The sequence below is a fragment of the Mesorhizobium sp. CA6 genome (assembly GCF_020165035.1).
Lineage (GTDB): Bacteria > Pseudomonadota > Alphaproteobacteria > Rhizobiales > Rhizobiaceae > Mesorhizobium.
Genome location: NZ_JAIUHI010000001.1, coordinates 1 through 56,307, shown reverse-complemented (window position 1 = coordinate 56,307; position 56,307 = coordinate 1). Strand labels below are relative to the sequence as shown.

Sequence of the window (56,307 nt, the reverse complement as noted above, 5' to 3'; positions counted from 1 at the left end):
TGGTGCATTCCTATCCGATCTCGATCGAGTGGCCGGTCGAGCTGCTGAAAACTCTTCCGAGCGTCGAAGAGTGCCGGGCGCGCGTGCGCAAGCGGTTCAGAATTCCAACTGGCGCCAAGCTTTGCGTCGGCGTCGAACGGCTCGACTACACCAAAGGCATCCTCGATCGCTTCCATGCGCTTGAGGAACTGTTCATCCGTCATCCAGAAACGATCGGTAACGTCGTATTCCTGCAGATCGCTGCACCAAGTCGGGGCACGCTGCCTGCCTACAAGCAGCTTCACGAAGAATGCCTGCGCTATGCCGACGAGCTCAACCAGCGCTACGGCAGCAAATCCTATCAGCCGGTCGTCATGGTGGCCGAGCACCATTCACAAGCCGCGGTCTATGAGCTTTATCGCGCCGCCGACATCTGCCTCGTGACCAGCCTGCATGACGGCATGAATCTCGTTGCCAAGGAGTTCGTGGCGTCGCGCGACGACGAGCAGGGCGTGCTGCTGCTCAGCACCTTCGCGGGCGCCTCGCGCGAATTGCTGGAGGCGCTGATCGTCAATCCGTACGACGCAGCGATGATGAGCGAGGCGATGCTGCAGGCGATGACCATGGGGCCGGACGAGCAGCACGAGCGCATGCGGCGCATGCGCGACATCGTGCGCGACAACAATGTCTATCGTTGGGCCGGCAGCATGCTGCTCGACGCGGCGCGGCTCAGGAAGCGCGGCGACCTCGACCGGGTCACGGCCCTATACGACCGACCGGCAAGTCCCACCGGCGACAATGTCGTCTCCATGTTCGAACGCAAACAGGCAGTCGGATTTCGATGAATAGTCAAGCAGACCTTACCCCGCCGCTTCCCGAAGGCCGGTGGGCGCTTTTCCTCGACATCGACGGCACCTTGCTGGAGCACGCGGCGCATCCCGACAGCGTGTCGGTCAGCGCCGAGTTGCGGCAATTGCTGCAGACGATCGAACGGCGGCTGGACGGGGCGCTCGCCTTCATCACCGGCCGCTCGATAGCAGCCGTCGACCATCTGTTCGACCCGTTGAAATTGCGAATTGCCGGCCTCTACGGGCTGGAGCACAGACTTCGGCCGGACGGAAAGATCGAAGCCGCCGACGAACCGGCGGATATGGCGGCACTTGCCGACGAGATCGAACTGGAGCTGGCAAGCAAGGCCGTCTATGTCGAGCGCAAGGGCCCGGTGCTCGCCATCCACACGAGAGCCGCGCCGCAGCTTCTGGCGAGGGCGACGGAGCTGGTCGAGGCGGCGCTCGCGCGCTTGCCGCAGGGCTACCGCGTGATCGCCGGCAATGCCGGCGTCGAGCTGATGCCGCTTGAGGCAGCCAAGGGCGCTGCGATCCGGCGCTTCATGCAGACTGGTCCGTTCAGCGGCAGGCGTCCTGTGTTCCTTGGCGACGACACGTCCGACGAGAACGGCTTCGAAACGGTCAATGCCGCGGGCGGAATCTCGATCCGCGTGAAGCCGCAGGACGAGACGGCTGCCCGCTTCGTCATCGAGGATGTTGCAAGCGCGATCGCCTGGCTAGAAGCCAATTTCGGCGAGCCGGTCGCACCAACGGTGAGCCGCAACCTCGTCGCCTAAATCGGCAAAGGTGCTCCACAGCTGCTGCTGCAGGCCCGGATCATGGCGATGATCCCGTCCTTGTCGGTCTTCTTCGACTCGCGCACGCTCGCCCGGGCGTTCAACTTTGATCGGGACCGTTAATACGTCACCTCCTTGCCCGGGGTTTTGCTCGAGGCAGGAAATAGGAAGGCGCCGGCAGGATCGAAGAATATCTGCCGCCTGCCCAGCGAGGCATCATGCGTTGCCGCTGCCGAAGATGTCGGCCGGATGTCGATTTCCTGTCCAGCGCTCGTGCGCGCGACAATACGCCGGCGCTCGCCGTAGAAGGCGACATCGACGATCTCGACCGAAAGCTCCGCATTGTTCGGCGAGCGCTCCAGGCGAAATGCTTCGGGCCTGATCATCAGCCTGGTTTTCTGTCCGGGCGCGAAGCTGCCATTGGCATTTATGCCGGAGACAAGCGCGCCGTCGGCGAGGCGAATGGTCGAGGCGCCGCCCACCGTTTCCAGATGCTCGGCGGCGAGGAAATTCGAGTTGCCGATAAAGCCGGCAACAAAATCGGTTGCGGGTCTAAGGTAGAGGTCTTCGCCGGTGCCGATCTGTTCGATGCGGCCATCCCTGAAGAGGGCGATGCGGTCCGACAGATGCAGCGCTTCTTCCTGATCGTGGGTGACGTAAAGGATGGTGACGCCGGTTTCGCGATGGATGCGTCGGATCTCGGCCTGGATCTCCTCGCGCAGCTTCTTGTCCAGTGCCGACAATGGTTCGTCCATCAGCAGGATCGGCGGATCATACGCCAGCGCACGGGCAAGCGCGACGCGCTGCTGCTGACCGCCCGAGAGAGCCGCGGGCAGACGCTCGGCGAAGCTTTCCAGCCGCACCAGGGAGAGCATGTCGGCGACCTTGCGCCTGACCTCGGTCTCAGGCCGGCGGCGGACGCGAAGCGGGAAGGCGACGTTTTCGGCGACGCTCAGATGCGGGAACAGCGTGTAGCGCTGAAAAACCATGCCGATGTTGCGCTTGTGCGAAGGCACTGAAAGCAGCGACTTGCCCTGCAGCAGCACGTCGCCGGAGGTCGGATCCTGGAAGCCGGCGATGGCATAGAGCGTGGTCGACTTGCCGGAACCGGACGGCCCGAGGAAGGTCAGGAATTCGCCCTTCGGAATATCCAGCGTCAAATCATGAACGGCGGTGAAGGCACCGAACGCCTTGCGCAATTTGCGGATCGAGAGAAAGGGTTGGGTCATGTCTGCAGCTTTCGGCGCAAGAGGGCCGTCACGATCATCAGGGCCAGCGTGAGCGCGACCAGCAGACTGGAGGCGGCGGCGATGACGGGGGTGAGGTCGGAGCGGAGACTCCCCCAGATCTTGACCGGCAAGGTCTGCAAAGTGGGGCTCGCCATGAAGATCGCCACCACCACCTCGTCCCATGAAGCCAGGAAGGAAAAGATCGCGGCGGAGAAGATGCCGATGCGGATCGACGGCAGAGTGATCCTGAGCTTGGCCTGCAGCGGGCTGGCGCCGCAGACGATGGCCGCATCCTCGATCGACTTGTCGAAGCCTTCCAGAGCGGTCGCGATCGGAATGATCGCGAAGGGCAGCGCCAATACGGTGTGGGCGACGACGAAGCCGATGGTGGTGCCGCCGAGGCCAAGCCGCAGGAAGAAGGCGTAGATGGCGATGGCGAAAACGACAACCGGCAGCACCATTGGCGTGAGCAGCAGCCCGCGCAGGACTTCGCGGCCGCGGAACGTGCCGCGAACCAGCGCGAAGGAGGCGAGCAGGCCGATGGTGACGGCCAGGATAGCGGTCATCGTGGCGATGCGGGCGCTCGTCAGCGCGGCCTCGATCCACGACGGATCTGCAAACAGTTCCTGATACCATTTCAATGTCCAGCCGGGCGGCGGGAAGGCAAGCCAGCGTGACGAGCCGAAGGACAGCAGCACGATGAACACCACGGGCAGCAGCAGGAAGGCGGCGACCAGCGCGGTGAAGGCGAGCAGTGCTGCCTTCAACCAGCCGAGGCGGTCATAGTCGAGCAGCATCTCAGGTGCCTCCCGCCGCGCGTTTTGACCCGACCAGGCGCAGCTGCAATGCATAAAGCGCCATGGTGACGACGAGCAGGATGAAGGCGGCAGCACTCCCCAGGCCCCAGTTGAGCAGTGACTGGATCATCTGCGCGATCATTTCAGCGAGCATCATGTTCGACGTGCCGCCGAGCAGCGCCGGCGTGACGAAATAGCCGAGCGACATGACGAAGACCATCAGGCCGCCGGCGGCGATGCCGGGCAGAGACAGCGGCAACAGGATGCGCCTGAAGGCGGCGAGCGGGCTGGCACCACAAAGGGCGGCTGCGCGCAAAGTCATCGGATCGATGGCGCGCAAGGTGCCGACCAGCGGCAGGATCATGAAGGGCAGCATGATGTAGACCATGCCGATGGTGACGCCGGTGAGATTGTTGATCAGCGGCAGTGGCTGATCGATTATGCCGGCGCCCATCAGCGCCCGGTTGATGACGCCGGTGCGCTGCAAGAGCACCATCCAGGCATAGGTGCGGGTCAAGAGGTTCGTCCACATCGAAAGGATGATGATGCCGAACAGGATCGAGCCGAGCGCCGGCGGCATGATCGCCAGCATCCAGGCGACCGGAAAACCGACGGCCACGGTGACGACGGTGACGACAAAGGCGACGAGGAAAGTGTTGAAGAACACCCGCGCATAGGTGCCGTCGCCCAGCAGCGCCGCATAGTTCTGAAGGCCTGGAGCGGGGTCGGTGACGCTGCGCAGCAGGAGCGCCAGCACCGGCACTCCGAAAAAGAGCCCGATCAGGATCAACGCCGGAAGCAGGCCGCCGAGGCCTGCCGGTATTCGAGGGCTTGCGACCCCTTGCTGTGCTTCCACCGACATGACGGTAATCCCGGATTGGGATCGGGACGGCGAGCGCCGTCCCGATCCTTGTCACGAAAGGACGGCGTCTACTTTGCCTGCCAGGCGTACCAGCGTGTGGCGATCTCGTCGCGATGCTCGGCCCAGTAGTTCATGTCGAGATTGATCTGTCCGTCGACATGCGCGTCGGGCAAGCCCTTGACCACGTCGGCGGGCATTTCGGCCTTGGCCTTGGTATTGATCGGCGCGTAGCCGCTCGCCTCGGCAAATTTCGCCTGGCCGGTCGGGCTGGTCGCGGCGGCGAGGAACTTCATGGCGCCGTCCTTGTTCTTGGCGCCCTTCGGCACCACTAGGACGTCGGCGGCGGTGAGGTTCTGGTTCCAGGACACGCCGACATCGGCGCCGTCCTTCTCGAGCGCGAAGACGCGGCCGTTCCAGAGCTGGCCGAAGGCGGCCTCGCCGGAGGCGATCAGCTGCTGCGATTCGGCGCCGCCGCCCCACCAGACGATGTCCGACTTGATGGTGTCGAGCTTCTTGAAGGCGCGGTCGAGGTCGAGCGGATAGAGCTTGTCGGCCGGCACGCCGTCGGCGAGCAGCGCGATCTCGATCACGCCCGGCGCCGACCATTTGTAAAAGGTACGCTTGCCCGGAAACTTCTTGGTGTCGAACATGTCCGCCCAGCTTGCCGGCTCACCGGAGACGGCGCCCTTGTTCCAGGCGAGCACGAAGGAATAGTAAAAACTGCCGACGGCGTTCTCATTGCTGAAGCGGGGGTCGAGATCGGCCTTCGGCACGACGGCGAAGTCGATCGGCTCGAGCAACCCGTCCTTGGCCGCCTTGATGGCGAAATCCATCTCGACGTCGACGACGTCCCAGGTGACGTTCTTGGCGTCGACCATCGCCTTCAGCTTGCCGTAGTCGGTCGGTCCGTCCTGCAGCACCTTGATGCCCGAAGAGGCGGTGAAAGGCTCGGCCCAGGATTTGGTCTGGGCTTCCTGCGTCGTCCCGCCCCAGCTGGTGAACACCATTTCATCGGCCTTCGCGGCCGTGGTCGCCATCAGTCCGGCAAGGATGCCGGCGAAAATCAGTTTCATGTCGTTCTCCTCTGATTGGTTGTTCCGTTTCTTGTTCTTGTCTGCACCTCGCCATGCCTTCTCAGCGCATGACGAACGGATCGGGGATCGGGTCGTCGGAGGTGCGTATCCACACCGATTTCGAGCGCGTGTAATCGCGGATGGCGTCGATGCCGCCTTCGCGACCGAGACCCGAAAGGCCGTAGCCGCCGAAGGGGACCAGCGGCGAGACGGCCCGGTAGGTGTTGACCCAGACGACGCCGGCATGGACGCCGCGGGCCATGCGATGCGCCTTAGCCAGATTTGAGGTGAAGACACCGGAAGCGAGCCCGAATGGCGTGTCGTTGGCTAAAGCCAGCGCTTCAGCCTCGCTGTCGAAGGCAAGCACACTCAGCACCGGACCGAACAGCTCTTCGCGCACGCAGGCGAGAGTCTGGTCCTGCGCCTCTATGATGGTCGGCGCGTAGTAGTATCCGTCGGCCTTGCCCTTCGGCCGCGCGCCGCCGGTGACCAGTCGGCCGCCTGCCGCCACGCTCTCCGCCACAATCGCCTCGATCCTTTCGCGCTGGCCCGCCGTCGCCAGCGGACCCATCTCGGTCGCGGGATCCTGCGGGTCGCCGATGACGATGGCTTCCGCTTTGCGGTTCAGACGGGAAAGGAAATCGTCCTTGACCGAACGCTCGACCAGAAGCCGCGAGCCCGCGACGCAGCTCTGGCCCGTGGCGGCGAAAATACCGGCCACTACTGCATTGGCGGCGCTGTCGAGATCGGCGTCGGCGAAGACGACGACCGGGCTTTTGCCACCGAGCTCGAGCGTGGTGTAGGCGAGGTTCTCGGCAGTGTTGGCGACGATCCGGCGCGCGGTTGAAGGACCGCCGGTGAAGGCGACGCGGGCGACGAGGGGATGGCTGGTTAGGCGGTGCCCGCAATCATGGCCGAAGCCGGTGAGGATGTTGACGCTGCCGGCAGGGAAGCCGGCCTCATGGACGAGCTCGGCGAAAGCCAGCAGCGGCGCCGGCCCATCCTCGGAGGCCTTGAGAACGACGGTGCAGCCGGCTGCCAGAGCCGGGCCGAGCTTGACCGCCGACAGGAAGAGCTGCGAGTTCCACGGTACGACGGCGGCAACGACGCCGATCGGCTCGGGCCGCACCGTGACTTCCATGTCGGCCTTGTCGATCGGGATGAAGGCGCCTTCATGCTTGTCGGCCAGCCCGCCATAATAGCGGTAGTAGTCGCCGACATAGGCGATCTGCGCGCGCGTCTCGCGGATGATTTTGCCGGTGTCGCGCGTTTCCAGCTCGGCCAGGCGGCTGGCATTGGCGGCGACGAGATCGCCGAGCCTGACCAGCAGTTTTCCACGCGCCGTCGCTGTCATCGATGCCCACGGACCGGAACGTAGCGCCCGGTGCGCGGCCTCCACGGCGCGGTCGACATCGGCAACGGAAGCGGCGGGCATCGTCGCCCAGGGCAAGGCCGTTGACGGATCGATGCTGTCGAAGGTGGAGGACGCTTCGGCGAACTGGCCGTCTATGTAGTTCCTGAAGGCGGTGCTGCTCATCGCGACTGCGCCTCCTGGAAAGCCGGCATCACCTTGTCGATGAACAGCTGCAGCGATTTCTTCTTGCGCTCATGCGAAAGGCCGCTGTCGATCCAGATCGAATACTGGTCGTAGCCCTGCGCCTCGTAGGTCTTCAGCCTGGCGATCACCTCGTCGGCCTCGCCGATGACCAGGTTTTGCCGGATCTTGTCCGGCGCGTATTGGGGCATGGCCGCGATCTCTTCCTCGGTCAGCGGCTCGAGAACGCCCTGGCGGACGGGTTTCTTGTTCTGGAACCAGGCGCCGAACTGGCAGTAGAACTGCGAGAGGTCCTGGGTCAGTCGGTCGGCGTCGGCGGCATCTTCGGCCACGAAAGTGTGCATCAAGAGCATGATCTGCGGCCGCGGGATGTCCGGGTGCGCCTGGCAGGCAGCATTGAAGCGCTCCATCAGGCTCGCCACCTCGCTATCGCCGGAGGCAAGCGGCGTCACCTGCACCTGGCATCGGTTGGCGACGGCGAAATCGTGCGAATTCGGGTCGCGCGCGGCCACCCAGATCGGCGGGGAGGGTTTTTGCAAGGGCTTGGGGGAGGAGGTGGTCGGCGGGAACTGCCAGAACTCGCCGGAATGCTCGTAGTCGCCGTCCCAGAGGTCGCGGATCGCCGGTATCATCTCGCGCATGCGCTGGCCGGCGCCCCACGCATCCAGTCCCGGGAAGACGCGCTGATACTCATAGCTGTAGGCGCCGCGCGCGATGCCCAGATCCAGCCGACCGCCGGTGATGACATCGGCCATCGCCGCTTCGCCGGCGAGCTTGATCGGATGCCAGAACGGCGCGATGATCGTGCCGGTGCCAAGACGGATGGTTTTCGTCTTGGCGGCGAGATAGGCGATGTTGATGAAGGGATTCGGCGAGATGGTGAATTCCATCCCGTGATGCTCGCCAATCCAGGCCGTCTCGAAGCCGGCCTGCTCCGCCAGCAGCACCAGTTCTTCAAGTTCCGTAAGCAATTCGGAATGCGGCTTGGCGAGATCCGAGCGCTCCATATGGACGAAAAGCGAAAATTTCATCGGTCTCACCGCTGGCCGGAATGGATTGGGCCGGAATGGCTTGGCGTCGACGGCGCCGGCCTTGCGAGCGGCCGGACCTCGCCTTCGACCTCGTTGCCGACATAGACGCCGAACGTGTCTTCGGCGCGCTCGCGCGCGTAGCGGGCGAGCATCGAACGCACTGCTGGATCGGCGATCTTCAATTCGGCGATGCGTTCGATCTCGACAAACCGGATCTGGCCGTCGCCGGAGACGGGGGCGTCCACCGTCCCGCGATAGTAGACGTGCGTGCGGGCAGCGTCCGTCGCGTCGTCCCACACTGCGTAAAGGAAGCCGAGCTCGGCATCAATCGCCTTGGCGGCAAGTTTTCCCCTGAGGCTGCGGGCATCGTTCGCGGCACCGAGACCGCGACCGGCCGGCAATTGGTAGGATCCCTCGGCAGTCTCGAAGAAGAGGACGCGGCCTTCTTTCTCGAGAATCGCGCCGACCTCGGTTCCGGGGGGAGCGCTCGCCGCCAGCGCCTCCTGGCTAAGCCCCGGCGTGACATAGGCGCCCCGGCAGTAGCCGAGAGGCTGGGCACCATTGTGGCTGAAGTCATGGACGCGGCCGATGAGGATCGAATGGTCACCGGCATCGACCAATTGCTCCATGCCGCAATCGAACACCGCAACTGATCCCTCGATCAGCGGATTGCCGGTCTGCCCGGGCTGCCATGCCACGGAGGCGAATTTGTCCGCGGTCTTTGAGGCGAAGACACCGGATGCGGCTTTCTGGGCTTCCGACAGGACGTTGATGGCAAAGCCTCTCGAAGTCGAGAAGGCCTGATGCCCCAGCGCCTTCTTGGCAATGCAGACCAGCACCAGTGGCGGGTCGAGCGAGACGGAGGTGAAGGAGTTGGCGGTGAAGCCGCGCGCATCGCCAGCCTCGTCGATCGTGGTGACGATGGTGACGCCGGTCAGGAAGGAGCCGAGCGCGCGTCGAAATTCCATGGCGTCGAATGCGGGACCGGCCTCCGCGCCTGCGGAAGCACTCGACGCCTCGTCGAGAAAGTTCATTATCCGTTGAGTCACTTTTTGCGGCGAAGCGATTGTCATCATGTGCTTTTCGCCATTCAGCACCAAGCACCGCCCCGCCGGCGCAAGCCGCGCCATCGCCGCTGACATGGCGGGTGTCGAGTTGCGATCCTCCGAGCCGGTCATGAACAGCGCGGGTGCGGCAAGGTCGGCCAGGTGATCGGTGTGCGCGGTGTCGGCGCTGGCAAAGAGGCGGTAGGTGCGGGCATAGCCTTCGGCGTCGACGCTTTCGAGCGCGGCGCGGGCCGTCGCGGCCGCGTCTGAAAGAGCCGGCGGAATCGGGTTGCCGAACCAGCGGGCGATCGTGGCGGCGATGGCCGACGGATCGCCGGGCCGGCCAAGCGCTGCCGCCCGTTCGCGCACCGCCTGCGCGAGCTCGGGCGGGCGACGGAAGACGGCGTTGAGACAGACGATGGCGCTGATGCGCGACGGGGCGCGAAGCGCGATTTCCTGTGCGACAAGCGCGCCCATCGAGTGGCCGATGACAGCGACGCGGGCAAGGCCGAGATGATCAAGCAGGCGGATCGCCTGATCGGCGAAGTCCGACAGGCGGGCGTTCTCCGGCGGCAGGGGCGAAGAACCGTGGCCGAGTATGTCGATGGCGATCACGTCGAAGCGGTCCTGCATCGCGGCGATCTGGGGCTGCCAGATCGCGGCATCCATGCCGACGCCGTGGATGAGCAGGACCGGCGCGCCCGAACCGGCGCGGATGAAGCCGGTGCCGTCGGGCGCCTTGCTGCGGATCGTCGCGGCGTCAGCCATGCAGATCTCCGAGCTCCTTCAGATCCTGGTAGCGGTCGCCGATCCGGTGATGCGGGCGGCCGCCGATGGACGCGCCGAGCGCCACCACCAGCTCGTCCGGCGCGGGCGCGTCGCCGATCTGGAAATGCACGGTCAGGTAATGCGAGCGGCGGCCTTCGTCGTTCTTGTCCATCAGCGGGATCATGATCGGCGTGTTCGGACCGCCACGCAGATTGGTGAAGGCGAGATAGGTCTTGGCGCCGACGGCCCGGCGATAGTGATTGCCGAAATGCAGCGTGTGGATCAGCGCCGACGCATGCTCGACCTCACCCGACGTGCCGCAAATGGCGGCCTTGCCGTAGCCTTCGATGACCTCGCCCGAGCCTGCCGCGCCGATAATCTCATTGGTCAGCGTTTCGCCGAGCACCGGCGCGAAAGCGCGGATCTCGGGGGAGAGGTCCTCGATGAAGCCGCGGCCTGCCCATGGGTTGGTGAGCACCGCGGCGACGCCGATCAGACGCAGCGGCCGCGGGGCCGTCTTGCCGCCCTCGATCAGGGTGTTCTCGGTATAGGTGACGATCTTGCGGATGGCCGGCTGCATGAAATTCCTCAGGATGGGAGCCGTTCGGGGCCCATCGATTTCTGTATCGTCTTATGGTATACCATGCTATGGAGTGCCATGCGTCTTGTCAATCGGTCATGGAATCGGTTTTTGTGACGAGGCTAAGGATTCAGGAAAAATGGCTGACACGCTTCGCATAGACCGCTCCGCCAAAACGTTGAGGACGCTGGCGCTGGAGCGCATGCGCGAGGCGATCATGGATTTCCATTTCCAGCCCGGCGAAAGGCTGGTCGAGCGGCCGCTATGCGACCAGCTCGGGGTCAGCCGTTCGGTCGTGCGCGAGGTGCTGCGGCAGTTGGAGGCCGAAGGCCTGGTGCAGATGATACCTGGACATGGGCCGGCCGTGGCGAAGCCTGATCTTGGCCGAACCGACGAGATCTACGAGTTGCGCGCGCTGCTGGAGGGCATTGCGGCGAAGGCCTGCGCCACATCGGCCACCGACGGTCAGATCGCGCTGCTCGATGCGGCGCTGGCAAAGCTGCTCGAGGCGTGGGCGTCGGGCGTGCCGGCCGAGGTGATGCGGGCGACGGCGAGCTTCTATGAGGTGCTCTTTGAAGCCGCCGACAAGCGCATAGCTTGGGAGATCGTCACCGGTCTCAACGTCCGCATCAACCAGCTGCGTTCGATGACAATCCTGTCGCAGAACCGCCGCGAGCCGGCGATCGCCGAAATGCAGGCGATCATGGATGCGATCCGTTCGCGCAAGCCGGAAGCGGCGGAGGCGGCGGCGCGGCGGCATGTGGAGACGGCCTGGCAAATCGCGCGCGACGCGCTTCGGCTCGGGACGCTTTAGGCAGCCTGTTCGAAACTAGTTCCTGTCGACCGGTTTGGAGCGCATGCGCGAAACGGTCTCGCGTTCGGCGCGCTTGGAGCGCAGCGGCGGCAGACCGCGGTCGATAAGGTCCATATCCTCCAGCACCATGTCGCCCATGCGCTTGAAGGCGATATCGAGCGCGCCGGCGCGATGGGCCGAACGCAGGAAGCCGGGCAGGGTGCGGACGGGATGGTCCTTTGCCAGCGGCTCCTCCGGGAAGACGTCGCTCGCGGCGACGATGTGGCCGCTCTTCACCGCTTGCATCAACGCCTGGAAATCGACGACGCCGGCGCGGCTGAGCAGGATGAAGGCCGCGCCCTTGCGCATCCTGGCAAAGGCATCGGCGCCCAGAAAGCCCTGGTTCTCGCTGGTGACGGAAGCAACGACGAAGACGAAATCGCTTTGGGACAGCACCTCGTCCAGCGAGGCGGGCTCGACGCCATTGTCGACCAGGATCGACGGCGGCAGCCACGGATCATAGACCTTGATGCGGGTGCGAAAACCGGTCAGCAGGCGGTTGAGCGCGCGGCCGAGGTCGCCGAAGCCGATGATGCCCACATCGGCGCCGGAGAGAAGCCGCGCGGTCTGGTTGCCGTCGCCGCCCCACAGTTCCTTGCCCTGCCGGAAGGCGAGGTCGGCGTCGACGATGTCGCGCGCGAGGTTCAGCGCCATGGCGAGGCCAAGCTCCGCCACCGGTTCGGCAAAGACCAGCCCGGTGGTGACGACATGGATGCCGCGCGCGAACAGCGTCTCATAGGGCATGTTGTTGAGGAGGTTGGTCTCGACGTTGAAGACGCAGCGCAGCGCCTTCAGCTTTTCCAGCGTTTCGGATGAAATCGGTGGCTGACCGATGATATAGCGCGCCTCGGCCAAAGTTTCGGCGGGTAGGGCGGAAACGTCTTCCGGCGTGGTCTCGACAATGCGATAGTGGCTGCGCAGGCGCGCCAGTTGCGGCGGCGTGAAGATCAGGTCGAGCGTGCGCGGTTCGGGTGCGCTGATCACCAGCGGCAAGGTGTTCTCGGACATGTTTTCCTCCCGGGACACGATTGGATCGCGTCAATCACTTCTTTCCAGTCTTACTCCCGGTGAAACGATTTACAAGAACGAAAAATCGATTTATCGAATGGAATGGCGAGGTGGCTGATCGGCTGCCTGTCCTAGGGAGGAAGTCAATGGCGCAACCGGAAGCCCGGCAAAGGCGTCCGTCGATCCATGACGTGGCAAGCCATGCCGGCGTGTCCGCGGCCACCGTCTCCAAGGTGCTGGCCGGTGTCACCACGGTGAAGCCTGAAAACGCACAGCGAGTCTTCGATGCCGTCGAACGCCTGGGCTACCGCGTCGATCCATTGGCGTCCGACATGCGCAGGGCCAAGCGCCGCATCATCGGCGCCATAATGCCGGAATTCGAAAGCGAGTTTTTCGGTTCGATGGTCACCGAGCTGGAAGGCCTCGCCGAGCAGCGGGGTTACACGCTGGTCGCGGCATCGAGCCGTGAATCGGAGGCGCGCGAGAAGGAGATCCTCGCCCGCATGCATGACTGGCGCGTTGCCGGCGTGGTGCTGGCGCCGGTGCGCAATGAGCACGGGCCGGCAGCTGCCTTCATGAAAGCCCACGGCATGACCGGCGTGCTGATCGACCGTGTCTTGTCCGACGACGCTTTCGACACGGTCTCGGCCGATAGTTTCGCCGCCAGCGCCGAAGTGGCGCGGATGCTGATCGGCAATGGGCACAGCCATATTCTGGTCATCGGCCTTGCCGAGCAGGCGGCGACGGTGCGGGCGCGCCTGGAAGGTTTTCGCAGCCAGGCGCTGGCGCTCAACCCGTCGGTACGCATCGACGTCATCACCTCTGAAGTCAGCGTCGAGCCGCTGCGATCCTCGCTGCGCGATTACTTTGCCAGGGGAGAGCGGCCGACCGCCGTCTATTCGCTGCTTTTGAAGGGCACGCTCGTGGCGCTGTCCGAATTCCGCCGGCGCGGCTGGCATTGCCCGAACGACATCTCGCTGGTCGGCTTCGACGATGCGGAGTGGATGCAGGTGACATGGCCGGCGATCGCCGCCGTGGTGCAGCCGGTGCACCGGATTGCCAGCGAGGCGATGAACCTTTTGTTTCGCAGGGTCGAGGGTGATGTGGGACCACCCGCGGCGCGGCTCGAGCCCTGCCAGGTGTTGATGCGGGAATCCGTTGGCTCGCCAGGCAGCGGTCCGCATTCCGGGGGAGGAGACCGACAACAGCCCCCATTGTCGTGAGCGGAAGCATGCGCCGGCCCTGGCCGTGGCATCCGGCGCCAAGGATCAACGGAGGATAGAATGATATCGCATTTCCCAAGGATAAATCGATTTACCCTTGCCGTGGGCGTCGCGCTTGCGTTTTCCGCCGTCGGCGTTGCCAAGGCCGAGGACGGCGAATATGGCGTGCTGATGAAGACACTGGCCAACCCGTTCTGGGGCGCGATGGCGCAGGGCGTCGCGGACGGCGCCAAGGAAGCCGGGGTTAAGTACTTCCAGCAGGCGGCCGAGAGCGATCAGGCAGCCGAGCCGCAGTTGAACCTCTGCAACACCATGCTTGAGCGCAAGCCGGTGGCGATGATCACCGCGGCCATCAACTCGACCAATCTTCTGCCTTGCCTGAAGTCGGCGCAGGACGCCGGCATCAAGATCGTCGATCTCGACAACAATCTCGACCAGGCGGTGCTCGACAAGGAAGGCGTCAAGGTCACCTTCCATATCGGCTCCGACAACATCGCCGCCGGCGCGCAGGGCGCGGAGTATCTCGCCAACAAGCTCGGCAAGGACGCCAAGGGTCCGGTGCTGGTGATCGAAGGCCTGTCAGGCAACATCACCGGCGAGAAGCGTGCCAAGGGTTTTGCCGACAAGCTGAAGGAGCTGGCGCCCGGCCTCGAAATCGTCGCTTCGCTGCCGGGCGACTGGGACCGCGGCAAGGCCGCCTCGATCGCCACCGACACGCTGACCGCGCATCCTGATCTCGTCGCCATCTTCTGCGCCAATGACGGCATGGCGCTCGGTGCAGTCGAGTCTGTCTATGCGGCGGGCAAGGGTTCGCAGGTGACGCTCATCGGCGTCGATGGCAATGTCGATGCGGTGAAATCGATCAAGGAAGGCCGCCTCAATGCCTCGGTGGCGCAGCTTCCCTATCTGGTCGGCAAGCAGGCGGTGGAGAACGTCAAGAAGGCGCTCGGCGGCGAGAAGGTTCCGGAAAGCATTGCCGTGCCGACTTTGGTGCTGACCAAGGACGTGCTCGACGCCGGCAAGGAGCCGATGCTGCAATATGTGAAGTGAGGAAGGAAGGGAGTAGGGGAGTAAGGCAGTAGGGGAGTAGGGGAGCGCGGTTTGCGCTTCGCCCATCTTTCCCTACTCCCCTACTAACCTACTCCCCTATTCCCTTACCCGAAGGGTAGAAAACATGGCTTCTGAACAGCCCGGCTTCTGGGCTCGGGTGCAGCGAGCATCCGTCGAAAGGCTCCACATCCGGCTGGAGTCGCTGGTGGTGCTTCTGGCGCTGAGCACGGCAATGGCGCTCCTGTCGCCCTATTTCCTGTCGCTCAGCAATTTCCTCAACATCCTGCTCGCGACCTCGACGATCGGCGTGCTGGCGGTCGCCGCCACCTTCGTCATCGGTTCCGGCGGGCTCGATCTGTCGCTCGGCTCGGTCATGGGGCTTGCGGGCGTCGCAGGCGCTTTCGTGGCGGTCAATCTCGGCTGGCCGTCGGTCTTCGCAGTGATCGCCTGCATCTTGGCCGGCGGGATCGCCGGCTACATCAACGGCCAGCTGGTCACCCGCGCCTTCGTGCCGGCCTTCATCGTAACGCTCGGCATGCTAGGCCTGGCGCGCGGTCTGGCGCTGGTCATCTCGAAGGGCAGGGCGATCTACGGCCTGCCGCCCGAGATCGTCTATGTCGGGCAGGGGCGGCCGTTCGGCGTTCCGATGCCGGTGATCATCCTGGTGCTGACGGCCATCGTCGCGCATGCAGTGCTTGCCTATACGCGTTTCGGCCGCCACACGCTGGCGCTGGGAGATAGCGAAGGTGCTGCGCGAGCCGCGGGCATCCGCGTCGAGCATCACCGCCGCATCATCTACACGCTGTCGGGGGCGCTGGCGGGGCTCGCCGGCTTGCTCTTCACCGCCCGCGTCAACGCCGGCGACCCGACCGCCGGCATCAACTACGAGCTCACCGCCATCACGGCGGCGATCATCGGCGGCACCAATCTGTTCGGCGGCCGCGCCTCGATCCTCGGCACCATGATCGGCGCGCTGATCATGGGCGTCTTGCAGAACGGGCTGACGCTGCTTGCCGTGCAATCCTATTACCAGCAGATGGCGATCGGCGCGGTGCTGATCCTCGCGGTCTTCATCGACCAATACCAGGTGCGGAAGGAGTCGCGCGTATGACCCTGCTTTCGCTGCGCGGCATCCGCAAAAGCTTCGGCGCGGTCGATGTTTTGCATGGCGTCGATCTTTCGGTCGCGGCCGGCGAGGTGGTCGGACTGGTCGGCGACAATGGCGCCGGCAAGTCGACGCTGATGAAGACCATCACCGGCATCTACCGTGCCGACACCGGCTCGATCGAGTTCGACGGCAAGGATATCCTGGCGCTGGACCCCGGTCAGCGGCGGCGCCTCGGCATCGAAATGATCTACCAGGATCTTTCTCTAGCCAAGCAACAGGACGTGGCGTCGAACATCTTCCTCGGTCGCGAACCGACGAAAAGGCTGTTCGGCCTGTTCCCCGGCTTCGTCGACAAAAGCGAGATGGATCGCCAAGCGTCGAAAATGATCGAGCGGCTGGGTGCGCATCTGCCGTCGATAAACCGGTCGGTCGGTTCGTTCTCCGGCGGCCAGCAGCAGACGGTGGCGATCGCGCGCGCGCTCACCTTCGATCCGAAGCTCGTCATCATGGATGAGCCGACTGCGGCGCTGGCCGTGCGCGAGGTGCAGAGCGTGCTCGATCTCATCCGGCGGCTGAAGTCCGAAGGCATCGCCGTCATCCTGATTTCGCACCGGCTGAACGACGTGCTGTCGGTCACCGATCGCATCGTCGTGCTGCGCCACGGCAGGGCGGACGCCGATCTCGTCACCGCCAGGACCAACATGAACGAAGTCGTCAGCCGCATCGTCGGCGGCGGCGATACGGCCGCAGCGGCGGCGCATGAGCAACGAGGCTGACATGAACACGTTCGGACTGCATACTTTCGCCATCGCACCGGTCTGGGACCTCGCCCGCATCGAGCCGCAGATGGACAGGCTCAAGGAATACGGCATCGGGCTGATGGAGATCCCTTTGCTTCGGCCTGAGGAGATCGACACCAAGCGGACGCGCAGCTTTGCCAATCACTATGGTGTTGAACTGGTCCCCTCGCTCGGCCTGCCGCGCGCGCTCGATGTGGTCGAACGGCCGGACGAGGCGCTGGATTTCCTCGAACCGGCTTTCCGGGTCTGCAATGAGGTCGGCGCCGAAGCGCTCGGCGGCGTCACCTACGGCACGATCGGCAAGACCACCGGCCGCGCGCCGACGCAAAGGGAAATCGACGGTATGTGCCGTTTCCTCGAACGCGCGGCGAAGGCGGCGAAGTCGCGCGGCCTGAAGCTCGGCATCGAGCCCTGCAACCGCTATGAGACGCACCTGATCAACCGCGGCATCGACGCGGCAAAGATCATCGAGCGCATCGGCGCGCCCAACATCTTCATTCATCTCGACACCTACCACATGCATATCGAGGAAGAGAGCTTTGCTTCCGGTTTCGAGGCGGCGGCGCCCTATCTCGGCTATGTGCATGTGTCGGAAGCCAATCGCGGCGTGCCAGGGCGCGGCATGCTGAATTGGGCGGCCTGCATGAAGGCGATCGCCGACATCGGCTATCAGGGCGCGATCACGCTCGAAAGCATGAACCATGTCGATGTCGACATCGCCGGCGGGCTCGCCGTCTGGCGGCCGGTGGCCGAGAATCCGCGCGACGTCATCGAGGTCGGACTGCCGTTCTTGCGCGAGGAGGCGAGGAAGGCCGGGCTGACGCTGGGGTGAGGGCATTTCTTCCTTCCCCCTTGTGGGGGAGGGCGGCCTCGCGAAGCGAGGTCGGATGAGGGGTGCTCCAGGGAAAGCCAGCGTCTCACTCCGCTGGAACACCCCTCATCCATCTCGGCGCTGCGCGCCGATCTACCTTCTCCCACAGGGGAGAAGGAAGAAGCGGCCAATCAGAACGGGTAGTGCTGGCCTGGGTCCTCGATCGTCACCCAGCGCAGGTCGGTGAATTCGGCGATCGAGGCCTTGCCGCCGAAGCGGCCATAGCCCGAACCCTTGACGCCGCCGAAAGGCATCTGCGCCTCGTCGCCGACGGTCGGGCCATTGATGTGGCAGATGCCGGCGTGGATGCGCGCGGCTATCGCCATGGCGCGGCGGATGTCGCGGCTGAAGACGGCCGACGACAGGCCGTATTCGGTGTCGTTGGCGACGCGCACCGCTTCGTCCTCGCCTTTCACGCGAATGACCGGCTTCACCGGACCGAACGACTCTTCCGAATAGACGCGCATCGCGGGCGTCACGTGGTCGAGGAGCGTCGCTTCCACCACCGTTCCTGTCCGCTTGCCGCCGGCCGCGAGCGTTGCACCCTTCGCGGTCGCGTCGGCAATCAGCTCCTCCATCTTATCCGCCGACTGGCTGCTGATCAGCGAGCCGAGCACGACATGGCCGCGCGGGTCGCCGGCCGGCAGTTTGGAGGCACGCGCGGCAAGCTTGGCGACGAACTCGTCGGCGATCTTCTCGTCGACGATCAGGCGTTCGGTCGACATGCAGATCTGGCCCTGATGCATGAAGGCGCCGAAGGTCGCGGCATTCACGGCAGCGTCGATGTCGGCGTCGTCCAGCACGACCAGTGGCGCCTTGCCGCCGAGCTCGAGCAGCGCCGGCTTGAGGTGCCGCCCCGAGAGCTCGGCGATGATGCGGCCGACCTTGGTCGAGCCGGTGAAATTGACGCGCTTCACCGCCGGATGCGCGATCAGCGCCTCGACGATTGCCGCCGCGTCCTTCGGGTCGTTGGTGACGACATTGACGACGCCCTTGGGCAGGCCGGCCTCGACCAGCACCTGACCGATCAGGCGATGCGTGCCGGGGCATAGTTCGGAGGCCTTCAGCACCACCGTGTTGCCGCAGGCGAGCGGCATTGCGAGTGCGCGCGTGCCGAGGATGACCGGCGCGTTCCACGGCGCGATGCCGAGGCACACACCAGCCGGCTGGCGGATCGCCATGGCGAGCGTGCCCGGCTTGTCGGATGGAATAACCTCGCCGGAAATCTGCGTGGTCATCGCCGCCGCCTCGCGCAGCATGTTGGACGCCAGCATGACGTTGAAGCCCGCCCAGGGTCCGGTGGCGCCGGTCTCTTCCATCATCAGCTTGGTGAATTCCCCGACCTTCGAGGCCATGACGTCGGCCGCCTTCAGAAGCAGCATCCGGCGCTCGCCAGGTCCGGTCTTCGACCAGGCGTCGAAGGCTGCCGCCGCCGCATCTGCCGCGGCGTTGGCGTCGGCAATGCTTGCGGCGGCGGCGCGCGTCGCGAGCTTGCCGGTGAAGGGGTCCAGGCGCTCGTAAGAGGCTTTGCCGGTCGCCGCCCTTTCGTCGCCGTCAATCAGAAGTCCGATGTCCATGGGTTTCTCCCTCGCTTTCGCTGGAGCGTTGCAAAATTAGAAGCCAAGCACTTCCGCGTTGATCGACGCTTCGAGGCCGCCGTCGACCGGCACGTTGGCGCCGTTGATCCAGCGCGCGCCGTCGGAGCACAGGAACAGCACGACGGGCGCGATGTCGCCCGATGTGCCGGCGCGGCCGACGCGCGCGATATCGCTGTCGACCTTGGCGTCACCGAGGACCGAGCGGAACTGTTTCAGGATCGGCGTCTCGACCGGACCGGGGCTGACCGCGTTGACGCGAATGCCGCGGCTCTTGAACAGGTCCTGATGCGCCGCGCGGAAGGTCCACAGGAGCAAAAGCTCCTTCGAGACCGGATAGCCTTCCTCGTTCTTGACCGCGTGGTCGGCGATCACTCTGGCGACATCGGGAAAGCCCTCGACGCCAACCATCGAGGCGGCTCGGTTGAGATTGGCGCGCCAGCCGAAGCCGGCGATGGAGGCGACATTGACGATGGCGCCGCCTTCGCGAAGCCTTGGCGCCATCGCTTCCGAGAGCGCGCGCAGGCCGTAGAAATTGACGGCGAGCGTCGGCGCCGCGCCCATATTGCCGGAAAGGCCGGCGACGTTGCAGAGCGCGTCGATGCGCTGCGGCAACCGCGCCACGAGGTCGTCGACGCCGGCTTTGGACGAGATGTCGGACTTGACGAAGACGCCCTGATGTCCGGCCGGCTCGCGCAGGTCGACGCCGATGACGTCGGCGCCGAGTTGGCCCGCGAGTTCCGCCGTGCGGGCGCCGATGCCCGAGGCGACGCCGGTGATGAGGATCGTCTTGCCGAACAGCATGCTCATGCCTTCTCGCTGTGTGCCGCAGTGGGTGCTGGTGAAATGGCCTCGCCGGTCGGATCCGCCACGCTGGCGGGAAGCCGGACGCGGTAGCCGACCGACAGCAGGCGCCAACCAAAACGCTCTTCGAGCGTGCCCCAGAGGCCGCGCGGCAAGAGCAGCGAGAAGACCAGTGCCGCGGCGCCGAGCCCAATCAGGTACCAGACGCCGGTGCCGCCGAACCAGGTCTCGATGAGGAAGAAGAGCAGCGCGCCGAGGATGGCCCCCTCGAAGGTGCCGATGCCGCCGACCAGCACCATGAAGATCATGTAAGCGGTCCACTGCACGTTGAAATAGGTCTTCGGCTGGAAGGTGATCGCGGTGGCCAGCCACAGCGCGCCGGCGACGCCGATGCCGAAGGCGGCGAGCATGAAGAGCAGCCGCTTGGTGCCGGTGACGCGCACGCCGACGGAGGCCGCCGCATCCTCATTGTCGCGGATGGCGCGAATGGCGGCGCCGGTGCTGCCGCGCAGCAGGCTGAACAGGATCGCGAGCAGGGCGGTCATCGACGCCAACGCCAGCCAATAGATGGTCAGCCGGCGTGTCGATGCATCGTAGACGTTGAGCGAGATCAGCGACGTGCCGGTCTCGCCCTGGATCAGCCGGTCGAGATTGACGAGCAGGTGGGTGAGCGCTGCGATCACCCACATGCCGATGGCGAACTCGCCGTTCCTCAAGCGCAGCATGAACAACGAGATCGGCCACGACACGGCGCCGACGATGACCGCCGAGACGAAGAGCGAGACGAATGGATTGAGCCCGGCATTGGCGAGGCGGATGGCGAAGTAGGCGCCGAGGCCGAAGAACACCTGCTGGCCGACCGAGACCAACCCGCCGAAACCGGCCAGCGCATTCCACATGGCGGCGAGGATCACATAGATGAACAGCGCCGTCATGCGATCGACCGCGCCGGCCGACAGGAATTGCGGCGCGATGGCGAGCAGCAGAATGATGGTCAAAACGCCGATGCCGGCGCTGCGCGAAGCGGCCGTGCCACGCTCGATGGCCGGGGAGGCGGCGCTCATGAGGCTTTCCGCGTGGAGAGGCGCAGCAAGCTGTGCAGGCCGAGGCCGGAAGTGTAGAGCCGGATGAACAGCACGATCAGGAAAGCGACGTGGCCGCCGATGAGGAAACCTTGCGGATGGATCCTGGTGCCGAGCGTTTGGGCGAGCGCCAGCACGATGCCGCCGATCAGCGTTCCCCAGAGCGAGCCGGCGCCACCGATGACGGCGGCTTCGAAGGCGAACAGAAGTTGCGTTGCGCCGGCATAGGGATCGAAAGTGGCGCGCATGCCCAGGAAGGCGCCGGCGAGACCGACCGTGACCATGGCGATTGCCGCGGCTATTGCCATGGAGCGGCGCGCGTCGACACCGACAATGCCGGCGGTATCAGGGTCTTCCGAGGTCGCGCGGATCGAGCGGCCTAACCCGGTGCGGGTGAGGAACAGTTGCAGTCCACCAAGCAGGACGACGGCGGTGACGAAGATGATCACCGCGAGCTTGCCGACATAGAGGCTGCCCGGCCATTCCCAGGAATCGTAGGACAGGCTGCCGATGAAGGGCGCCAGCGAGCGCGTGTCGGCGCCGAACTGTTCGAACAGCACATTGTCGATGACGATGGCGAGGCCGAAGGTTGTGAGGATCGGCAGCAGCGCGCCGCCGCGCGCGCTGCGCTCAAGCAGGAAGTGCTGCAGGGCCCAGCCAATCGCGGCCATCAGCGGCAGCACGACGAGCAGGCCCAGAAATGGCGAGATGTGGAAGCGCGAGGCGAGCAGCCACAGCGCGAAGGCCGACAGCACGGCGAGGCTGCCATGCGCCAGGTTGATGATGCGCATCACCGAGAACATGAAGGAGAGGCCACAGGCGATCAGCGCGTAATAGCCGCCGAGCAGGACGCCCTGGACGATCTGGTTCATCATGCCGGCACGCCTCCGGCGCCCTTCCGGTGCAGGCCGAAATAGGCCTTGGTCACCTCGTCGCGCGACATGCTCTTGCTGTCGCCGGCAAGGACGATCCGGCCCTCCAGCATGCAGATCACCTTGTCGGAGACAAAGAGCGCGCGGTTGAGGTCCTGCTCGACCAGGATGATCGTCGTGCCGGAGCCGATCAACCCCTGCAGGGAGGCATAGACGCGGTCGACGACCAGCGGCGACAGGCCGAGCGAGACCTCGTCGAGCAGGAGCAGATCGGGATTGCTCATCAGCGCACGGCCGATTGCGGTCGCCTGCTGCTCGCCGCCGGAAAGATGCCCGGCCTTGGCATGGCGGCGCGGCTTCAAGTTGGGGAAGGTGTCGAGCACGCGTTCGACGCTCCAGTCGCCGGGGCGGCCGGCAGTGCGGCCAAGCAGAAGGTTTTCCTCGACCGTCATCTGCACGAACAGCCGCCGGCCTTCGGGAACCAGGGCGATGCCCTTGCGGACGCGTTCATGCGAAGGCACACCGGAGAGATCGTCGCCGTCGAAGACCACACGGCCCGAGGCCGCCTGGTGCGCGCCGGCGATTGCGCGCAGCAGCGTCGTCTTGCCCGCGCCGTTGGCACCGACCAGCGCCAGCGTCTCGCCGCGCTCGAGGCTGAAGCTGACGCCGCGCACCGCCTGCAGCAGGCCGTGGCGGACAACGAGATCCTTGGCCGACAGCAGGCTCATTTCGGGCCTCCGCCGAGATAGGCGCTGATCACCTGCGGGTCGGCCATCACCGCCTGCGGCTCGCCGTCGGCGATAATCTTGCCGGCGTCCATGCAGATCAGCCGTTCGGCCACTTGCAAAAGCACGTGGACGATGTGCTCGATCCAGACGATGCCTATCCTGCGGCGGCGCAATTCGCGGATGGTCTCGACGAGCTCGCCCGCCTCGCCGTCGGTCAGGCCGCCGCCGATCTCGTCGAGCAGAAGCAGCGTCGGTTTCGCGGCGAGCGCGCGGGCGAGCTCCAGCCGCTTGCGGTCGAGCAGGCCGAGCATTTCGGCGCGGCGGTTGGCTATGCTGAGCATGCCGCAGAGCTTCAGCGAGCCGAGCGCTTCCTCATAAGCCTCGTCGCGGCCGAGTCCGGCGCCGTGCGAGGCGGCGACGAAGACATTCTCGAAGACGGTCATGCCGCCGAAGGGTTTCGGCACCTGATGTGTGCGCACCAGGCCCAACCGGCAGCGCTGCGTGGCCGGCAGCGTGGTCACGTCATCGCCCTTGAAGGCGATGGTTCCGGCGCTCGGCGGATAGGCGCCGGAAAGCACGCTGAGCAGCGTCGTCTTGCCGGCGCCGTTCGGGCCGACGATGCCGACCGCTTCCTCGGCGCCCATGGCGAAGTCGATGTCGTCGAGCACCACAAGCGCGCCGAAGCGCTTGTGGATGCCGGCGGCGCTGAGGACGGCACCGTTGGGCGTCGCGTTCACGATGCGGTCCCCGACTTAATCAGCCGTTGTAAGGCTGGAGCTTGGCCCCAACCGGCACGTTCGGGTCGGTGGCGTTCTCGGTCACGACATAGTCGAGCGGGAATTTCGAGCCTTCCTTGGCGGCGACCCATTGCGTGCCGATGATCGGGCCGGGGGACACGTTCGCGACGGGGCCGCTGGTGAAGTCGACCTTGCCGATCATGGTCTCGGTCTTCAGCACGCTCAGTGCCTTGGCGACCGCCGCCGTGTCCTTGGCGTTGGAACTCGCCTTCAGGGCTTCGAAGCCGGCGTCGAGCAGCGACATCGAGGCGCCGAGCTGCTGTGTCCACTGCTTGCCGCTCGCCGCCTCGTAACCGTCGGCAAGCTCGGTGCCGGAGACGCCGGTCAGCGGCGACTTGTAGGGGAAGGCCTTGTGCCAATAGGCGGCGCTCGAGATCTTCATGCCGAGATCGCCGAGCGCCTCGATGTCGGAGGGGAACAGGCCGGTCTTGGCGACCTGGGCGATCTTGATCTGCCGGGTCAGCCCCTGCTGCGCGGCCTGGCGCCAGAAGGCGGCGAAGTCCGGCGGGATCGGGAAGGAGTTGAAGATCTCGACGCCTTCCTGCTTGAACAGCGCGATCTGCGAGGAATAGTCGGTTGTGCCGGTCTCATAGGCGCCGGGATCGACGATCGTAAAACCCTGCTTGGCCAGGAGCGGCGCGAGGTTGGCGCGAATGGCGTTGCCGTCGGCGTCGTTCGGATACATGACGCCGACCTTCTTGTTGGTCTCGATCAGGTTCCACTGCGAAATATAGGTCTTGAAGAATTCGCCGACGCCGAAGCCGAAATGATAGGTCCATTTGAAAGGCGAGGGCGCGCCCGGCTTGGCGCCGCGGCCGAAATACCACGCCTCCCACGGCATGACGGTGGAGAGGCACGGCACGCCGGCCGCCTCGCAGGCATCGGCGACCGGGTTGATCACCTCGGGCGTGGAAACGGCCAGCATCAGGTCGATGGCCTGGTTGTTGATCAGGTCTTTTGCCAACTGGCCGGCGCGCGACGGATCCGACTGGGTGTCCTGGTCGAGGATCTCGACGCTGTATTTCTTGCCGCCGAGCTCGATGCCGTTGGCCAGGGCCTTGCGGGCGAGGTCAAGCACATAGCCGTCGGTTTCGCCGAAGCCGGCGAGCGGGCCGGTGCGCGGGCTGACGAAGCCGACCTTGAGCGTGTCGGCGGCCTGCGCGAAAGCCTTGCCGCGGCCGAACGCAAGTGCTGCGCCACCGGCCATCGATGTGGCGATGAACTGGCGTCGTGAAATGCCCGATATGGCGGGCTTGCTGCCGAAATTATGAGACATCTGCTCCTCCCTCAGTCGCCGTTCGACACGACGGCAAACGGGTCTTCCGCTTGCGGCCGGACGGCACGGCTTTCGATCCTCCGGAGATCACATTGCACTAGCGGTTTGGTTCGGTAAAATGATATTTTACGGTGTTTTATTAACCGCTGGGTTAGCGAAATTCGAACTGCTAGCTCGATCGTCAGGCGTGGTGCCGCGCGGCTTCGCGGATCGTCTGCAGCAGGATGGTGAAGGCGGGCGAGGGCGCGGTGTCGGTGCGCATGGTCAAACCCACCGGCCCTTTGGTCTCCTCCGTATCCACCGGCAGTGCGACGAAAGCGCCGCTGGCGATCTCATTGGCAACGACGCCGGCCGAGATGATCCATATCGCATTGCTCTGGCGCATGAAGGAACGGCCGAAGGAATCGGAAACGGTTTCGATCTCCGTGGCGGGCGCGGTCATGCCGTTGGTGATGAAGAGCCGGTCGACGAAGGGGCGTATGACGGATTCCCGCGTCGGCATCAGGACGGGGAAGTCGTCGAGCCGCGCGAAGATGTCTGCCCCGGGTTCCGACAGGGGATGCCCGGCCCGCACCACGAACAGCACCTGCTCGGAATAGAGATGTTCGAAGAAGAAGCCGGTCATGTGCTCCGGCGCCGCGAGCCGGCCGACGACGAGGTCGAGCGCGCCGACGCGCAACTGTTCGAGCAGCACGGCGTTCTCGCCGGTGACGATCTTGAGCGCGGCGCCGGTGTTTTCCTCGAGGAACAGGTTCATGGCGAGCGGCATCACGCGCGCCGACACCGTCGGCAGCGCGCCGATGCGGATCGGGTCGCGATGGAGAGCGCCGTCCTGGCGCACGGAATCGACGCCGCGCTTCAGCGCCGAGATCGCCGACCCGGCATGGCCGAGGAAGATCTCGCCGAGACGCGTGATCCGGATGCCGCGCCCGTCGCGCTCGACCACGGCGACGCCGAGCGCTTCTTCCAGCTCACGCAAGGTCTTGGTCACGGCCGGCGCACTGACATGCAGGAAGTCGGCCGCGCGCGCCACGCTGCCTTGCCGAGCGACTTCGAGAAAGGCCTGCAGATGGCGGAAGCGGATCCGGCTTTCGGCCATGGTTCGATAACCTCAGAGTTAATGAAATGCCGCAAAATATCATTTTACCGAACCAAACCGCTGGTGCAATGTGGCTTTGGAGGATCGAAATCGTGCCATTCGTCAGCATAGGCGGCGTGACGCTGTATCACCGCTACATCGAGGCGACGGGCACGTCGCGTCCGATCATCTTCATCAATTCGCTGGGCACCGATTTCCGGATCTGGGACGACGTCGTCGCGCGGCTTGCCGGCGAAATACCGATGCTCGTCTACGACAAGCGCGGGCATGGGTTGTCGGATATCGGCGGCGGCGTGCGCTCGATCGACGACCATGTCGACGACCTGCTGGGCCTCATCGATCATTTCGGTTTCGGGAAGGTCGTGCTGTGCGGCCTGTCGGTCGGCGGCCTGATCGCGCAGCGCCTCTATACCCGCCACCCCAAATGTGTCGAGGCTCTGATCCTCAGCGACACGGCGCACAAGATCGGCACGGATGAGAGCTGGAACACGCGCATCGCGACCGTCGAGCGCGACGGCATAGAGGCGATCGCCGACGGCGTGCTGAAAGTGTGGTTCACGCCGGATTTCCATGCAGCGCACGCCGCCGAGCTGGCCGGCTGCCGCAACATGCTGACCAGGCAGGCGCTGCCTGGTTATATCGGGACATGCGCGGCGGTGCGCGATGCCGATCTTACCGACGCGGCGCGGCGTATCACTGCGCCGACGCTCTGCATCGTCGGCGATCAGGACGGCTCGACGCCACCCGACCTTGTTCGCTCGCTGGCGGATCTGATCCCAGGCGCCCGCTTCGAAATGATCCGCGATGCCGCGCACATCCCGTGCATCGAGCAGCCCGACGCGCTCGTCACCTTGATCCGCGATTTCGCCGCCTCGTTGCCTGAGGAAACGTCTGCCCATGGATGATGTCACGAAGAACCGCTACCGGACGGGTCTCGAGGTCCGCCGCTCCGTGCTTGGCGATCCCCACGTCGACCGCGCCGAGGATGCCGCGACCGATTTCGACCGGCCGTTCCAGCAGTTGATCACTGAGGCCGCCTGGGGAACGGTATGGGCGCGGCCGGGCTGGTCGAAGCGCGAGCGTTCGATCGTGACGCTGGCCCTGCTTGCCGCGCTCGGCCATGACGACGAGGTGGCCATGCATGTGCGCGCCACCGCCAATACAGGCGCCACGCGGGACGACATCTGCGAGGCCTTCCTGCACGTCGCCGTCTATGCCGGCGTGCCGGCAGCCAACCGCGCCTTCAAGATTGCCAAGGAGGTGTTCGCGCAGATGGACGGAGCCGCCCATGGCTGAGCGAGACTCGAACCGTTCACCGGAGACCGGCGCCTTCTTCCAGCGCGACCGCCAGTGGCATCCGGCCGCCTTCACGCCGAACTACAAGAGCTCGGTGCTGCGCTCGCCGCAACGGGCATTGGTGGCATTCGACAACACGCTGTCGGAACTGACCGGACCGGTCTTCGGGCACGCGATGCTCGGCGAGCTCGACAACGACCTGATCCACAATTTCGCCAGGCTTGGCGAGAGCGCCCTCGGCGAGCGCATCGTCGTCCATGGACGCGTGCTCGACGAGCGGGGCAAGGGCGTGCCTGGCGTGCTGCTCGAATTCTGGCAGGCCAATGCCGGCGGCCGCTACCGTCACAAGAAGGACGCCTATCTCGCCCCCCTCGATCCGAATTTCGGCGGCTGCGGCCGCACGATCACCGGCGAAGACGGCAGCTACGCCTTTCGCACGGTCAGGCCCGGGCCCTATCCGTGGCCGAATGGGCCGAACGACTGGCGGCCGGCGCACATCCATTTTTCCGTGTTCGGCCATGGCTTCGCGCAGCGGCTGATCACACAGATGTATTTCGAGGGCGATCCGCTGATCTGGCGCTGCCCGATCGTCGGCGGCATTTCCAACAGGGAAGCGATCGAGGCGCTGATCGCCGCGCTCGACATGCAGTCGACCATCCCGATGGATGCGCTCGCCTACAAGTTCGACATCGTGCTGCGCGGGCGCCGCTCGACATTGTTCGAGAACAGGCCGGAGGGCAATTGATGGCGCAGTCGCTCGACCGGTTGAAGGAAAGCCCTTCGCAGACCGCCGGCCCTTACGTGCATATCGGGCTGACGCCCAATTTCTGCGGCATCGGCGGCGTCTATGCGAACGACCTTGGCTCGACGATGCTCAACGGCGAGACCAAGGGCGAGCGCATCGAGCTGCGCATCCGCGTGTTCGACGGCACCGGCACGCCGCTCAAGGATGCGCTGATCGAGATCTGGCAGGCGGACGCCAACGGGCTCTACAATTCGCCGTCGGAATTGCGCGGCGCCGCCGATCCGAATTTCCCTGGATGGGGCCGGCAGCCGACCGACATGGAAACGGGCGTCTGCCTGTTCCGGACAATCAAGCCGGGCCGCGTGCCGTTTCGCGACGGCCGGCTAATGGCGCCGCACATCACGCTGTGGATCGTGGCGCGCGGCATCAATGTCGGCCTGCACACCAGGCTCTATTTTTCCGACGAGGAAAAGGCCAATGCCGAGGACCCGATCCTCGCCCGCATCGAGCATCGCCTGCGTGTGCCGACGCTGATCGCCGAGCGCCGGGGCGATACTTGCGTCTTCGACATCCACCTGCAGGGCGAAAAGGAGACGGTCTTCTTCGACAGCTGACCGTGGCCGCCATGACCGTTTCGCCCTTTGATCACCCGCTGCTTTCCGGCCTGCTCGGCGACGAAGAGGCGGCCAGACATTTTTCCGTCGAAGCCGACATCGCCGCGATGCTCAGCTTCGAACGGGCGCTGGCCGAGGCGGAGGCCGAGTGCGGCGCGATTTCCCGCGATGCGGCGACGGCGATCTCGAAGGCGCTGGCGGCGTTCCGGCCGGATACGGCGAAGCTGCGCGCCGGCGTCGCCGCCGACGGCGTCGTGGTGCCGGAACTGGTGCGACAGATCAAGGCTGCTGTTGGCGTGCCGCACGATGCATTCGTTCATTTCGGCGCCACCAGCCAGGATGTGATCGATACATCGCTGGTGCTGCGCCTGAGCGGGGCGGTCGAGCATGCCGGCCTGCTGCTCAGCGAGAACGTCGTGCGGCTCGCCGGACTCGAACAGGATTTCGAGGGCAGGGCGATGATGGCGGTGACGCGTATGCAGCCGGCGATACCGATCGTCGTGACCGACCGGATCGCTTCCTGGCGAGCGCCGCTCCAGCGTCACCAGGAACGGTTGAAGGAGCTCTCCGGCCGACTGCTTGTCGTGCAGTTCGGCGGCGCCGCCGGCACGCTGGAAAAGCTCGGCGACAAGGCCGCCGCAGTGCGCGCCGCGCTTGCCGCGAAGCTTGGCCTCGCTGACGCGCCGCAATGGCACAATCAGCGCGACGCGCTCGCCGAGTTCGCCGGCTGGCTGTCGCTGGTGACCGGCAGCCTCGGCAAGTTCGGGAAGGACGTTGCGCTGATGGCGCAGGCGGGCACTGACATCAAGCTGTCCGGCGGCGGCGGTTCATCTACCATGCCGCACAAGCAGAATCCCGTGAAGGCGGAAGCCCTGGTGGCGCTCGCCCGCTTCAATGCCGTCCAGCTTTCCGGCATGCACCAGGCGCTGGTGCATGAGCAGGAGCGCTCGGGTTCGGCCTGGACGCTGGAATGGCTCATCCTGCCGCAAATGGTCGTGGCGACGGCGGCCGCGCTCAGGCTTGCAGCCGAGTTGGCCAGACAGATCGAGAGCCTCGGTCATTGATGCGCACGCAAGTCGCCATCATTGGCTCAGGGCCGTCCGGGCTGCTGCTCGGCCAATTGCTTGCCACGATTGGCGTCGAGACGATCATACTCGAGCGGTCGAGCCGCGAGCATGTGCTTGGCCGGGTACGCGCGGGCGTGCTCGAGCAGGGCACGGTGGACCTGCTCGGCGAAGCGGGCGCGGCGGAGAGGCTCTATGAACAGGGCCTGCCGCATGAAGGCATTTCGCTCGCCTTCGACGGCCGCGCGCACCGCATCGACATGACCGCGCTCACCGGCGGCAAGCATGTCACTGTCTATGGCCAGACCGAGGTGACGCTCGATCTGATGCGGAAGCGCGAGGCGGCGGACTTGGTGACTTTCTTCGAAACGTCGAATGTCGCGCTGCATGGTTTCGATGGCACGTCGCCCTTCGTCACCTACGAGAAGGACGGCATCACGCACCGCATCGATTGCGACTTCATCGCCGGCTGCGACGGCTATCACGGCGTCAGCCGCAGATCAGTGCCGGGAAACGCCTTGAAGACGTTCGAGCGCCACTATCCGTTCGGCTGGCTGGGCGTGCTGGCCGAGGTGCCGCCGGCCGACCATGAGCTGGTCTATGCCAATCACGAGCGCGGCTTCGCGCTCTGTTCGATGCGCTCGCCGCAGCGCAGCCGCTACTATGTGCAGGTTCCCGCCGACGAGCGCGTCGAGGCCTGGTCGGACGACCGCTTCTGGGACGAGTTGCGCCGCCGCCTGCCGCCGGCGACGGCTGCCGCAGTCACCACCGGCCCATCGTTCGAGAAGTCGATCGCGCCGCTGCGCTCCTTCGTCGCCGAGCCGATGCGCTTCGGCCGGCTGTTCCTGGTCGGTGACGCCGCCCATATCGTGCCGCCGACCGGCGCCAAGGGCCTCAACCTCGCGGCCAGCGACGTGCGCTATCTGTTTGCCGGGCTTCGTGAATTCTACCGCGAAAAGTCAGACGCCGGGCTCGACGCCTATTCGGCCAAGGCGCTGGCGCGGGTGTGGAAAGCGGTGCGCTTTTCCTGGTGGATGACGACGATGCTGCACCGTTTTCCGGAGACGGGAGAGTTCGGCCAACGCATCCAGGAAGCCGAGCTCGACTATCTCGTGCATTCGAGAGCCGCATCGACCGCGCTCGCCGAAAACTACGTCGGCTTGCCCTATTGATCTGCCTGACTGGTCAAACCCGCTCCAGCGCGAGGGCGATGCCCTGGCCGACGCCGATGCACATGGTGGCCAAAGCCAGCTTGCCGCCGCGCTCGCGAAGCTCGAGCGCCGCCGTGCCGGTGATGCGCGCGCCCGACATGCCGAGCGGGTGACCGAGCGCGATCGCGCCGCCATTCGGATTGACGTGCGCGGCATCCTCGGCGATGCCAAGCTGGCGCAGCACGGCAATGCCTTGCGAGGCGAAAGCTTCGTTCAATTCGACGACATCGAATTGCTCGGGCGTCAGACCGAGGCGGGCGCAAAGCTTCTCGGTGGCCGGGGCCGGACCGATGCCCATGATGCGCGGCGCCACACCGGCGACGGCGCCGCCGAGGATGCGGGCGATCGGCGTCAGGCCATACTTCTTCGCCGCCGCTTCCGACGCGATGATGAGGGCCGCCGCACCGTCATTGACGCCGGACGCGTTGCCGGCGGTGACGCTGCCGCCCTGGCGGAATGGCGCCGGCAGTTTGGCCAGGGTCTCGACGGTGGTGCCGGCGCGTGGATGCTCGTCCTTCGAGACGACGACCGGATCGCCTTTCTTCTGCGGGATCGTCACGGACGTGATCTCTTTCGCCAGCCGGCCGCTGCCTTGAGCGGCAACGGCCTTGTCCTGGCTGCGCACCGCGAAGGCGTCCTGGTCCGCGCGGGAAACGGAAAAATCCTCGGCGACGTTCTCCCCGGTCTCCGGCATGGACTCGACGCCATATTGCTTCTTCATCAGCGGGTTGACGAAGCGCCAGCCGATGGTGGTGTCGTAGATCTCAGCGTTGCGCGAAAAGGCGGCGTCGGCCTTCGGCATGACGAAAGGCGCGCGGCTCATCGATTCGACGCCGCCGGCAATTATCAGCTCGGCCTCGCCCGATTTGATGGCGCGTGCGGCGATGGTGACGGCATCCATGCCCGAGCCGCACAGGCGGTTGACTGTCGAACCGGGGATGTCCTGCGGCAGGCCGGCAAGCAGCAGCGCCATGCGCGCTACATTGCGATTGTCCTCGCCGGCCTGGTTGGCGCAGCCATAGACGACATCATCGACGGCCGCCCAGTCGACGCCTTGATTGCGCTCGACCAAGGCCCTCAACGGGATGGCGCCGAGGTCGTCGGCGCGGACGGAGGACAACGAGCCGCCGAAGCGGCCGATGGGCGTGCGGATGTAGTCGCAAATGAAGGCTTCAGTCATCTAGGCAGCTTTCCCCTCGGCGATCCCCTGATGCGCCCGCCTTGGTGCGGACATGCAGGTCGCGCAATGTCTTCAGCTCGAGTTCCGTCGGCGCCGGCGTCTCGTCAAGAGCCTCCGCGAACTTGACCGTCCAGCCACAGGTCTCCTGTACCTGCTCGCGCGTGACGCCGGGGTGCAGCGACACCACTGTGAATTCCTTGGTCACAGGGTCCGGCTTCCAGATGGCGAGGTCCGTGATCAAAAGCGTTGGCCCGGCGGTATCGATGCCGAGCCGCTTGCGATGATCGCCGCCATCGCCATGGCCGAAGGAGGTGAAGAAGTCGACCTTTTCGACCATGCCGCGCTTCGACTGCGCCATGGTGATGTAGACCTGCTTTGACGAAGTGGCGATCTCCGGCGCGCCGCCGCCGCCGGGCAGGCGGGTCTTGGGATGCGCATAGTCGCCGATGACGGTGGTGTTGATATTGCCGAATTTGTCGAGCTGGGCGGCGCCCAGAAAGCCGATCGAGATGCGGCCGCCCTGCAGCCAATAGCGGAACATCTCCGGCACCGCGACGGTGGTGACCGCCGTCTCGCACAATTCGCCGTCGCCGATCGACAGCGGCAGCACGTCGGGCGCCGTGCCGATGGTGCCGCTCTCATAGATCAAGGTGATATCCGGCGCATGCGTCAGCCGCGCGACGTTGCAGGCGGCCGACGGCGCGCCGATGCCGACGAAGCAGACATCGTCGCTCTTCAAGGCGCGGCTGGCGGCGATCGTCATCATCTCGTTCGGGGTGAAACCAATCTCCTTCGCGTCGCTCATGCGGCTTTCCTCAGATGTTCGATGCGGCCGGCAAAGTCATCCGGGCTGCTCTCGATGACGTTCTGCTGCATCCACGCCTGGAAGCGACCGCGGTCGGCGGCGATCTCGTCCCATTCGAGATAGGCGGCGTTGTCGCGCTCGTAATAGCCATGCGTGTAGGAGGGATGCGAGCCACCGGGCACAACCGAAATCGCAGCGATCGTCCAGCTGGGCAGCACGGTGAGATTGGGGTGGAGTTCGTCGAAGCTGTCGACCATTTCCTCGACCGTCACCACTGCGCGCTTTGCGGCAAGAACAGCCTCCTTCTGGATGCCGATAATGCCCTCGACCAGCACGTTGCCTTTGCGGTCCGCCTTCTGCGCGTGGATGAAGGTGACGTCCGGCCTTATCGCCGGAACGGCCGCCAACACCTCGCCCGTGAAAGGGCAGGTGACGGATTTGATGTTTGGATTGACCACGGCAAGACCGGCGCCGCGATAGCCGCGGAACACCGCACAAGGCAGGCCGGCGGCGCCCGCCTCATAGGCATTGGCCATGCCGGCGTGGCTGTGCTCCTCGATCTCGATGGCGCGGGGAAAGCCGTTCTCGATGGCGTCGCGGGCGCGTCTGAGCAGGCCGACGCCGGGATTGCCGACATAGGAGAAGACGATTTTCCTAGCCATGCCCATGCCGATCATCTGGTCATAGATCAGGTCGGGCGTCATGCGGATAAGCGTCAGGTCGCGAAAGCCCTGGCGGATCGCCTCATGCGCGGCGGCGGTCGGGATCAGATGAGTGAAGCCCTCGAAGGCGACCGTATCGCCGTCATGCAGGTTTTCCGCGACCGCCTCTTTCAGCGGCAGGAACTTGACCATCTCCAGACCCCACGAAAAAGTTCGCATTGCGAACATCTGTTTTGTATGAGATATTTCTAACTCCGAGCTCTGCATTGAGTCAACGCCGGCATGGAGGCGCTCGTGGGAGAGGAAGTAATTTCGCGCGACCACGTCGGCTCGCTGGAACGCGGCCTGGCAGTGATGGAAATCCTTGCGCGCCATCCGGCCGGCATGACGCTGACCGAGATGGCCGAAGAGGCCGATCTCACCCGCGCGGGCGCCCGCCGCTTTCTGCTGACATTGGTCGCCACGGGCTATGCGACGCAGTCCGGCCGGCTGTTCTCGCTGTCGCCGCGCCTTTTGACCGTCGCGCGGACCTGGCTCGGCGGCGCATCGCTTTGGACGTTCGCGGCGCCAATCATGCGCGAGGTGGCGGGCAAATTCGACGAGGCCTGCAACGCGGCGGTGCTATCGGGTGAGGACGTCGTCTATGTTGCGCGCATCCCCGGACGGCGGATCTTAAGCGTCGCGCTCGATGTAGGCACGCGGCTGCCGGCCTATTGCACCTCGATGGGGCGGGTGCTGCTTTCCGGTCTGGAGGCGGACGACTTGAAGACCTTCCTGGCGCAAGCGACCATCGAGCGGCGGACGCCGAAGACGATCACCGGCCGCAACGCGCTCGGCAAGGCCATCGACAAGGCGAGGGCGGAGGGCTTCGCCATCGTCGACGAGGAACTGGAACTCGGCCTGCGCTCGATCGCGGTGCCGATCGTCGATCGCGCCGGCCGCACCGTCGCCGCCATCAACGTCTCGACGCAGTCGGCGCGTTTCTCGGTCGAGGCGATGGAGCGCGACATCCTGCCGGTGCTGCGCCAGGCCAAGCAGCGCGCGGAGGAGTTCTTCTTCGCTTGAAGCGGCGCGTCTCCGGTTGCCGCCGCACGCTCATTCTGCGCCCGGTCCTCCTTCCGTTCTTGAATGGTGATGAAGGTTCGTTGACGGGGGAATTCTAATCCGATATTGAACAGGATTATACAGGTTCACTGAACAGGTATCGATATGGCCCGTCGCGCGACGCAGATCACTCCCGGCACGGGCAAGCCCGAGCAGATCGCGACGGTTCTGGAGCATGAGATACGCTCCGGCCTGCTCGGCTTCGGCGACCGCCTGCAGAGCGAAAACGAGCTCGTTCAGCGCTTCTCCGTCAGCCGCAACACGGTCCGCAAAGGGCTCGAGGAACTGTCGAGCCGCGGGCTGATCACCACCAAGGTCGGCATCGGCTCATTCGTCACCTTCGACGGCATGCCGGTCGACGACGCGATCGGCTGGTCGCGCGCGCTTGCCAATGCGGGCGCCAATGCCGAGACACGCACGTTGCGGCTCGAGATCATCGAGGACGCCGAACTGGCGGCCAGGCTCGGCGTCGAGAGCTCGTCCTTCATCGCCGTCGATCGTGCCCGCACCAACGCCGACGACGGCCATGCCATCTCGATCGAGCGCAGCCGGCTGCCGCTGTCGCCGGAGTTGGAAGACATACCGCTGCGCGGCTTGCGCGAAGGCTCGCTGCACCAGACGCTGCGCGGGGCAGGGCTTGTTCCCGATCACGGCGAGGAATGGGTCGACATCGAGATGCTGAGCGCTTCCGACGCAGCCATCCTCGCCTGCGCGCCCGGCACGCCGTTCCTGCGCACACGCCGCCTGACACGCGCCGCCGACGGGCGCGCCATCGAATTCGTCACCAGCCTGCTCAACCCGGCGCATTTCGCGCTGCACCTGGAGTTCTGAGCATGGCGGCCGACGCGATGGACCGGGCTATGGGCGCGCTGATCGGGGGGGCGCTGGGCGATGCGCTGGGCATGCCGACGCAGCTTCTGTCGCCGGCCCGCATCTCCGAGCTCTATGGCCATGTCGAGGGGTTCGTCGCGCCTGCCGCCGATCACCCGGTGTCGAAAGGGCTGCCGGCCGGCGCGATCACCGACGACACCGAACAGGCGCTGCTGCTTGGCCGCATCCTCGTGGAATCCGGCGAGCGTTTCGATCATGCGCGCTGGGTCAACGCGCTGCTCGACTGGGAGCGCGAGGTCAAGGCGCGCGGCAGCTACGATCTGCTTGGACCATCGACCAAGCGCGCCATCGATGCCATCAACAGCGGCGTGCCGGCGGAGGAGGCCGGCCGCGGCGGCGACACCAATGGCGCTGCGATGCGCATCGCGCCGGTCGGCATCATGATGCCGGTGGAGCCGCTCGACGTTCTGGTCTCCAAGGTGGCGGAAACCTGCCGGGCCACGCACAACACCTCGATCGCCATCGCATCGGCTGCGGCGGTCGCAGCCGCTGTCAGTCTCGGTGTTTCGGGCGGCGACTGGCGCATCGCTTCCGACCATGGGGTCGCCGCCGCAAGGCTTGGTGCTGCGCTCGGCCATTGGGTTACCGGCGGCGACATCGCCGCGCGCATTGTCTGGGCGCAGGAGCTTGTCCGCGGCAAGGCGGAGAAGCAAGCCATCAAGCTGATCGTCGACCTGGTCGGCACCGGTGTCGCCAGCCAGGAATCGGTGCCGGCGGCCTTCGCCGTGCTGGAGGTCGCGCAAGGCGATGCGTGGCGGGCTGCCGTCATCGGCGCCAATCTCGGAGGCGACACCGACACGATCGGTGCGATTGCCGCCGGCATGGCCGGGGCCTGCGCCGGCCTGTCGAGGCTGCCGCAGGATCGCATCGCCCAACTGCATGGGATTGACCTCGCGGACGTCCGCGCGCTGGCTGGCGACCTGGTCGCCGCACGCGGCTCCAAGGCCGGCCCAGGCAAGGAGGTTGCCTGATGAGCGGGCGCCTCGTTCATGTCGGCAGCGCCGTGGTCGACTATGTCTACCGCATCGATGCCCTGCCGGCGGCCGGCACGGAAAAGACCGCGTCAGCTTACGCGCGGGTCGCCGGCGGCGGCTTCAACATGATGGTGGCGGCAAGCCGCACCGGCATGAAGGTGGTGTTCGGCGGCCAGCTCGGCACCGGGCCGGACGGAGACTTCCTGCGCAAAGCCTTCGCGGCCGAAGGCATCGAGACGCTGACGCCGCCATCGCCTTCGATGGACAGCGGCAATTGCGTCGCGATGATCAGCGGCGACGCGGAGCGCACCTTCGTTTCGTGGCCGGGCGCCGAGAGCCGGCTCACGCCGGACATGATGAAGCCGGTTCAAGTCGTTCCGGGTGATTGGGTTTTCACCTCCGGCTACACGCTGAGCTATCCCGGCAGTCGCGACGCGCTTGCCGGTTGGATCGAAGCGCTGCCGGCCGGCATTCCTTTCGTCTTCGATCCGACACCGGTGATCGCCGACATTCCACGGCCGATCCTGGACAGGGTTCTGGCGCGTACGACCTGGTTGAGCTGCAACACCAATGAGGCTGCCGAGATTGCCGGCGCCGGCGATGCCCAGACCGTCGCGATCCGATTGCTCGCCGAGCATTGCCCCAGGGCGGAAGGCGTCGTCATCCGCGCCGGCGCGCATGGCTGCTTGGTGCGCATGGCCGATGGCGGCACCCGTGCGGTGCCGGGCTTCAAGGTGGAAGCCGTCGACACGAATGGGGCCGGCGACACGCATATCGGCGCCTTCGTCAGCGGCCTTTCGCGCGGCATGGGCGCTTGCGAGGCGGCACGCTATGCCAATGCGGCCGCCGCGCTTTCGGTCACCCGCCATGGCGGGTCTTCGGCGCCGACCGACATGGAAATCCAGGAGTTCCTGACCGAGCGCGGCGAAGCGACGACCGCGCTCGACCGGGCGGAAGCGACTGCAACTTAACAAGCCCGTCAATCGGGCAAACAATGAGAGGAAAAGAACATGCGCATGCCAAGACTGACCGCTTTCCTGACGGCGACCGCCGTCTTCGTCTCAGCATTTACGCTTGGAGCACAGGCCGCCGAGGAAGTGCATGTGCTCAACTGGAAGGGCTATGGCGCCGACGAGCCGTGGGCGGTCGCCAATTTCGAGAAGGCGACCGGCTTCAAGGTGGTCAACGACTTCTTCAATTCCGAACAGGAGATGCTGACCAAGATCCGCACCAATCCCGGCCTCTACGACGTCGTCATGATCAATGCCGCCTTCAACGACCAGGCAATGGCCGGCAAGCTGATCCAGCCGATCGACGTCTCGAAGCTTTCCAACTATGCCGACATCGCCAAGGACAAGGCCAGCTCGCCGATGCTCAACCATGACGGCAAGGTCTATGGCGTGCCGTGGGTGTGGGGCCTGACGGCTCTGGCGATCAACGACAAATCCTTCGACAAGCCGCCGACGAGCATCGCCGAGATGTGGAACCCGGCGCATAAGGGCCGCGTCATCATCCGCGACGACGCCGTCGAGGCGGTGCAGTTCGGCGCGATCGCGTCGGGGCAGGACATCAACGACATCAAGGATATGGACGCGGTCAAGGCGAAGCTCACCTCGCTGATGCCGCAGATCAAGACCTTCTGGAGCTCGGAGAACGACTGGAACCAGATGGTCGCCTCCAACCAGATCGACATCGGCACCTATTGGAGCGGCTCGGCTGACCGCGCCAAGACGCATTTCAAGCTGCCGGTCTCGCTGGTCATCCCGCAGGAAGGCGCCGTCGCCTGGCTCGACGCCTTTTCGATCCCGGTCGGCTCGAAGAATGTCGCGGGCGCCGAGGCCTTCATCAACTATATGATCGACCCGAAATTCTACGTCGAATGGGTCACCAAGGTCGGCGCACCGGTTTCGGCCAACACCAAGGCTGTCGACGCGCTGCCCGAGGACGCCTTCAACCGCAAGGTCATGGGCAGCCCCGAGGTCGCAAAGCGCATCCAGTTCCAGGCGCCGATCACCGACGCGCAGCGCGAGAAATACCTGGCGCTGTGGCAGGAGCTGAAAGTCAACGTGAAATAATCACGTCTTTCGGGGAGGAGAGGCAGATGGCTGACCAGCTTGCGATCGGTTCGCGCCGCGGACTGAAGCCGGCCCTGCCGCTTCTCCTTCCCGCCTATCTCTGGCTGACGATCGCGATCTTCCTACCCCTGTCGGCCATGGTGTTCTTCTCCTTCATGACCGACCTGCCGCTGGCCGGAAAGGAATGGTCGTTCACGCTCGGCAATTACGCAGCTTTCTTCTCGCAGAGCCTCTATTCGACGCTGTTGTTTTCATCGCTGCGGCTCGGGCTGGAGGTGACGCTGTGGTGCGTCGTCATCGGCTACCCGGCGGCCTATGTGCTTGCGAAGGTGCTGAAAGGGCGCAGCCGCGAGGCGATCTTCCTGCTCGTTATCCTGCCCTTCTGGTCGAACGGGCTGGTGCGCATCTTCTCCTGGGCGATGGTGCTGCGCGAAGGCGGCATCCTCGACACCGCGCTCAATGCGGTGCTGCCGTTCAAGATCAACATTGATCTCATGTATTCCTACCCAGCCGTCATCATCGGCCTGGTGCACTCCTATGTGCCCTATATGGTGCTGACCTGCTATCTCACGCTGCAGGCCATCGATGATTCGCTGATCGAGGCGGGCCGCTCGCTGGGCGCATCGCGGCGGCAGGTGCTGTGGCGGGTGATCATCCCGCTGTCGATGCCGGGCCTGATCGCGGGTGCCGCGCTGATCTTCGTACCGGTGGTCGGCTCCTTCATGGAGCCGCGCATCCTCGGCGGCCGCACCGGTACCTTCTACGGCACCATCATCGAGGACCAGTTCGTCGCCGTCTTCAACTGGCCGCTGGGCGCGGCACTCTCCTTTATCCTGCTCGCGGTCGTGCTGATCATCCTGGCGCTGGCGGCGCCTGTCCTGCGGAGGGCTGCGTGATGGCGACGACGCGCATCCTCGAATGGCTCGGGCGCTTCTACATCGTGCTTTTGCTCGGCTTCCTTTACCTACCGATCATCATCATGGCGGCGATGTCCTTCAACGCTTCGCCCTTCTACCAATTGCCGTTCGAGTGGACGACGGACTGGTATTCATCGCTCTGGCAGAACGACCAGTTGATCGCGGCGACCTGGAACAGCATCGAGATCGCCGTCATCACCACTTTGATCTCGACGGTGCTGGGCTCGATGGCCTCGCTGGCGCTCTACCGTTACGACTTCCGCGGCAAGAAAGTCCTGCAGGCGCTGCTCTTCCCACCGATCGCCATCCCGTGGCTAATCACCGGCACGGCAATGCTGATCTTCTTCTTCGGCGTCGGCATCGGCCGCGGGCTGGTGGCAATCCTGCTCGGCCATGTCGCGCTGGCGCTGCCTTATGTGATCGTCGTCGTGTCGGCCCGGCTGCAGACCTTCGCGCCAGAGCTGGAGGAAGCGGCGCGCTCGCTCGGCGCCAACCAGTGGCAGGTGACCATGCGGGTTACTTTGCCGTGGATCATGCCTGGGGTGATCGCCGGCGGGCTGTTCGCCTTCGCCGTGTCGTTCGACCAGTTCGTGGTCTCGTATTTCCTGTCGACGCCCGGCCAGACGACATTGCCGGTCGAAATCTATGCCGCGATCCGCAAGGGTTTCACGCCCGAGATCAACGCGGTCTCGACGATCATCATTGTCGTGTCGATGGCGCTGATGCTGCTCACGGCGCGCTTCTTCAAGTTTGGTGGAGAGAAATAATGGCTGGCGTCCAGGTCGCGAACGTCTCGCGCAGCTTCGGCGCGCACAAGGCGCTGGACGATGTCTCGATCGATTTTGCCGATGGCGGCTTCTACGCGCTGCTCGGACCTTCGGGCAGCGGGAAGACCACGCTGCTCCGCCAGATCGCCGGCTTCGATTTTCCGGATTCCGGCCGCATTGCGATCGGCGGCGAGAGCGTCGAGCGCGTGCCGGTCGAAAAGCGGCGCATCGGCATGGTGTTCCAGAACTATGCGCTGTTTCCCAATATGAGCGTCGCCGACAATATCGCCTTCGGCCTGTCGGTGCGCGGCGAGCCGAAAGCGACAATCGCTGCGGAAGTGCAACGCGCGCTCGATCTCGTGCAGCTCGGCAAGCTCGGCGGGCGAAAGCCGCACCAGCTCTCCGGCGGCCAGCGCCAGCGCGTGGCGCTGGCGCGGGCCATCGTTACCAAGCCGCGCGTGCTCTTGCTCGACGAGCCGCTCGGCGCGCTCGACAAGGCATTGCGCGTCGACATGCAGATCGAGCTGAAGCGCATCCAGCGCGAGATCGGCATCACGACCATTTTCGTCACCCACGACCAGGAAGAGGCGCTGACGATGAGCGACCGCATCGGCATATTGCGCGACGGCAGGCTGGTGCAGGAAGGACCGCCGGAAGAGATCTACGACAGGCCGCAAAGCGAGTTCGCCGCGACTTTCCTCGGCGACGCCAATATCTTTCACGGCAACGCGACCGGCTCAGGGATCAGGCTGCCCGACGGCACGACGATCGCGGCTTCGACAGGCGCATCGGTGCCGGCCGGCGCCAAGGCGAGCTGCGCCGTTCGGCCCGAGCGCATCCGGATTTCGCCCGGCGCGGCAAAGCCCGATCCAGCCAATGTCAACACGCTCACGGGGCAGGTCTCGAAACGCATCTTTGCCGGCAACAACAGCACCTATTTCGTCGACCGCTTCGGCCAGACGCTGAAGGTGATCGTCCAGAACACCGGCGCCGAGCGCCTCGCAGAGGGTCAGCCCGTCGTGCTGAGCTGGTCGCCGGACAGCACGGTGCTGATCGCGGCCTGACTGATGGGAAATGATGGCGCGGGCCTTGGCTGAGGTCCGGACCATGGCGTTATATCCATCCTCCAAGGGAGGAATGGATGGCGAGTATAGGCTTCGAACCGGACGTGACAGTTCGGGTCAGGGAATATCGGATCGGCTGTATCGGCGCCGGCATGATCATGGCCGAATGCCATCTCGCCGCCTATCACGAAGCCGGTTTTCCGGCGGTCGCCATAGCATCGCGCACCAAAGCCAATGCGCAGAAGGTCGCCGATCGCTGGAATATTGCGACCGTCCACGAGACACCGGAGCAATTGATCGAGGACAGCCAGGTCGAGATCGTCGATCTGGCCTTTCCGCCCGATCAGCAACCGGCTTTGATCCGCCATGCGTTGAAGCAGCCGCACGTCAAAGCGATCTTGGCGCAGAAGCCGCTGGCGCTTTCGGTCGAGGAAGCTGTGAAGCTGCGCGACGAAACGGCTGCGTCCGGCAAGATCCTCTCGGTCAATCAGAACATGCGCTATGATCAGTCGATGCGCGTCTTGAAGCAGATCATAGACAGCGGCGCGCTTGGCGACATCGTCTTTGCCGAGATCGACATGCACGCGATCCCGCACTGGCAGACCTTCCTTGCCGATTACGACCGACTGACGCTCGCCAATATGAGCGTGCATCACCTCGACGTGCTGCGTTTCCTTTTTGGCGAACCGGAGGAGATAACCACGCTGACGCGCAAGGATCCGCGCACGGCGTTCGAGCACTCGGACGGCATCACCGTGTCGACGCTGCGCTTCCCCTCGGGCGTGCTTGCCGTTTTGCTGGAGGACGTCTGGTCCGGCCCGCGCCAGGAGGGTTACGAGGACGATCAGCACATCAATTGGCGGGTCGACGGCATCAAGGGCGTCGCCAAGGGCACGATTGGATGGCCGAAGGGCGTCGCGTCGACGTTGACCCATGCCTCGAGCGAAACGACGGGCGGCAAATGGGTCAGCCCAAGCTGGGAGACGATGTGGTTCCCGCATGCATTCATCGGCGTCATGGAGCAGTTGCAATACGCGCTGAAGACCGGCACGCCGCCGGCGCTGTCGGTCGCCGACAACGTCAAGACCATGGCGCTGGTCGAGGCCGGCTACCGATCGATGGCGGAAGGTCGCACGATCAGGCTGTCCGAAATCTCTGTCGACTAGGCGACTAAAAGGCAGGGCAACTGAATCGCTTACCCAGAGGACTTCACCTCATGATGCAGGCAGGTATCTTCACAGGCTATTTTCCCTACGAGCTGGAAGAGTCCGCCAGGCGCATCCGTGCGCTCGGCTTCAACACCGTGCAGCTCGACCTGCATTTCAAGGATATCGACCTGTCGGCCGGGCAGATCTCCACGGAAAAGGCGCGGAAAGTGCGCGACACATTTCGCGATCATAACCTGCCAGTCTGCTGCGTGTCCGGCTACACCAACATCATTCATCCGGACAAGACCGAGCGCGACAGGCGACTGGCGTATCTGAAGGAGATTATCCGCAACGCGCGCGAATTCGGCAGCCCTTACGTGATCTCGGAGACCGGCACCTACAACACCGAATCCGACTGGGTTCACCACCCGAAGAACAAGACCGAAGAGGGGTTCGAGGAATGCCGCAAAGTGATTTCCGACCTTGCCCGGACGGCTTACGACCACGGCGCAGTGTTTCTGCTTGAGACCTATGTCAACAACGTCGTCGGTTCGGTCGAGGAGACGGTCAGGATGTTCGCACAGGTCGACCACCCCGGCCTCGGCCTGTTGATGGATCCGACCAATTACTTCGAGGCACACAACATCGACCGCATGGACCAGGTGCTGAACCAGGTGTTCGACACGCTGAGCGACAAGATTAGGATCGCGCATGCCAAGGACGTCAAGCGCTCGGGCAGCGACAAAACCGAAAAGCATGCCGATATCGGTGACGCGGACGCGCATGAGGGGCTTACCTTCCGCGGCGTCGGCGAGATCGAGCTGCCGGCGCCGGGCCTCGGTGCGCTGAACTACGACCTCTATCTGAAGCGGCTCAGCGAGAAGCATCCGAACATCCCGGTGATCATCGAGCACCTGACCGAGGACGACGTGCCGCGCGCGAAAAAATTCCTCGATGAGAAATTCTGCGCCAACGGAGTTTGACGGCTGGGGAATATGACGATGGCGATGGCCAGCAGCAGCAAGCGCGACTACAGCCTTGTCGGCGAAAGCACTCGGCTTGCGATCGAGACCGGGCTCGCCTCGGCCGAGTGGTACCATACCGACGTGCCGCGCAAGACCATGAAGGAATTGATGCAGCGCTCCGACGGGCCGGCGATCCGCGACACCATCATCTGGATCGTTGCGATCCTGGGCTCGGCGGCCGGCATCGTCTGGTTCTGGGGCAGTTGGTGGGTCGTGCCGTTCCTGTTCGTCTATGGCGTGCTCTACGGCTCGTCGAGCGACTCGCGCTGGCACGAATGCGGCCACGGCACCGCCTTCCGCACGCGCTGGATGAACGACGTCGTCTACCACATCGCTTCCTTCATGCTGATGCGCAACCCGGTGCAGTGGCGCTGGAGCCATGCGCGCCACCACACCGACACCATCATCGTCGGCCGCGACGCCGAGATTGCGGTGATGCGGCCGCCGGACCTCATCAAGGCGGCGCTTGCTTTCACGGGCATCCTCGACTTCCGTTATGCGCTGCCGACGCTGGTGCGCCAGGCCTTCGGCACATTGTCGGACGACGAGAAGAGTTACATTCCGGAGATGGAGCAGCACAAGGCGGTGACCGCGGCGCGCTGGCACATGGTCGTGTATGCCGCGACGATTGCTGTCGCGATCGCGCTTGGATCATGGATACCGCTCGTATTGATCGGCCTGCCGCGGCTCTACGGCACTTGGCACATGGTGCTGACGGGGCTGTTGCAGCATATCGGGCTGGCCGACAACGTCACCGATCACCGGCTGAACACGCGCACCGTCTACATGAACCCGGTCAGCCGCTTCATCTACTGGAACATGAACTACCATGTGGAGCACCACATGTTCCCGATGGTTCCGTACCACGCGCTGCCGAAACTGCATGAATTGATCAAGCACGATCTGCCAGTGGCGAACCCGTCGATGTGGCATGCCTATCGCGAGGTCTGGCCGGTGCTGCTCAGGCAGCTGAAATACGAGGACTATTATCTCAAGCGCGAATTGCCGCTGACGGCCAAGCCGTATCGCGGCGAATTCCATGATCTCGACATAACGGCCGCGGCCGCCGAATAGGCGCAGCATAGGCAAACTGGAGACAGACGATGGCGGAGTGGGTCGAAGCATGCGAGGTCGACGACGTGGACGAGGAGGATGTGATCCGCTTCGACCATGGCGGCCGCACCTTCGCGATCTACCGCTCGCCGGAGGACGCGTTCTTCGCCACCGACGGTTTTTGCACGCATGAAAAGGCGCATTTGGCCGACGGGCTGGTGATGGACGACATCATCGAATGCCCCAAGCACAATGGCCGCTTCAACTACAAGACCGGCCAGGCCAAGGGCGCGCCGGTCTGCGTCAACCTCAAGACCTATCCGGTCAAGGTCGAGGCCGGTAAGGTGATGATCGATATCGGCTGAAAGCCGCCAGACAAAACAGGATGTAACCGATGAGCCGGAAGAGACCGACCGTTGCCGATCTGCGCGCCATGAAGGGCAAGCGGCAATTGACCATGCTGCGCGTGCTGACGCTGGAGGAAGCCGAGGCTGCCGAGCGGGCAGGGGTCGACATCGTCTCGGTGCCGCCGGAACTGGTTCTCAACCCGCAATATCGCGACGCCGCGCCCAGCCTCTTCACCATGCCGGGCGACAATTTCTTCGAGATCGGCACGGCCGACGATTTCGTGCGCTGGTCGTTCCGGCTCTACAAAGCCGGCGCCGACGCGGTCTATTGCAGCGCCGGCTACGCCACGATCAAGCGCATGGCCGACGACGCCATCCCGGTGATCGGCCATGTCGGCCTGATCCCGTCGCGCGCGACCTGGACCGGCGGCTTCAAGGCGGTCGGCAAGACAGCCGATACGGCCATGCAGGTGTTCGAGGCGGTCAAGCAGCTGGAAGCTGCCGGCGCGATCGGCGCCGAGATCGAGGTGGTGCCGGTGGAAGTGGCGAAGGCGATCTCGGAACGTACTTCGCTGATCATGCTGTCGATGGGCGCCGGCACCGGCTGCGACGCGCAATATCTGTTCGCCGAAGATATTCTCGGCACAAATCGCGGTCACATGCCGCGCCACTCGAAAGTCTATCGCAACTTCGCCGCCGAATATGACCGGCTGCAGCAGGAACGCATCGCGGCGTTTTCCGAATATGTCGCCGACGTCAACAGCGGCGCCTATCCGGAAGACAGGCATGTCGTGCACATGGATCCGGACGAGCTCACCCACTTCGTGAGGAAGGTGGACGCAAAGCCCTGAACCAAGAATCGAAAAGCGTCAGCCCGTGGCCGGAGGGCCTTGCCAGATTCCGCTGACGAGAGCGGCATAGAGCGCTTCAGCGTCGATGCCGAGCGGCCTGTCTTCCTTGAGCGTCGCCACATGCGAACGCACGGCCGCGTGGATCGCGCCGGTGGCCGGCGCGAGCGCCATGCCCTCGCGCAAGTCGATGGCCTGCGCCGCGGCCATCAGCTCGAAGGCGATCAGCCGCCGCCACAGCTCGATCATCTCGGCGCATTTGGCGACGGCGAGCGGCGTCTGCGTGGCGTGATCCTCGACGCCCTCGGACACGGGCAGGAAATCGAGCATCACCGGATTGGCCTTGTGGCGGATCGCGGCCAGGATCGCCGCCACCGTCTTCTGCAGCGGCACGAAGCCGGCAGAGGCGCCGCCGACCGGCGACAAATATTTCGGCAGGCCGTGGCGGGTTGAGCCGGTGAGCTGGACGAAGCGCGCGGCAGACGCTGCCGCGCATTGGGCGATCGCCAGGCCAAGCGTCTCGAAGGCGAGCGCCAGCGACGCTGTGTGGAAATTGCCGGTCGACATGACCAGTTCATCATCGGCCAGCACCAGCGGATTGTCGGCGGCGGCGTTGAGCTCGATCTCGACAGCCAGCCGTGCATGGTCGATCGCCTGGATCAGCGCGCCGTGGATCGAGGGCATGCAGCGGATCGACAGCGGGTCCTGGATGGTGGTCGGCGCCGGCGCCTCATCGCGCGCCAAGAGGTCGCGCAGCGCCTTGGCCGCAAGCTGCTGGCAGGCGCCCGGGCGTGCCTGATGCTGGCGCGGGTCGAGGATGGTGCGGTTGGCGCCGATGCTTTCCATCGTCAGCGCGCCGGCCTGCTGCTGTTGGTCGAGCGCCGACAGCGCATCGGTCAGCGCCAGCGCTCCGGTCCCGACGGAAACGGCCGAGGCGTTGATCAGGGAAAGACCGTCCTTCGGCGAGAGAGTGACCGGTGCAAGCCGCGCCATCATCAGCGCCTTGGCGGCAGGCATGCGGCGGCCCTGATATTCGGCTTCGCCATCGCCAATCAGCACGCGGGCGACCGCCGTCATCAGCAGAAGATCGCCGGCGCCGATCGACCCGAGCGACGGCATCACGGGATGCACGCCGGCATTGAGCGCTTCGACCAGCGCGGTGAACACGCGCGGCGACAGGCCCGAGCCACCGGAAGCGAGCATCGCAAGGCGGGCGAACATCGACGCCCGCACCACCGGAACCGGCAGAGCATCGCCGACGGCGGCGCTGCGGCCTTCGATCAGCTGGCGCTGGAAGGCGCCGGCGTCGCCTACGACAGCCGTGACGAGATTGGCGCCGAGCCCGGTGTTCAGCCCGTAAATCTGCTGGCCGCCGGCCGCGGCTGCATCGAGGACCTGGCGAGCCTTGTCGAGCTTTTCAAGCACGGCAGGCGTGATCTCGACCTTGCAGGCGTTGCGCGCGGCGGCAACCACATCCTCGATGCTGATGCCCGCGCCGGTGAGAACGAGCGGGCTCATGCGAAGCGCAGCCTCTGGCCGATGCCTTTTTCCGCGGCCTTGGCGAGCATGGCCTTGCCCAGCGCGATGTCCGACAGCGAGAGGCCGCGATGCCAGAACAGGATCGTCTCGCCATCGCTTTGCCGGCCGGCTTTGAGGCCGGCCGCGATCTGGCCGAGCTCGGCATGCAGCGTCGCCTCGCTCAGCCGTCCCGTCTCGACATGGGCGCGCAGCGAGCCGAACTTGCCGCCCTTGCACTGGCCCCAGTCGTCGACGACGATCTTCTGCATGATATCGGTCAATGACAGCTCGACCGCGCTCATCGTGCCATAGGGCACGACCAACGCGCCGCGCTTGATCCATTCGGTCTTGAGCAGCGGCTGCGGTTCCGGCAGCCGCGAGGCTTCGACGACGATGTCGGCGCCTTCGACGCAGCTTTTCCAGTCGGCCACGGCCATGACCGGCTTGCCGAGATCGGCCGCCAGCTTCGCGACAAAGCTATCGCGGCTTTCGGGGCGGCGTGAGTGGACGCGGATCTCGTCGAAGTCGAAGAGATGGTCGAGCAGGCGCACGTTCCAATAGGCGGTGCCGCGCGCGCCGATATGGCCGAGCACCTTGGACGACTTCTTCGCCAGATGCTTGGCGCCGATGGCGGTGACCGCGCCGGTGCGCATATCGGTGATGACAGTGGCGTCGAGGATGGCGCGCGGCGTGCCGGTGCGCGGATCGAAAAGATTGAGAATGCCGAATTCCGACGGCAGGCCGTGCCTGTAGTTCTCGACATAGTCACCGACGATCTTCACGCCGGCGGCGTCGAGCGGCGCCACATAGCCGCGCAGGACGTTGAAGTGGCCGTGGAAGGAGGGATCCGGCTCGAGATGGACGCGCGGCTCGATCACCGTCTGGCCGTTGCCCTGCGCGACGAGCCCGGCTTCGACGGCGCCGATGATCTCGGCGTCGGCCATGGCAAGCGCTTCGATGTCGAGAGCATTGAGATAGTCGATATAAATCGGCTTCATGCGTTTTCCTCGGCCACCCCGGCTCATCCATAACAGGCGAAACGGCGACACGGAAGTTTGTTGGATAAGCTTTGGACTGGGCCGGCGCCACGGCGATGTTTGCCTAGTCCTGCCGGCCGATGCCGCGCCGAGATTTCAGGCCATTCAGCGAACAATTGACGTCGTGTCGGGCGCATTTTGCGGACTCGAATTGCGCCGGTCCCGCGGGGTCCGAACAGGTTCTTTCGCGCGCCGTGCGATCACGGCAACGAACTGCCAAAAGCCCAAGAGTTTCCGCCAATTGCGCCAGTTACGGCAATCGATGCGTCCACTCGGAAAATAGTCGGAGAGGCGCGGTTCTTGAACGCGGATTCATTTGACGAGCCGCTGTTGAGCCGATTAGCTTTCATGCGGGGTGCAGGCCGGCAAGGCCTTGCCCTCGGGGCGAAAGACACAAGCGATGAATGCGACCGGCTGGCCGAACTGGAGGCGCCTTAATCAGGAAGGCATCGTCTTTGCCATCGCCATCCTGTTGTTCGCCGCCGCTGCGCTGGGCCTGCCAGGTTTCCTGACCGCCGACAATCTGGTGGCCATCGTGCGCTCGGTCTCGGTGCTCGGCATTCTGGCGCTTGGCATGGCGGTCGTCATCATCGGCCGCGGCATCGACCTGTCGGCGGTGGCGATCATGGCGATGTCGGTCGCCTGGTACCTGCAACTGCTCAACACCGGAACCTCGGACGGACTCGCCTTCGTCTATGTGCTGGCGGGCGTACTGGCCATCGGCCTGCTCAACGGCTTTCTCGTCGCCTATGCCGACGTGCCGGCGATCTTCGTGACCTTGGCCACCGGCTCCTTTGTGTTCGGCTATGTGCGCTCGCAACTGATCACGCAGGATGCCGTGCCGGTGCCCGGCGGACACTGGGTCGAGTTGCTCGGCGGCGTCCGCTTCCTCGATATTCCGGTCGAGGTGTTCGTCTTCGCCGGTTTGGCTTTCCTGGTGTTCCTGTTCCTGCGCTACACCAAATGGGGCCGCTTCATCTATTTCGCCGGCGACAATCCGGTCGCGGCCCGCAACATCGGCGTTCCGGTACGGCCCATGCTGATGCTGCGCTACGTGCTCTCGGCGTTCGTGGCGCTGGTCGCCGGGCTTTTGACGGCAGCCAGCCTGCATTCGATCAACACCCGCATCGTCAACTCGACGCTGCTCTACGACATCGTCCTGGTGGCGGTGATCGGCGGCATCGGCCTTTCGGGCGGCAGGGGCGGGGTGCGCAATGTGCTGGTGGGGGCGGCGCTGATCGGCATCCTGCTCAACGCCATGACCATCATCGACATTCCGCTTCTCTACCAGAACCTGATCAAGGCGGCGATCCTGCTCGGGGCCATCATCGTCGACGGCATCATCAATCCGCGCGACGAGCAGACCGCGCAACAAGGCGACATTTAGAGCAGATGGCAAGGCCATCTTGCTCTCGGGTACCCGGGCGATCGCGACGATCGCCCGGCAACGAAAACCGAACCAGAGGTGTGACATGAGACTACTCAGAACATTGATGGCCGCCGCCACGGCGCTCGCCGTTACCGCCTTCGCGGCGCCGAGTTTTGCCGCAGACGATCCCGGCCCGGCCGCCTATGCCAAGGCGCTCAACGGCAAGCGCGTCATGCTGGTGCCGCTGGCGATGGGGTTCGACCTGGCGCAGGGTTGGGCGCACTACCTGAAGAAGGAAGTCGAGGCCTGGGGCGGCACATTCGAGACCCGCGACCCGAACTGGGTGGTCGATGCCGGCGCGCAGGCGATCACCGACGCCATCGCTTCGGACACGCGGCCGGACGTGCTGATCATTCATGCGCCCGACCTCAACTCCTACTCGAAGCTGATGAAGAAGGCGCAGGCCGCCGGCACCTATGTGCTGCTGGTCGACAATCCGGCGAACTTCCCGGCCGACGCCTTCGTCGGCAGCGACTGGGACAAGCTCGGCCAGCTCGAAGCCGAAGCGGCGATCAAAGGCTGCGGCGAGAATTCGTCCAAGAAGATCGGGCTGGTGCAGGGCGACCAGGCGAACTCGTCTAGCCTCTACCAGTATGCCGGCATCATGAAGGTGCTGGAGAAGCATCCCGACTTCCAGGTGGTGGCAAAGCCGGATTCCAATTGGGACGCGACCACCTCGCGCAACGTGACGACGACGATGCTGCAGCAGCACCCGGACATCTGCTCGATCATCGACTTCTGGGACGGCGACGCCACTGGTGCCTCGGCCGCGATTCGCGACGCCAAGCTCGAGGGCAAGGTGTTCCTGGTCACCACCGGCGGCGGCGAGAAGGCGGCCGATTGCGACAAGCTGAACGACGGCACCTATGGCGCCGTGGTGATGACCGATCTTGCCCGCCAGTCGGGCGACATGAACGCCATCATCAAGTTCCTGCTGCAGAGCGGCCAGCCGGCCGGCACCTCGCACACCTACATCTACACGCTGGAGAAGGCGACGACCAAGGCCGACCTCAAGCCCGACAGCTGCTGGGACCTGAAGGCTCTGCAAGCCGAAGCGGCGGCGAAATAAGCCGCGCAGCCGGAAAAGCATCCACGGGGTGGCCGGATTGTTCCGGCCGCCTCTTTCCCGTTTTTAATGACAGCAGCAGCCGATGAATTTCCGTGAACGCCTCCAGGCCTGGCGCTACAATCTCGTGCCCGACCATCTGGTCGGCGAGATCCTGACCAAGCGCTGGACCGACAACGCCATACCTTTCCTGGCGCTGGTGGCGACGCTCGGCGTGTTCGGCTCGATCATTCCGGGCTTCTTCAAGCTCACCTCGCTGCAGGAATCCACGCGACAGCTCGGCGAGTTCTCGCTGGTCGTCATCGGCATGACCGTGGTGATGTTGGGCGGCGGCATCGATCTTTCGGTCGGCTCAATCTTCGCGCTGTCCTGCTTTTCCGCCGTCTACGTCTTCTTCATTCTCGAACAGTCGATCTGGCTGGCCTTGGCCGCGGCACTTTGCACGGGGCTCGTCTTCGGCGCCGTCAACGGCTACCTCGTCGGCTATCTCAGGCTGCGTGCCTTCCTCACCACGCTGGTCACCTTCATCTTCGGGCGAGCGCTGTTCGACATTCTCGTCACCACCTATGCCGCCGACGTGCAGCTTTCGCAGGCGAGCTCCGATGTGCTCGACTTCATCGGCGACGGCACGTTCTGGGGCCTGTCGGTCTCGGTCTGGCTGGCCATCATCCTCGCCGTCATCACGCATATCGCGCTGACGCGCTCGCGCCCGGGCTGGCATGTGCTGGCGGTCGGCGGCTCCCGGCGCTCGGCGCATAATGCCGGCATCCGGGTGCGCCGCACCGTGTTCATGACCTATGTCTTTTCCGGCTTCTGTGCCTCGATCGGCGGCTTCCTGATCGCCTGCCGGTTGAGCGGGGCAGGGCCGGGCACCGGCCTCAATCTCGAGATCATGGCGCTGACCGCGGCGGTGGTCGGAGGCGTCAGCCTGGGCGGCGGACGCGGCTCGGTGGTCAAGGGCTTGATGGGCGCCATCATCGTGCTGACCATGACCAACGGCCTGATCCGACTTGGATACGGCACCGGCACCAACCAGATGGTGCTCGGCATCCTGCTTGCGGTCGCCGTCACCATCGACATCCGCTGGCTGAAGAACCGCCACAAGGTGCTGAACGAGGTCTATGTCGCGCCGGTCTACCTCAAGATGGGCGAGACGCAATCGGCTGCGCCCGGTTCCGGCACGTCCTACGAGCTCGACAACCGGCTCTCGGCGGCGGACCATATCGGGCTCGGCGAGCTGGAAGGGCCGGAGGACGTCATCCTCGACCGCGACGACCATCTCTATTGCGGCACGCGTCATGGCGAGATCGTCCGCTTCTTCGCACCGAACTACCGGCGTTCCGAAGTCTTTGCCCATATAGGCGGCTTTCCGCTGGGCTTGGCCTTCGACAGGGCCGGCAATCTGATCAGCTGCGTCGGCGCCATGGGGCTCTATTCGGTCTCGCCGGACCGGGAGGTGAAGCGCCTCTCGGCAGAGACGGCACGCTCCTGGACCTCGATCGTCGACGATGCGCGTCTGCGCGACCCGAACGATTGCGACATCGCGCTAGACGGCCGCATCTATTTCACGGATTCGACCAAGCGATATGATGCCCATGATTGGGCGCTGGACTCGATCGAGAATCGCGCCACGGGCCGTCTTTTGGTGTACGACCCGAAGGACGGTTCGACCAAGACGCTGCTCGACGGCTATCGCTACACCAACGGCGTGTGCATGGCGCATGACGGCAAGTCGCTGTTCTTTGCCGAAAGCTGGGCCTGCCGCGTGCATCGCTATTGGCTGGAAGGGCCGAAGGCAGGCACCGCCGAATGCGTCATCCGCGACATGCCGGGCTATCCCGACAACATCAACCGTGCCTCGGACGGCAATTACTGGATGGCGTGGCTCGGCATGCGCACGCCGAGCTTCGACCTATCGCTGCGCCATCCCGACATGCGCAAGCGCATGACGCGCCGCCTGCCGCAGGACGAGTGGCTGTTTCCCAACATCAACACCGGCGGCGTGGTGAAGTTCAACGAGAAGGGCGGCATTGTCGAGACGCTCGGCGATCTTTCCGGCAACGCGCATCCGATGGTCACCTCGATGCGCGAGCACAAGGGCTACCTGTTCGTCGGCGGCATCCTCAACAACCGCATCGGGCGCTACAAGATCAGTGGTGCGGACCCGAACTGGACGAGCCCCGCTTCCTATTGGGGAGACAAGCCATGATCCTCGATCCGATCCTGGATGTCTTTCGCGGCAAGGCGGTCACCATACCGCCGCTCGACGGCGCCTTTCGCCCCAACACGCGGCTGGACGACGCGCCGGCCTTCGCCGAACTGAGCGAGCCGGACAATCTGCTGGTGTCTGACGGGCGGCTGCTTGTCTCCAGCGGCAACGCTATCCTGGCGGTTGCGGCTGGTTCCGAGCCCGTCGCTGTCGAAACCTTTCAATCCCCCATCACCGCGCTGGCGCTGTCGCCATCGGGCGAACTGACCGTCGGGCTGGAGAGCGGCAGACTGCTGATTGCCGGCAAGGAGGTTTCGCTGCCGGCCGAATTAAGGTGCATCACAGCGCTTGCCTATGCCGATAACGGCACGCTGTGGCTGGCCAATGGCTCCAGCGAACATGCTCCGTCGCAATGGGCGGCCGACCTGATGAAGAAGGGCGCATCCGGTTCGCTGTGGCGGTGCGGGGCGGGTGGCATCGGTTTTCAGAAGATCGCCGGCGACGTCGCCTTTCCCTATGGGCTTCACCCGGTCGGCGCCAACGTGCTGGTGAGCGAAAGCTGGCGCCACCAGCTCGTGCGCTTTGACGGCGCGACTGGCAACCGCACCACGGTGCTGACGCATCTGCCCGGCTATCCGGCGCGGCTGGCGCCGGCCGGCGGCGGCGCATGGCTGACGCTGTTTGCGCCGCGCAACCGGCTGATCGAATTCGTGCTGCAGGAAACACATTATCGCCGCGACATGATCGGCCAGGTGCCGCCAGCCTACTGGATTGCGCCGGCGCTGGCCTCCAACCGCAGCTTCCTCGAGCCGCTGCAATGCGGCGGCATCCGCACCATGGGCATCCACAAGCCGTGGTCGCCCAGCCGCTCCTATGGGCTCGTCGTGAAACTCGACCGGGCCCTGCAGCCGCAGTTCAGCCTGCACAGCCGCGCCAACGGCACGCGGCACGGCATCTGCAGCGTGGCGGAAAAGGACGGTCGCCTGTTCGTCGCCGCGAAGGGCGGTGATTGCGTGCTGGCGCTCGACCTCGCTTCGGGAGGTTTCTGATGGAACCGATCGTCCGTCTGGAAAACGTCACCAAGACTTATCGCGGCGTGCCGGCCGTGAAGAATGTCAGCTTCGATCTGCGGAAAGGCGAGATCCATGCGCTGCTTGGCGAGAACGGCGCCGGCAAGTCGACGCTGACCAAAATCATCGCCGGCGTCGTCGACGCGACTTCGGGCAAGATGTTCCACAAGGGCGTCGAGACGGCTTACGCCTCGCCGCACGCCGCGCTGGAAGCGGGCATCGCCATGGTGTTCCAGGAGACCAGCCTGGTGCCGTCGATGACCGTGGCGCAGAACCTTTATCTCGGCACGGAGAAATTCCTCAACCGGCTGCGCGGCACCTACATCTCGGCGCAGCAATTCCTGCAGTCGCTGAATTTTCCGGTCGATCCCAATGCGATGGTGGCGACGCTGGGTGCTGCCAAGCGGCAGATGGTCGAGATCGCGCGCGCCGTCCACCACAATGCCGAGATCATCATCTTCGACGAACCCACAGCGACGCTGACGCCGGAGGAAAAACGCCATTTCTTCGCGCTGATCCGCAGGCTCAAAGCGCGCGGCGTGTCGATCGTCTTCATCAGTCACGCGCTGGAGGAGGCGCTGATGATCGCCGACCGCATCACCATCTTGCGCGACGGCGAGCTGGTGATCACCGACCAGACATCCGCCTTCGACCGCGACAGGATCGTCGCCGCCATGGTCGGGCGCTCGCTGTCGGGGCAGATCTACCGCCAGCGCGACGAGACGAAGCTGCGCAAGGCCGGCAAGAAAGTGCTGTCGGTGCAGGACATCTCGATGAGCAACATCGTGCGCAACAATTCCTTCTCGATCTTCGAAGGCCAGATCACCGGCGTGTTCGGGCTGATCGGCTCCGGCCGCACCGAGACCTTCAAGATTGTCTCGGGCATCTACAAGCGCGACTTTTTGCGCGGTGGCGCGATTGAATTGGACGACAAGCCGGTGCGCTACCTCGTGCCGAGCGAGGCGGTGGCCGACGGCATCGTCTATGTCACCGAGGACCGCAAGAGCGAAGGCATCTTCGAGACGATGGGCATCGCCGAGAACCTGTTCGGCGGCCTGCTCGCCGCGGGCCGCGAAAAGGCCTGGGTGATCAACCAGCAGGAGATGCGGCAGCTCTCGGCCGAATGGACCAAGACACTCAACATCAAGGCGATCAACGACAACGCCCGCGTGGTCGAGCTTTCCGGCGGCAACCAGCAGAAGGTGGTGATCGGCAAGGGGCTGGTGCAGCAGCCGCGCATCGTCATTTTCGACGAGCCGACACGCGGCGTCGATGTCGGCGCCATCGCCGAGATCCACCAGATCATCAACCGACTGGCCGACGAGGGCCTCGCTGTCGTCGTCATCTCGTCCTACCTGCCGGAGATCATGAACCTGTCCGATCGTATCCTGGTCTGCCGACAGGGCCGTATCGTCGAGGAGTTCTCGCCGGCGGAGGCGACGGAGGAGAAGATCATGTACGCGGCAGTGCACTAGGGTGTCGCTGGTGGCACCTTGACAATTGGCCGGAGCCTCCGCGACGTCGTCATCCACGGGCGGAGCAAGGAGCGAAGCGACGCGCGCAGACCCGAGGATCCATGCCGGGACTTTCAGGCGCGGCTACGGTCCAGAATTCTGCTCCGCTGCGCCCTTCGCGCGAGGTCACGGAATGGATTCCAGGGTCTGCGCGCGTCGCTTCGCTCCTTGCTCCGCCCTGGAATGACGATGCTGAGGTGCTTCGGCCAATTTCCGCGGCAGTGTGTTGCTTCGAGCTAAAAACTGAATCGGACAAACACGTTAGCTGTCTATGCGCAACACTTGGTTCAACGACCTCGACCAGCGATTCAAACGAAAGGAAACACCATGGCCACCACAAAACTGCTCAGCGATGCCGAGGTCAAAAAGATTCCGGCGGCGAAGGCGGTGTTCGACGATATCCGGGCGACGCGAAAATCCGACTTCGTCAACAATTTCTGGCGCGGGCTGGCCAACGATCCGGCGGCGCTGAAGCGGGTGTGGGAGCAGCTCAAGGCGGTGATGGTCGCCGACGGCGCGATCGATCCGCTGACCAAGGAGATGATCTATATCGCGGTCTCGACTGCCAATGGCTGTTCCTATTGCGTCCACTCGCACACGGCCGCCGCCCGCGCCAAGGGCATGACCGACGCGCAGCATGGCGAGCTTGTGTCGATCATCGGGCTTGCCGGCCAGACCAATCACCTGGTCACGGCAATGCAGATTCCTGTCGATCCGCAATTCGAGGTGAAGTGAGGCGCCGGCTTCTCCTTCTCCCCTTGTGGGAGAAGGTGGCCGAGCGAAGCTCGGTCGGATGAGGGGTGTTCCAGCGGTGTGAGAGGCTGGTGTCTTCTGGAGCACCCCTCATCCGTCTCGGCGCTTCGCGCCGATCCACCTTCTCCCACAAGGAGGGCTTTGCACGGGAGAGTGAATTCTGTTTGTTGGGCTAATGAGGCGTTTTTTGAAGGCCATGGGAGCGGTTTTG

At 64.8% G+C, this 56,307-nt stretch carries 55 protein-coding genes (1 of these 55 only partly in view); 33 read left to right on the top strand and 22 right to left on the bottom strand.

The window, feature by feature from the left end; translation table 11 throughout:
• Both LB526_RS00280 and otsB read left to right on the top strand, forming a co-directional pair.
• Positions 1–824 carry the final stretch of a trehalose-6-phosphate synthase gene (locus LB526_RS00280; protein ID WP_224625595.1) on the top strand. 967 nt of this gene lie to the left of the window's left edge, so 824 of the gene's 1,791 nt are visible here — the last part of the coding sequence; its start codon lies off the left edge, out of view; it ends in the stop codon at positions 822–824.
• A complete protein-coding gene (gene otsB / locus LB526_RS00275) occupies positions 821–1,603 on the top strand; it encodes a trehalose-phosphatase (protein WP_224625594.1) in 783 nt (260 codons plus the stop codon). The genes LB526_RS00280 and otsB overlap by 4 nt, the downstream gene beginning before the upstream one ends.
• Before the next feature lie 119 nt (positions 1,604–1,722).
• Here the strand turns inward: otsB and LB526_RS00270 are convergent, their stop codons facing one another.
• The 8 genes from LB526_RS00270 to LB526_RS00230 all read right to left on the bottom strand — a co-directional run bounded on the left by LB526_RS00270 (position 1,723) and on the right by LB526_RS00230 (position 10,544).
• A complete protein-coding gene (locus tag LB526_RS00270) occupies positions 1,723–2,832 on the bottom strand; it encodes an ABC transporter ATP-binding protein (RefSeq protein ID WP_224522943.1) in 1,110 nt (369 codons plus the stop codon).
• On the bottom strand, positions 2,829–3,629 hold the full coding sequence (locus LB526_RS00265) for an ABC transporter permease (RefSeq protein ID WP_140838974.1): 801 nt from the start codon (positions 3,627–3,629) through the stop codon (positions 2,829–2,831). The genes LB526_RS00270 and LB526_RS00265 overlap by 4 nt, the downstream gene beginning before the upstream one ends.
• A gap of 1 nt (position 3,630) precedes the next feature.
• Positions 3,631–4,491 carry an ABC transporter permease gene (locus tag LB526_RS00260; RefSeq protein ID WP_140838972.1) on the bottom strand — a complete coding sequence of 287 codons (861 nt, stop codon included), beginning with the start codon at positions 4,489–4,491 and terminating at the stop codon, positions 3,631–3,633.
• A 68-nt stretch (positions 4,492–4,559) separates the two neighbouring features.
• Positions 4,560–5,564, bottom strand: coding sequence for an ABC transporter substrate-binding protein (locus LB526_RS00255; RefSeq protein WP_224522940.1), 1,005 nt, complete (start codon positions 5,562–5,564; stop codon positions 4,560–4,562).
• Between the two features lie 61 nt (positions 5,565–5,625).
• Positions 5,626–7,101, bottom strand: coding sequence for an aldehyde dehydrogenase (locus tag LB526_RS00250; protein WP_140838968.1), 1,476 nt, complete (start codon positions 7,099–7,101; stop codon positions 5,626–5,628).
• Entirely contained in the window at positions 7,098–8,150 is a 1,053-nt protein-coding gene (locus LB526_RS00245; protein WP_224625593.1) for an LLM class flavin-dependent oxidoreductase, read from the bottom strand. Before LB526_RS00245 ends, LB526_RS00250 begins: the two co-directional genes overlap by 4 nt.
• A 5-nt stretch (positions 8,151–8,155) precedes the next feature.
• The gene (locus tag LB526_RS29675) at positions 8,156–9,964 is read right to left on the bottom strand and encodes an alpha/beta fold hydrolase (RefSeq protein ID WP_318012543.1); all 1,809 of its coding nucleotides are present in this window, start codon (positions 9,962–9,964) and stop codon (positions 8,156–8,158) included.
• On the bottom strand, positions 9,957–10,544 hold the full coding sequence (locus LB526_RS00230) for an amino acid synthesis family protein (protein ID WP_224625592.1): 588 nt from the start codon (positions 10,542–10,544) through the stop codon (positions 9,957–9,959). The genes LB526_RS29675 and LB526_RS00230 overlap by 8 nt, the downstream gene beginning before the upstream one ends.
• A gap of 139 nt (positions 10,545–10,683) precedes the next feature.
• On the opposite strand from LB526_RS00230, the gene LB526_RS00225 reads away from it, so the two are divergent.
• Positions 10,684–11,358, top strand: a complete 675-nt coding sequence (locus LB526_RS00225) for a GntR family transcriptional regulator (RefSeq protein WP_140838959.1) — start codon at positions 10,684–10,686, stop codon at positions 11,356–11,358.
• A gap of 15 nt (positions 11,359–11,373) precedes the next feature.
• Here LB526_RS00225 and LB526_RS00220 read toward each other — a convergent pair whose 3' ends face one another.
• Entirely contained in the window at positions 11,374–12,405 is a 1,032-nt protein-coding gene (locus LB526_RS00220) for a hydroxyacid dehydrogenase (protein ID WP_224625591.1), read from the bottom strand.
• Positions 12,406–12,551: 146 nt separating this feature from the next.
• Between LB526_RS00220 and LB526_RS00215 the strand changes: the two genes are divergently transcribed.
• The 5 genes from LB526_RS00215 (at position 12,552) to LB526_RS00195 (ending at position 17,418) form a co-directional block, all read left to right on the top strand.
• On the top strand, positions 12,552–13,628 hold the full coding sequence (locus LB526_RS00215; RefSeq protein ID WP_224625590.1) for a LacI family DNA-binding transcriptional regulator: 1,077 nt from the start codon (positions 12,552–12,554) through the stop codon (positions 13,626–13,628).
• A 60-nt stretch (positions 13,629–13,688) separates the two neighbouring features.
• On the top strand, positions 13,689–14,678 hold the full coding sequence (locus tag LB526_RS00210; protein ID WP_224544927.1) for a substrate-binding domain-containing protein: 990 nt from the start codon (positions 13,689–13,691) through the stop codon (positions 14,676–14,678).
• 124 nt (positions 14,679–14,802) lie between these two features.
• Entirely contained in the window at positions 14,803–15,789 is a 987-nt protein-coding gene (locus LB526_RS00205) for an ABC transporter permease (protein WP_224625589.1), read from the top strand.
• Complete coding sequence (locus LB526_RS00200; RefSeq protein ID WP_224609902.1) at positions 15,786–16,562, top strand: ATP-binding cassette domain-containing protein; 777 nt, start codon at positions 15,786–15,788, stop codon at positions 16,560–16,562. Before LB526_RS00205 ends, LB526_RS00200 begins: the two co-directional genes overlap by 4 nt.
• A gap of 1 nt (position 16,563) precedes the next feature.
• Complete coding sequence (locus LB526_RS00195) at positions 16,564–17,418, top strand: sugar phosphate isomerase/epimerase family protein (protein ID WP_224625588.1); 855 nt, start codon at positions 16,564–16,566, stop codon at positions 17,416–17,418.
• A gap of 170 nt (positions 17,419–17,588) precedes the next feature.
• Here the strand turns inward: LB526_RS00195 and LB526_RS00190 are convergent, their stop codons facing one another.
• From LB526_RS00190 to pcaQ, 8 genes are all read right to left on the bottom strand, one after another.
• The gene (locus LB526_RS00190; RefSeq protein ID WP_224522930.1) at positions 17,589–19,034 is read right to left on the bottom strand and encodes an aldehyde dehydrogenase; all 1,446 of its coding nucleotides are present in this window, start codon (positions 19,032–19,034) and stop codon (positions 17,589–17,591) included.
• Positions 19,035–19,070: 36 nt separating this feature from the next.
• Positions 19,071–19,856: a coniferyl-alcohol dehydrogenase gene (locus LB526_RS00185; protein ID WP_224523338.1), complete on the bottom strand. Its 786-nt coding sequence runs from the start codon at positions 19,854–19,856 to the stop codon at positions 19,071–19,073.
• A 2-nt stretch (positions 19,857–19,858) separates the two neighbouring features.
• Positions 19,859–20,920, bottom strand: coding sequence for a branched-chain amino acid ABC transporter permease (locus LB526_RS00180; protein WP_224625587.1), 1,062 nt, complete (start codon positions 20,918–20,920; stop codon positions 19,859–19,861).
• Positions 20,917–21,813, bottom strand: coding sequence for a branched-chain amino acid ABC transporter permease (locus LB526_RS00175; RefSeq protein ID WP_224625586.1), 897 nt, complete (start codon positions 21,811–21,813; stop codon positions 20,917–20,919). Before LB526_RS00175 ends, LB526_RS00180 begins: the two co-directional genes overlap by 4 nt.
• The gene (locus LB526_RS00170) at positions 21,810–22,538 is read right to left on the bottom strand and encodes an ABC transporter ATP-binding protein (RefSeq protein WP_224625584.1); all 729 of its coding nucleotides are present in this window, start codon (positions 22,536–22,538) and stop codon (positions 21,810–21,812) included. Before LB526_RS00170 ends, LB526_RS00175 begins: the two co-directional genes overlap by 4 nt.
• The gene (locus LB526_RS00165; protein WP_318013245.1) at positions 22,535–23,275 is read right to left on the bottom strand and encodes an ABC transporter ATP-binding protein; all 741 of its coding nucleotides are present in this window, start codon (positions 23,273–23,275) and stop codon (positions 22,535–22,537) included. Before LB526_RS00165 ends, LB526_RS00170 begins: the two co-directional genes overlap by 4 nt.
• Positions 23,276–23,294: 19 nt before the next feature.
• On the bottom strand, positions 23,295–24,611 hold the full coding sequence (locus LB526_RS00160) for an ABC transporter substrate-binding protein (protein WP_224625583.1): 1,317 nt from the start codon (positions 24,609–24,611) through the stop codon (positions 23,295–23,297).
• A 181-nt stretch (positions 24,612–24,792) separates the two neighbouring features.
• Positions 24,793–25,710 (bottom strand): pca operon transcription factor PcaQ, encoded by a 918-nt coding sequence (gene pcaQ, locus LB526_RS00155; RefSeq protein WP_224625582.1) that lies wholly within the window; start codon positions 25,708–25,710, stop codon positions 24,793–24,795.
• A gap of 92 nt (positions 25,711–25,802) precedes the next feature.
• Here pcaQ and pcaD point away from each other — a divergent pair, with 92 nt between their 5' ends.
• The 6 genes from pcaD to pobA are packed head-to-tail and all read left to right on the top strand — an operon-like array spanning position 25,803 to position 30,601.
• A complete protein-coding gene (pcaD, locus tag LB526_RS00150; RefSeq protein WP_224625581.1) occupies positions 25,803–26,615 on the top strand; it encodes a 3-oxoadipate enol-lactonase in 813 nt (270 codons plus the stop codon).
• Positions 26,608–27,006, top strand: a complete 399-nt coding sequence (pcaC, locus tag LB526_RS00145) for a 4-carboxymuconolactone decarboxylase (RefSeq protein WP_140838939.1) — start codon at positions 26,608–26,610, stop codon at positions 27,004–27,006. The genes pcaD and pcaC overlap by 8 nt, the downstream gene beginning before the upstream one ends.
• A complete protein-coding gene (gene pcaH / locus LB526_RS00140; protein WP_224625580.1) occupies positions 26,999–27,751 on the top strand; it encodes a protocatechuate 3,4-dioxygenase subunit beta in 753 nt (250 codons plus the stop codon). Before pcaC ends, pcaH begins: the two co-directional genes overlap by 8 nt.
• Positions 27,751–28,365, top strand: a complete 615-nt coding sequence (gene pcaG, locus LB526_RS00135; RefSeq protein WP_224625579.1) for a protocatechuate 3,4-dioxygenase subunit alpha — start codon at positions 27,751–27,753, stop codon at positions 28,363–28,365. The genes pcaH and pcaG overlap by 1 nt, the downstream gene beginning before the upstream one ends.
• A gap of 11 nt (positions 28,366–28,376) precedes the next feature.
• Positions 28,377–29,429, top strand: coding sequence for a 3-carboxy-cis,cis-muconate cycloisomerase (locus LB526_RS00130; protein ID WP_224625578.1), 1,053 nt, complete (start codon positions 28,377–28,379; stop codon positions 29,427–29,429).
• Positions 29,429–30,601, top strand: a complete 1,173-nt coding sequence (gene pobA, locus LB526_RS00125) for a 4-hydroxybenzoate 3-monooxygenase (RefSeq protein ID WP_224625577.1) — start codon at positions 29,429–29,431, stop codon at positions 30,599–30,601. Before LB526_RS00130 ends, pobA begins: the two co-directional genes overlap by 1 nt.
• 13 nt (positions 30,602–30,614) lie before the next feature.
• Here the strand turns inward: pobA and pcaF are convergent, their stop codons facing one another.
• The 3 genes from pcaF to LB526_RS00110 are packed head-to-tail and all read right to left on the bottom strand — an operon-like array spanning position 30,615 to position 33,479.
• Entirely contained in the window at positions 30,615–31,820 is a 1,206-nt protein-coding gene (pcaF, locus tag LB526_RS00120; RefSeq protein ID WP_140838929.1) for a 3-oxoadipyl-CoA thiolase, read from the bottom strand.
• Positions 31,813–32,625, bottom strand: a complete 813-nt coding sequence (locus LB526_RS00115; protein WP_224625576.1) for a CoA-transferase subunit beta — start codon at positions 32,623–32,625, stop codon at positions 31,813–31,815. Before LB526_RS00115 ends, pcaF begins: the two co-directional genes overlap by 8 nt.
• Positions 32,622–33,479 (bottom strand): CoA transferase subunit A, encoded by an 858-nt coding sequence (locus tag LB526_RS00110; protein ID WP_224522916.1) that lies wholly within the window; start codon positions 33,477–33,479, stop codon positions 32,622–32,624. Before LB526_RS00110 ends, LB526_RS00115 begins: the two co-directional genes overlap by 4 nt.
• Positions 33,480–33,581: 102 nt before the next feature.
• Here LB526_RS00110 and LB526_RS00105 point away from each other — a divergent pair, with 102 nt between their 5' ends.
• The 13 genes from LB526_RS00105 to LB526_RS00045 all read left to right on the top strand — a co-directional run bounded on the left by LB526_RS00105 (position 33,582) and on the right by LB526_RS00045 (position 45,503).
• A complete protein-coding gene (locus tag LB526_RS00105) occupies positions 33,582–34,352 on the top strand; it encodes an IclR family transcriptional regulator C-terminal domain-containing protein (protein ID WP_224625575.1) in 771 nt (256 codons plus the stop codon).
• A 144-nt stretch (positions 34,353–34,496) separates the two neighbouring features.
• A complete protein-coding gene (locus tag LB526_RS00100; protein ID WP_140838923.1) occupies positions 34,497–35,222 on the top strand; it encodes a GntR family transcriptional regulator in 726 nt (241 codons plus the stop codon).
• 2 nt (positions 35,223–35,224) lie between these two features.
• Positions 35,225–36,253: an ADP-ribosylglycohydrolase family protein gene (locus LB526_RS00095; protein WP_224625574.1), complete on the top strand. Its 1,029-nt coding sequence runs from the start codon at positions 35,225–35,227 to the stop codon at positions 36,251–36,253.
• Positions 36,253–37,227, top strand: a complete 975-nt coding sequence (locus LB526_RS00090) for a PfkB family carbohydrate kinase (RefSeq protein ID WP_224625572.1) — start codon at positions 36,253–36,255, stop codon at positions 37,225–37,227. The genes LB526_RS00095 and LB526_RS00090 overlap by 1 nt, the downstream gene beginning before the upstream one ends.
• A 39-nt stretch (positions 37,228–37,266) precedes the next feature.
• Complete coding sequence (locus LB526_RS00085) at positions 37,267–38,331, top strand: ABC transporter substrate-binding protein (RefSeq protein ID WP_224625571.1); 1,065 nt, start codon at positions 37,267–37,269, stop codon at positions 38,329–38,331.
• A gap of 26 nt (positions 38,332–38,357) precedes the next feature.
• Positions 38,358–39,227 (top strand): ABC transporter permease, encoded by an 870-nt coding sequence (locus tag LB526_RS00080; RefSeq protein WP_224522910.1) that lies wholly within the window; start codon positions 38,358–38,360, stop codon positions 39,225–39,227.
• Positions 39,227–40,015 carry an ABC transporter permease gene (locus LB526_RS00075; protein ID WP_224522909.1) on the top strand — a complete coding sequence of 263 codons (789 nt, stop codon included), beginning with the start codon at positions 39,227–39,229 and terminating at the stop codon, positions 40,013–40,015. The genes LB526_RS00080 and LB526_RS00075 overlap by 1 nt, the downstream gene beginning before the upstream one ends.
• Positions 40,015–41,079 (top strand): ABC transporter ATP-binding protein, encoded by a 1,065-nt coding sequence (locus tag LB526_RS00070; protein WP_095769774.1) that lies wholly within the window; start codon positions 40,015–40,017, stop codon positions 41,077–41,079. The genes LB526_RS00075 and LB526_RS00070 overlap by 1 nt, the downstream gene beginning before the upstream one ends.
• Positions 41,080–41,156: 77 nt before the next feature.
• On the top strand, positions 41,157–42,245 hold the full coding sequence (locus LB526_RS00065) for a Gfo/Idh/MocA family protein (protein ID WP_224522908.1): 1,089 nt from the start codon (positions 41,157–41,159) through the stop codon (positions 42,243–42,245).
• Positions 42,246–42,295: 50 nt separating this feature from the next.
• The gene (locus LB526_RS00060) at positions 42,296–43,210 is read left to right on the top strand and encodes a sugar phosphate isomerase/epimerase family protein (protein ID WP_224544910.1); all 915 of its coding nucleotides are present in this window, start codon (positions 42,296–42,298) and stop codon (positions 43,208–43,210) included.
• A gap of 24 nt (positions 43,211–43,234) precedes the next feature.
• Positions 43,235–44,326, top strand: coding sequence for a fatty acid desaturase family protein (locus tag LB526_RS00055; protein WP_224625916.1), 1,092 nt, complete (start codon positions 43,235–43,237; stop codon positions 44,324–44,326).
• Positions 44,327–44,355: 29 nt separating this feature from the next.
• On the top strand, positions 44,356–44,670 hold the full coding sequence (locus LB526_RS00050) for a MocE family 2Fe-2S type ferredoxin (protein ID WP_224544909.1): 315 nt from the start codon (positions 44,356–44,358) through the stop codon (positions 44,668–44,670).
• A gap of 29 nt (positions 44,671–44,699) precedes the next feature.
• Positions 44,700–45,503 (top strand): 3-methyl-2-oxobutanoate hydroxymethyltransferase, encoded by an 804-nt coding sequence (locus LB526_RS00045; protein WP_224625570.1) that lies wholly within the window; start codon positions 44,700–44,702, stop codon positions 45,501–45,503.
• An 18-nt stretch (positions 45,504–45,521) separates the two neighbouring features.
• Here LB526_RS00045 and hutH read toward each other — a convergent pair whose 3' ends face one another.
• Together hutH and LB526_RS00035 are read right to left on the bottom strand one after the other, a co-directional pair.
• Complete coding sequence (gene hutH, locus LB526_RS00040; RefSeq protein ID WP_224625569.1) at positions 45,522–47,018, bottom strand: histidine ammonia-lyase; 1,497 nt, start codon at positions 47,016–47,018, stop codon at positions 45,522–45,524.
• Positions 47,015–48,016: an ornithine cyclodeaminase family protein gene (locus LB526_RS00035; RefSeq protein WP_224625568.1), complete on the bottom strand. Its 1,002-nt coding sequence runs from the start codon at positions 48,014–48,016 to the stop codon at positions 47,015–47,017. The genes hutH and LB526_RS00035 overlap by 4 nt, the downstream gene beginning before the upstream one ends.
• 439 nt (positions 48,017–48,455) lie before the next feature.
• Between LB526_RS00035 and LB526_RS00030 the strand changes: the two genes are divergently transcribed.
• The 6 genes from LB526_RS00030 to LB526_RS00005 all read left to right on the top strand — a co-directional run bounded on the left by LB526_RS00030 (position 48,456) and on the right by LB526_RS00005 (position 56,078).
• Positions 48,456–49,442: an ABC transporter permease gene (locus LB526_RS00030; RefSeq protein ID WP_224625567.1), complete on the top strand. Its 987-nt coding sequence runs from the start codon at positions 48,456–48,458 to the stop codon at positions 49,440–49,442.
• Between the two features lie 85 nt (positions 49,443–49,527).
• The gene (locus LB526_RS00025; RefSeq protein ID WP_095770191.1) at positions 49,528–50,553 is read left to right on the top strand and encodes a sugar ABC transporter substrate-binding protein; all 1,026 of its coding nucleotides are present in this window, start codon (positions 49,528–49,530) and stop codon (positions 50,551–50,553) included.
• Between the two features lie 82 nt (positions 50,554–50,635).
• Positions 50,636–52,759, top strand: coding sequence for an ABC transporter permease (locus LB526_RS00020; RefSeq protein ID WP_224625566.1), 2,124 nt, complete (start codon positions 50,636–50,638; stop codon positions 52,757–52,759).
• The gene (locus tag LB526_RS00015; RefSeq protein WP_224625565.1) at positions 52,756–53,808 is read left to right on the top strand and encodes a hypothetical protein; all 1,053 of its coding nucleotides are present in this window, start codon (positions 52,756–52,758) and stop codon (positions 53,806–53,808) included. The genes LB526_RS00020 and LB526_RS00015 overlap by 4 nt, the downstream gene beginning before the upstream one ends.
• Positions 53,808–55,304: a sugar ABC transporter ATP-binding protein gene (locus LB526_RS00010; protein WP_224625564.1), complete on the top strand. Its 1,497-nt coding sequence runs from the start codon at positions 53,808–53,810 to the stop codon at positions 55,302–55,304. Before LB526_RS00015 ends, LB526_RS00010 begins: the two co-directional genes overlap by 1 nt.
• Positions 55,305–55,670: 366 nt before the next feature.
• Entirely contained in the window at positions 55,671–56,078 is a 408-nt protein-coding gene (locus LB526_RS00005) for a carboxymuconolactone decarboxylase family protein (protein WP_224625563.1), read from the top strand.
• The last annotated feature ends 229 nt before the right edge of the window (positions 56,079–56,307 follow it).

Coding starts and splice junctions, on each gene's coding strand:
- otsB (WP_224625594.1), top strand. CDS start 821: ATGAATAGTCAAGCAGACCTTACCCCGCCGCTTCCCGAAGGCCGGTGG.
- LB526_RS00270 (WP_224522943.1), bottom strand. CDS start 2,832: ATGACCCAACCCTTTCTCTCGATCCGCAAATTGCGCAAGGCGTTCGGT.
- LB526_RS00265 (WP_140838974.1), bottom strand. CDS start 3,629: ATGCTGCTCGACTATGACCGCCTCGGCTGGTTGAAGGCAGCACTGCTC.
- LB526_RS00260 (WP_140838972.1), bottom strand. CDS start 4,491: ATGTCGGTGGAAGCACAGCAAGGGGTCGCAAGCCCTCGAATACCGGCA.
- LB526_RS00255 (WP_224522940.1), bottom strand. CDS start 5,564: ATGAAACTGATTTTCGCCGGCATCCTTGCCGGACTGATGGCGACCACG.
- LB526_RS00250 (WP_140838968.1), bottom strand. CDS start 7,101: ATGAGCAGCACCGCCTTCAGGAACTACATAGACGGCCAGTTCGCCGAA.
- LB526_RS00245 (WP_224625593.1), bottom strand. CDS start 8,150: ATGAAATTTTCGCTTTTCGTCCATATGGAGCGCTCGGATCTCGCCAAG.
- LB526_RS29675 (WP_318012543.1), bottom strand. CDS start 9,964: ATGGCTGACGCCGCGACGATCCGCAGCAAGGCGCCCGACGGCACCGGC.
- LB526_RS00230 (WP_224625592.1), bottom strand. CDS start 10,544: ATGCAGCCGGCCATCCGCAAGATCGTCACCTATACCGAGAACACCCTG.
- LB526_RS00225 (WP_140838959.1), top strand. CDS start 10,684: ATGGCTGACACGCTTCGCATAGACCGCTCCGCCAAAACGTTGAGGACG.
- LB526_RS00220 (WP_224625591.1), bottom strand. CDS start 12,405: ATGTCCGAGAACACCTTGCCGCTGGTGATCAGCGCACCCGAACCGCGC.
- LB526_RS00215 (WP_224625590.1), top strand. CDS start 12,552: ATGGCGCAACCGGAAGCCCGGCAAAGGCGTCCGTCGATCCATGACGTG.
- LB526_RS00210 (WP_224544927.1), top strand. CDS start 13,689: ATGATATCGCATTTCCCAAGGATAAATCGATTTACCCTTGCCGTGGGC.
- LB526_RS00205 (WP_224625589.1), top strand. CDS start 14,803: ATGGCTTCTGAACAGCCCGGCTTCTGGGCTCGGGTGCAGCGAGCATCC.
- LB526_RS00200 (WP_224609902.1), top strand. CDS start 15,786: ATGACCCTGCTTTCGCTGCGCGGCATCCGCAAAAGCTTCGGCGCGGTC.
- LB526_RS00195 (WP_224625588.1), top strand. CDS start 16,564: ATGAACACGTTCGGACTGCATACTTTCGCCATCGCACCGGTCTGGGAC.
- LB526_RS00190 (WP_224522930.1), bottom strand. CDS start 19,034: ATGGACATCGGACTTCTGATTGACGGCGACGAAAGGGCGGCGACCGGC.
- LB526_RS00185 (WP_224523338.1), bottom strand. CDS start 19,856: ATGCTGTTCGGCAAGACGATCCTCATCACCGGCGTCGCCTCGGGCATC.
- LB526_RS00180 (WP_224625587.1), bottom strand. CDS start 20,920: ATGAGCGCCGCCTCCCCGGCCATCGAGCGTGGCACGGCCGCTTCGCGC.
- LB526_RS00175 (WP_224625586.1), bottom strand. CDS start 21,813: ATGATGAACCAGATCGTCCAGGGCGTCCTGCTCGGCGGCTATTACGCG.
- LB526_RS00170 (WP_224625584.1), bottom strand. CDS start 22,538: ATGAGCCTGCTGTCGGCCAAGGATCTCGTTGTCCGCCACGGCCTGCTG.
- LB526_RS00160 (WP_224625583.1), bottom strand. CDS start 24,611: ATGTCTCATAATTTCGGCAGCAAGCCCGCCATATCGGGCATTTCACGA.
- pcaQ (WP_224625582.1), bottom strand. CDS start 25,710: ATGGCCGAAAGCCGGATCCGCTTCCGCCATCTGCAGGCCTTTCTCGAA.
- pcaC (WP_140838939.1), top strand. CDS start 26,608: ATGGATGATGTCACGAAGAACCGCTACCGGACGGGTCTCGAGGTCCGC.
- pcaH (WP_224625580.1), top strand. CDS start 26,999: ATGGCTGAGCGAGACTCGAACCGTTCACCGGAGACCGGCGCCTTCTTC.
- pcaG (WP_224625579.1), top strand. CDS start 27,751: ATGGCGCAGTCGCTCGACCGGTTGAAGGAAAGCCCTTCGCAGACCGCC.
- LB526_RS00130 (WP_224625578.1), top strand. CDS start 28,377: ATGACCGTTTCGCCCTTTGATCACCCGCTGCTTTCCGGCCTGCTCGGC.
- pobA (WP_224625577.1), top strand. CDS start 29,429: ATGCGCACGCAAGTCGCCATCATTGGCTCAGGGCCGTCCGGGCTGCTG.
- pcaF (WP_140838929.1), bottom strand. CDS start 31,820: ATGACTGAAGCCTTCATTTGCGACTACATCCGCACGCCCATCGGCCGC.
- LB526_RS00115 (WP_224625576.1), bottom strand. CDS start 32,625: ATGAGCGACGCGAAGGAGATTGGTTTCACCCCGAACGAGATGATGACG.
- LB526_RS00110 (WP_224522916.1), bottom strand. CDS start 33,479: ATGGTCAAGTTCCTGCCGCTGAAAGAGGCGGTCGCGGAAAACCTGCAT.
- LB526_RS00100 (WP_140838923.1), top strand. CDS start 34,497: ATGGCCCGTCGCGCGACGCAGATCACTCCCGGCACGGGCAAGCCCGAG.
- LB526_RS00095 (WP_224625574.1), top strand. CDS start 35,225: ATGGCGGCCGACGCGATGGACCGGGCTATGGGCGCGCTGATCGGGGGG.
- LB526_RS00090 (WP_224625572.1), top strand. CDS start 36,253: ATGAGCGGGCGCCTCGTTCATGTCGGCAGCGCCGTGGTCGACTATGTC.
- LB526_RS00085 (WP_224625571.1), top strand. CDS start 37,267: ATGCGCATGCCAAGACTGACCGCTTTCCTGACGGCGACCGCCGTCTTC.
- LB526_RS00080 (WP_224522910.1), top strand. CDS start 38,358: ATGGCTGACCAGCTTGCGATCGGTTCGCGCCGCGGACTGAAGCCGGCC.
- LB526_RS00075 (WP_224522909.1), top strand. CDS start 39,227: ATGGCGACGACGCGCATCCTCGAATGGCTCGGGCGCTTCTACATCGTG.
- LB526_RS00070 (WP_095769774.1), top strand. CDS start 40,015: ATGGCTGGCGTCCAGGTCGCGAACGTCTCGCGCAGCTTCGGCGCGCAC.
- LB526_RS00065 (WP_224522908.1), top strand. CDS start 41,157: ATGGCGAGTATAGGCTTCGAACCGGACGTGACAGTTCGGGTCAGGGAA.
- LB526_RS00060 (WP_224544910.1), top strand. CDS start 42,296: ATGATGCAGGCAGGTATCTTCACAGGCTATTTTCCCTACGAGCTGGAA.
- LB526_RS00055 (WP_224625916.1), top strand. CDS start 43,235: ATGGCCAGCAGCAGCAAGCGCGACTACAGCCTTGTCGGCGAAAGCACT.
- LB526_RS00050 (WP_224544909.1), top strand. CDS start 44,356: ATGGCGGAGTGGGTCGAAGCATGCGAGGTCGACGACGTGGACGAGGAG.
- LB526_RS00045 (WP_224625570.1), top strand. CDS start 44,700: ATGAGCCGGAAGAGACCGACCGTTGCCGATCTGCGCGCCATGAAGGGC.
- hutH (WP_224625569.1), bottom strand. CDS start 47,018: ATGAGCCCGCTCGTTCTCACCGGCGCGGGCATCAGCATCGAGGATGTG.
- LB526_RS00035 (WP_224625568.1), bottom strand. CDS start 48,016: ATGAAGCCGATTTATATCGACTATCTCAATGCTCTCGACATCGAAGCG.
- LB526_RS00030 (WP_224625567.1), top strand. CDS start 48,456: ATGAATGCGACCGGCTGGCCGAACTGGAGGCGCCTTAATCAGGAAGGC.
- LB526_RS00025 (WP_095770191.1), top strand. CDS start 49,528: ATGAGACTACTCAGAACATTGATGGCCGCCGCCACGGCGCTCGCCGTT.
- LB526_RS00020 (WP_224625566.1), top strand. CDS start 50,636: ATGAATTTCCGTGAACGCCTCCAGGCCTGGCGCTACAATCTCGTGCCC.
- LB526_RS00015 (WP_224625565.1), top strand. CDS start 52,756: ATGATCCTCGATCCGATCCTGGATGTCTTTCGCGGCAAGGCGGTCACC.
- LB526_RS00010 (WP_224625564.1), top strand. CDS start 53,808: ATGGAACCGATCGTCCGTCTGGAAAACGTCACCAAGACTTATCGCGGC.
- LB526_RS00005 (WP_224625563.1), top strand. CDS start 55,671: ATGGCCACCACAAAACTGCTCAGCGATGCCGAGGTCAAAAAGATTCCG.